At 39.0% G+C, this 57,671-nt stretch carries 48 protein-coding genes (2 of these 48 cut by a window edge); 18 read left to right on the top strand and 30 right to left on the bottom strand.

Annotated features, from left to right (window positions below):
• Together cueO and hpt are read left to right on the top strand one after the other, a co-directional pair.
• Positions 1-1,541: the 3' portion of a multicopper oxidase CueO gene (gene cueO, locus DK861_RS03515; protein WP_109399264.1), read on the top strand. It extends 40 nt beyond the left edge of the window; only the last 1,541 of its 1,581 coding nucleotides appear in the window; the start codon falls outside the window, past its left edge; it ends in the stop codon at positions 1,539-1,541.
• A 159-nt stretch (positions 1,542-1,700) separates the two neighbouring features.
• Entirely contained in the window at positions 1,701-2,243 is a 543-nt protein-coding gene (hpt, locus tag DK861_RS03510; protein WP_036932823.1) for a hypoxanthine phosphoribosyltransferase, read from the top strand.
• Between the two features lie 73 nt (positions 2,244-2,316).
• Here the strand turns inward: hpt and can are convergent, their stop codons facing one another.
• Positions 2,317-2,970: a carbonate dehydratase gene (gene can, locus DK861_RS03505; protein ID WP_006534997.1), complete on the bottom strand. Its 654-nt coding sequence runs from the start codon at positions 2,968-2,970 to the stop codon at positions 2,317-2,319.
• Between the two features lie 786 nt (positions 2,971-3,756).
• Here can and DK861_RS03500 point away from each other — a divergent pair.
• The 4 genes from DK861_RS03500 (at position 3,757) to DK861_RS03485 (ending at position 7,147) form a co-directional block, all read left to right on the top strand.
• Positions 3,757-4,692: an ABC transporter ATP-binding protein gene (locus tag DK861_RS03500; RefSeq protein ID WP_109399263.1), complete on the top strand. Its 936-nt coding sequence runs from the start codon at positions 3,757-3,759 to the stop codon at positions 4,690-4,692.
• Positions 4,689-5,459: an ABC transporter permease gene (locus DK861_RS03495; protein WP_006534994.1), complete on the top strand. Its 771-nt coding sequence runs from the start codon at positions 4,689-4,691 to the stop codon at positions 5,457-5,459. Before DK861_RS03500 ends, DK861_RS03495 begins: the two co-directional genes overlap by 4 nt.
• 185 nt (positions 5,460-5,644) lie before the next feature.
• Positions 5,645-6,877 (top strand): MFS transporter, encoded by a 1,233-nt coding sequence (locus DK861_RS03490; protein ID WP_072063625.1) that lies wholly within the window; start codon positions 5,645-5,647, stop codon positions 6,875-6,877.
• Between the two features lie 87 nt (positions 6,878-6,964).
• Positions 6,965-7,147 carry a DUF2526 family protein gene (locus DK861_RS03485; protein WP_006534992.1) on the top strand — a complete coding sequence of 61 codons (183 nt, stop codon included), beginning with the start codon at positions 6,965-6,967 and terminating at the stop codon, positions 7,145-7,147.
• A 100-nt stretch (positions 7,148-7,247) separates the two neighbouring features.
• On the opposite strand, the gene htpX is transcribed toward DK861_RS03485, so the two are convergent.
• The 5 genes from htpX to DK861_RS03460 all read right to left on the bottom strand — a co-directional run bounded on the left by htpX (position 7,248) and on the right by DK861_RS03460 (position 12,871).
• Positions 7,248-8,213, bottom strand: a complete 966-nt coding sequence (htpX, locus tag DK861_RS03480; protein ID WP_109399262.1) for a zinc metalloprotease HtpX — start codon at positions 8,211-8,213, stop codon at positions 7,248-7,250.
• A gap of 76 nt (positions 8,214-8,289) precedes the next feature.
• Positions 8,290-8,850: a LemA family protein gene (locus DK861_RS03475; RefSeq protein WP_109399261.1), complete on the bottom strand. Its 561-nt coding sequence runs from the start codon at positions 8,848-8,850 to the stop codon at positions 8,290-8,292.
• A 288-nt stretch (positions 8,851-9,138) separates the two neighbouring features.
• Complete coding sequence (locus tag DK861_RS03470) at positions 9,139-9,957, bottom strand: DmsC/YnfH family molybdoenzyme membrane anchor subunit (protein WP_109399260.1); 819 nt, start codon at positions 9,955-9,957, stop codon at positions 9,139-9,141.
• Positions 9,958-9,959: 2 nt separating this feature from the next.
• Positions 9,960-10,511, bottom strand: coding sequence for a 4Fe-4S dicluster domain-containing protein (locus DK861_RS03465; RefSeq protein WP_109399259.1), 552 nt, complete (start codon positions 10,509-10,511; stop codon positions 9,960-9,962).
• Positions 10,512-10,513: 2 nt separating this feature from the next.
• Positions 10,514-12,871, bottom strand: coding sequence for a molybdopterin-dependent oxidoreductase (locus DK861_RS03460; RefSeq protein ID WP_109399258.1), 2,358 nt, complete (start codon positions 12,869-12,871; stop codon positions 10,514-10,516).
• Positions 12,872-13,102: 231 nt separating this feature from the next.
• Here DK861_RS03460 and DK861_RS03455 point away from each other — a divergent pair, with 231 nt between their 5' ends.
• Complete coding sequence (locus DK861_RS03455; protein ID WP_109399257.1) at positions 13,103-13,792, top strand: helix-turn-helix domain-containing protein; 690 nt, start codon at positions 13,103-13,105, stop codon at positions 13,790-13,792.
• Positions 13,793-13,856: 64 nt separating this feature from the next.
• Here DK861_RS03455 and efeB read toward each other — a convergent pair whose 3' ends face one another.
• From efeB to DK861_RS03425, 6 genes are all read right to left on the bottom strand, one after another.
• Positions 13,857-15,122, bottom strand: coding sequence for an iron uptake transporter deferrochelatase/peroxidase subunit (gene efeB, locus DK861_RS03450; RefSeq protein WP_204101242.1), 1,266 nt, complete (start codon positions 15,120-15,122; stop codon positions 13,857-13,859).
• Positions 15,112-16,035, bottom strand: a complete 924-nt coding sequence (locus tag DK861_RS03445; protein ID WP_109399255.1) for an EfeM/EfeO family lipoprotein — start codon at positions 16,033-16,035, stop codon at positions 15,112-15,114. Before DK861_RS03445 ends, efeB begins: the two co-directional genes overlap by 11 nt.
• Positions 16,025-16,861: an FTR1 family protein gene (locus DK861_RS03440; protein ID WP_109399254.1), complete on the bottom strand. Its 837-nt coding sequence runs from the start codon at positions 16,859-16,861 to the stop codon at positions 16,025-16,027. The genes DK861_RS03445 and DK861_RS03440 overlap by 11 nt, the downstream gene beginning before the upstream one ends.
• A 2-nt stretch (positions 16,862-16,863) precedes the next feature.
• Positions 16,864-17,211 carry a cupredoxin domain-containing protein gene (locus tag DK861_RS03435; protein ID WP_072063614.1) on the bottom strand — a complete coding sequence of 116 codons (348 nt, stop codon included), beginning with the start codon at positions 17,209-17,211 and terminating at the stop codon, positions 16,864-16,866.
• A gap of 69 nt (positions 17,212-17,280) precedes the next feature.
• The gene (locus tag DK861_RS03430) at positions 17,281-17,838 is read right to left on the bottom strand and encodes an iron transporter (protein ID WP_006534977.1); all 558 of its coding nucleotides are present in this window, start codon (positions 17,836-17,838) and stop codon (positions 17,281-17,283) included.
• A gap of 303 nt (positions 17,839-18,141) precedes the next feature.
• Positions 18,142-18,429 carry a helix-turn-helix transcriptional regulator gene (locus DK861_RS03425; RefSeq protein ID WP_072063612.1) on the bottom strand — a complete coding sequence of 96 codons (288 nt, stop codon included), beginning with the start codon at positions 18,427-18,429 and terminating at the stop codon, positions 18,142-18,144.
• A 602-nt stretch (positions 18,430-19,031) separates the two neighbouring features.
• Between DK861_RS03425 and gss the strand changes: the two genes are divergently transcribed.
• Positions 19,032-20,909, top strand: a complete 1,878-nt coding sequence (gene gss, locus DK861_RS03420; RefSeq protein ID WP_109399253.1) for a bifunctional glutathionylspermidine amidase/synthase — start codon at positions 19,032-19,034, stop codon at positions 20,907-20,909.
• Between the two features lie 230 nt (positions 20,910-21,139).
• Here gss and dsdC read toward each other — a convergent pair whose 3' ends face one another.
• On the bottom strand, positions 21,140-22,084 hold the full coding sequence (dsdC, locus tag DK861_RS03415) for a DNA-binding transcriptional regulator DsdC (RefSeq protein ID WP_109399252.1): 945 nt from the start codon (positions 22,082-22,084) through the stop codon (positions 21,140-21,142).
• A 223-nt stretch (positions 22,085-22,307) separates the two neighbouring features.
• Here dsdC and dsdX point away from each other — a divergent pair, with 223 nt between their 5' ends.
• Together dsdX and DK861_RS03405 are read left to right on the top strand one after the other, a co-directional pair.
• Entirely contained in the window at positions 22,308-23,645 is a 1,338-nt protein-coding gene (dsdX, locus tag DK861_RS03410) for a D-serine transporter DsdX (RefSeq protein ID WP_072063609.1), read from the top strand.
• A 12-nt stretch (positions 23,646-23,657) separates the two neighbouring features.
• Complete coding sequence (locus DK861_RS03405) at positions 23,658-24,986, top strand: D-serine ammonia-lyase (RefSeq protein ID WP_109399251.1); 1,329 nt, start codon at positions 23,658-23,660, stop codon at positions 24,984-24,986.
• Between the two features lie 248 nt (positions 24,987-25,234).
• Here the strand turns inward: DK861_RS03405 and fbpC are convergent, their stop codons facing one another.
• The 14 genes from fbpC to sfsA form a co-directional block, all read right to left on the bottom strand.
• Positions 25,235-26,275 (bottom strand): ferric ABC transporter ATP-binding protein, encoded by a 1,041-nt coding sequence (fbpC, locus tag DK861_RS03400; RefSeq protein WP_109399250.1) that lies wholly within the window; start codon positions 26,273-26,275, stop codon positions 25,235-25,237.
• Positions 26,276-26,290: 15 nt separating this feature from the next.
• Positions 26,291-28,369: an iron ABC transporter permease gene (locus DK861_RS03395; protein WP_109399249.1), complete on the bottom strand. Its 2,079-nt coding sequence runs from the start codon at positions 28,367-28,369 to the stop codon at positions 26,291-26,293.
• A 73-nt stretch (positions 28,370-28,442) separates the two neighbouring features.
• Entirely contained in the window at positions 28,443-29,474 is a 1,032-nt protein-coding gene (locus DK861_RS03390; RefSeq protein WP_006534965.1) for an ABC transporter substrate-binding protein, read from the bottom strand.
• Between the two features lie 2 nt (positions 29,475-29,476).
• A complete protein-coding gene (gene uhpC, locus DK861_RS03385) occupies positions 29,477-30,829 on the bottom strand; it encodes an MFS transporter family glucose-6-phosphate receptor UhpC (protein WP_275425642.1) in 1,353 nt (450 codons plus the stop codon).
• Positions 30,830-30,896: 67 nt separating this feature from the next.
• Positions 30,897-32,453 (bottom strand): MASE1 domain-containing protein, encoded by a 1,557-nt coding sequence (locus tag DK861_RS03380; RefSeq protein ID WP_109399247.1) that lies wholly within the window; start codon positions 32,451-32,453, stop codon positions 30,897-30,899.
• 1 nt (position 32,454) lies between these two features.
• Positions 32,455-33,087: a response regulator transcription factor gene (locus DK861_RS03375; RefSeq protein ID WP_072063602.1), complete on the bottom strand. Its 633-nt coding sequence runs from the start codon at positions 33,085-33,087 to the stop codon at positions 32,455-32,457.
• A 225-nt stretch (positions 33,088-33,312) separates the two neighbouring features.
• Positions 33,313-33,693 carry an aspartate 1-decarboxylase gene (gene panD / locus DK861_RS03370; RefSeq protein WP_036932765.1) on the bottom strand — a complete coding sequence of 127 codons (381 nt, stop codon included), beginning with the start codon at positions 33,691-33,693 and terminating at the stop codon, positions 33,313-33,315.
• A gap of 32 nt (positions 33,694-33,725) precedes the next feature.
• Entirely contained in the window at positions 33,726-34,577 is an 852-nt protein-coding gene (gene panC, locus DK861_RS03365; RefSeq protein ID WP_072063601.1) for a pantoate--beta-alanine ligase, read from the bottom strand.
• 43 nt (positions 34,578-34,620) lie between these two features.
• The gene (gene panB, locus DK861_RS03360) at positions 34,621-35,412 is read right to left on the bottom strand and encodes a 3-methyl-2-oxobutanoate hydroxymethyltransferase (RefSeq protein WP_109399246.1); all 792 of its coding nucleotides are present in this window, start codon (positions 35,410-35,412) and stop codon (positions 34,621-34,623) included.
• 357 nt (positions 35,413-35,769) lie between these two features.
• Entirely contained in the window at positions 35,770-36,264 is a 495-nt protein-coding gene (gene folK, locus DK861_RS03355; protein ID WP_006534956.1) for a 2-amino-4-hydroxy-6-hydroxymethyldihydropteridine diphosphokinase, read from the bottom strand.
• Complete coding sequence (pcnB, locus tag DK861_RS03350; protein WP_109399245.1) at positions 36,257-37,864, bottom strand: polynucleotide adenylyltransferase PcnB; 1,608 nt, start codon at positions 37,862-37,864, stop codon at positions 36,257-36,259. Before pcnB ends, folK begins: the two co-directional genes overlap by 8 nt.
• Before the next feature lie 37 nt (positions 37,865-37,901).
• Positions 37,902-38,813, bottom strand: a complete 912-nt coding sequence (gene gluQRS / locus DK861_RS03345; RefSeq protein WP_109399244.1) for a tRNA glutamyl-Q(34) synthetase GluQRS — start codon at positions 38,811-38,813, stop codon at positions 37,902-37,904.
• Positions 38,814-38,866: 53 nt separating this feature from the next.
• Positions 38,867-39,322, bottom strand: coding sequence for an RNA polymerase-binding protein DksA (gene dksA, locus DK861_RS03340; RefSeq protein WP_023580786.1), 456 nt, complete (start codon positions 39,320-39,322; stop codon positions 38,867-38,869).
• Between the two features lie 196 nt (positions 39,323-39,518).
• Positions 39,519-40,229, bottom strand: a complete 711-nt coding sequence (gene sfsA / locus DK861_RS03335; RefSeq protein ID WP_109399243.1) for a DNA/RNA nuclease SfsA — start codon at positions 40,227-40,229, stop codon at positions 39,519-39,521.
• A gap of 85 nt (positions 40,230-40,314) precedes the next feature.
• Between sfsA and hrpB the strand changes: the two genes are divergently transcribed.
• Both hrpB and mrcB read left to right on the top strand, forming a co-directional pair.
• Positions 40,315-42,747 (top strand): ATP-dependent helicase HrpB, encoded by a 2,433-nt coding sequence (gene hrpB, locus DK861_RS03330; protein WP_109399242.1) that lies wholly within the window; start codon positions 40,315-40,317, stop codon positions 42,745-42,747.
• 128 nt (positions 42,748-42,875) lie between these two features.
• Positions 42,876-45,182 carry a bifunctional glycosyl transferase/transpeptidase gene (mrcB, locus tag DK861_RS03325; RefSeq protein ID WP_109399241.1) on the top strand — a complete coding sequence of 769 codons (2,307 nt, stop codon included), beginning with the start codon at positions 42,876-42,878 and terminating at the stop codon, positions 45,180-45,182.
• 72 nt (positions 45,183-45,254) lie between these two features.
• Here mrcB and hemL read toward each other — a convergent pair whose 3' ends face one another.
• A complete protein-coding gene (hemL, locus tag DK861_RS03320) occupies positions 45,255-46,541 on the bottom strand; it encodes a glutamate-1-semialdehyde 2,1-aminomutase (protein WP_109399240.1) in 1,287 nt (428 codons plus the stop codon).
• Positions 46,542-46,815: 274 nt separating this feature from the next.
• Between hemL and erpA the strand changes: the two genes are divergently transcribed.
• A complete protein-coding gene (gene erpA, locus DK861_RS03315) occupies positions 46,816-47,160 on the top strand; it encodes an iron-sulfur cluster insertion protein ErpA (protein ID WP_006534944.1) in 345 nt (114 codons plus the stop codon).
• A gap of 221 nt (positions 47,161-47,381) precedes the next feature.
• On the opposite strand, the gene btuF is transcribed toward erpA, so the two are convergent.
• The gene (gene btuF / locus DK861_RS03310; RefSeq protein WP_109399239.1) at positions 47,382-48,206 is read right to left on the bottom strand and encodes a vitamin B12 ABC transporter substrate-binding protein BtuF; all 825 of its coding nucleotides are present in this window, start codon (positions 48,204-48,206) and stop codon (positions 47,382-47,384) included.
• Positions 48,207-48,311: 105 nt separating this feature from the next.
• Positions 48,312-49,007, bottom strand: coding sequence for a 5'-methylthioadenosine/S-adenosylhomocysteine nucleosidase (mtnN, locus tag DK861_RS03305; protein WP_109399238.1), 696 nt, complete (start codon positions 49,005-49,007; stop codon positions 48,312-48,314).
• A gap of 126 nt (positions 49,008-49,133) precedes the next feature.
• Between mtnN and dgt the strand changes: the two genes are divergently transcribed.
• The 5 genes from dgt to pyrG form a co-directional block, all read left to right on the top strand.
• Positions 49,134-50,642, top strand: coding sequence for a dGTPase (dgt, locus tag DK861_RS03300; RefSeq protein ID WP_109399237.1), 1,509 nt, complete (start codon positions 49,134-49,136; stop codon positions 50,640-50,642).
• 389 nt (positions 50,643-51,031) lie between these two features.
• Entirely contained in the window at positions 51,032-52,357 is a 1,326-nt protein-coding gene (rlmD, locus tag DK861_RS03295) for a 23S rRNA (uracil(1939)-C(5))-methyltransferase RlmD (RefSeq protein WP_109399236.1), read from the top strand.
• A 72-nt stretch (positions 52,358-52,429) separates the two neighbouring features.
• Positions 52,430-54,667 (top strand): GTP diphosphokinase, encoded by a 2,238-nt coding sequence (gene relA / locus DK861_RS03290; RefSeq protein WP_072063590.1) that lies wholly within the window; start codon positions 52,430-52,432, stop codon positions 54,665-54,667.
• 102 nt (positions 54,668-54,769) lie between these two features.
• Positions 54,770-55,567, top strand: a complete 798-nt coding sequence (mazG, locus tag DK861_RS03285) for a nucleoside triphosphate pyrophosphohydrolase (RefSeq protein WP_109399235.1) — start codon at positions 54,770-54,772, stop codon at positions 55,565-55,567.
• A 510-nt stretch (positions 55,568-56,077) separates the two neighbouring features.
• Positions 56,078-57,671, top strand: partial view of a CTP synthase (glutamine hydrolyzing) gene (pyrG, locus tag DK861_RS03280; protein WP_072063587.1) — the 5' portion only. 44 nt of this gene lie beyond the right edge of the window; only the first 1,594 of its 1,638 coding nucleotides appear in the window; its start codon is at positions 56,078-56,080; the stop codon falls past the right edge of the window.

Genomic DNA, 57,671 nt, shown 5'->3' with positions numbered 1-57,671 from the left:
GTGCTGTCACACTATTACCGAGCTGGAGTCGTTTTGCGTTTGCCCAAAGTAACACGCCCTCATTGGCGATTCCACCTCAAATTATCCCAGACGCTCAACAAAAGATTGTTCTTAATATTCAACAAGGTGTTTCTCAATTTATTCCTACGGCAAGCACAACCACATGGGGTTATAACGGCAGTTTATTAGGCCCTGCACTAAAGCTGAAACGGGGCCAACCCGTCACCATTAATATCAATAACCAATTACCAGAAACAACAACTGTTCACTGGCATGGACTTGAAATTAGTGGTGAAGAAGACGGCGGCCCACAAGCCATGATTGAACCAGGAAAATCGCGTACTGTTACTTTTACACCAAATCAAGCTGAATCAACGTGCTGGTTCCATCCTCATACCCATGGTGTTACTGGTCAACAAGTCGCAATGGGATTAGGCGGACTAGTGATTATTGAAGATGATGAAACAGCAAACCGTAAATTGCCTAATCGCTGGGGCGTTGATGACTTACCCGTTATTTTGCAAGATAAACGTTTAGACAGTGAAGGACAAATTGATTATCAACTTGATGTAATGAGTGCCGCGATTGGTTGGTTTGGTGACATGATGTTAACCAACGGTGCTATTCAACCACAACATATTGTGCCAAAAGGCTGGATCAGATTACGCTTCTTAAATGGTTGTAATGCGCGAAGTTTAAACCTTGCCACAAGTGATGGCAGACCCATGTATGTGATTGCCAGTGATGGTGGATTATTAGCAGAACCCGTAAAAGTAACAGAACTCCCTATTTTAATGGGGGAGCGCTTTGAAGTTTTAGTCGATACGTCTGATGGGCGTGATTTTGATATTGTCACTTTGCCTGTACGTCAAATGGGTATGGTGTTAGCACCATTTGATAATGTACTCCCTGTGTTGCGTTTATTACCGTCAGCAGAAAAAGCACAAGGTACTTTACCTGATCAATTAGCATTAATTCCGGCATTACCAACACTCAGTAATATTTCAACGCGGACATTACATTTACGTATGGATATGCGTTTAGATATGCAAGGTATGATGCTATTAACAGAACGTTATGGTGATAAAGCATTAGCGGGTATTCATCATGGGATGAGTCATATGCGCCAAGGTAACGGTAATGGCATGATGGGCGGTGGGATGAATTGCGGTCATGGAAATGGTGATTTAGATATCTATAATGCTAATAGTATCAATGGTATTCCATTCTCAATGACAGAACCTGCATTTGATGTGAAGCAAGGTGTTTATGAAAAATGGGTTGTATCCGGTCGTGGCGATATGATGCTACATCCATTCCATGTACATGGTACACAGTTCCGTATTCTATCTGAAAACGGTCGAACACCAGAGAAACATCGCCAAGGTTGGAAGGATATCGTGAAAGTTGAAGGACAATTTAGCGAAATTCTTGTGAAATTTGACCATTTAGCGACAAAAGCGCACCCATTTATGGCACACTGTCATTTATTAGAACATGAAGATACTGGAATGATGGCGGGTTTTACCGTTAGTAAATAATCAATCACTATAAAAACCATCAATATCAGTAAGATAAATTGATAAAGGGCACAGGATTAATATTTTGTGCCTTTATTTTCATTAAATCAGATCATCGCATGATGAGGGAAGTTCTGGTACAATCGTTTGCTTTCCCCGTTAACCCAATCGAAATTAATCATGAAACATATTGTTGATGTCATGATCTCTGAAGAAGAGATCAAACAGCGTATTGCTGAGCTAGGTCGTGAAATCACAGAACATTACCGCCCACGCCAAGGTCAACATGATCTTGTCTTAATCGGCTTGTTAAAAGGTTCTTTTATTTTTATGGCAGATTTATGCCGTGAAATTGACGTGAACCATGAAGTCGATTTTATGACTGTATCAAGTTACGGTAATGGTATGACGTCAACACGTGACGTTAAAATCATTAAAGATCTCGATGAAGATATCCGTGGTAAAGATGTTCTGATTGTTGAAGATATCATTGACTCAGGTAATACCTTAAATCGTGTTAAAGAGATTTTAAGCTTACGTGAGCCAGCTTCTATTTCTATCTGTACTTTATTGGATAAACCCTCTCGCCGTGAAGTTGATGTTCCTGTTGAGTGGATTGGTTATTCCATCGAAGATAAATTTGTTATTGGTTACGGCATCGATTACGCACAGCGTTATCGTCACCTGCCTTATATTGGGCATGTAACGTTATTAGATGAGTAATATATCTAGTTATCATAGAAGCCAAAAACCCGCTATTTAAGCGGGTTTTTGTTCTTTAACAGCAGGTGTGTTATTAACGTGGATGACTCAATTTAGCCATCGCTTGACGATAAGAAAGTTCAAGTTTTTCACGACTATCTGAAGTAACATCAAGAACGTGTAGCTCACCATTATTTAAACCGTAAACCCAACCGTGGATCATCACTTTTTGCCCACGTTTCCATGCTGCTTGCATAATCGTTGAGTGGCCGAGATTGTACACTTGCTCGATAACGTTTAGTTCACAAAGTCGGTTTAATCTATCTTGTGGTGCAAGTTCACCTAACATTGAACTGTGTTTGTACCAGATATCGCGGATATGCAGTAACCAGTTATTGATAAGTCCTAATTCGGTGCCTTCAATAGCTGCTTCAATACCACCACAACCATAGTGACCACAGACAATAATGTGTTCAACTTGTAATACATCAACAGCATACTGGATCACAGAAAGACAATTTAAGTCAGTGTGGATAACTAAGTTCGCCACATTACGGTGAACAAATAAGTCCCCCGGTGCCGCGTTGATTAATTTTTCTGCTGGAACGCGGCTGTCGGAGCAACCAATCCATAAAAAGTGAGGTTTTTGGCCTTTGCAGAGATCTTTAAAAAACTGAGGATTTTCTTCAGTAACAGATTCTGACCATTGCTTGTTATTGGCTAACAGCTCTTCAATCTTTCTCATCATGATGTGACTGCCTGTAAATTCGGTTTCCCACCATTTGCGCTGACAGTACGCCAACACGAAATAGCTCTTGTGTTAATGTTGGATGCGAGAGATCCATTAAGAAAGGGTATTTTTATACCATTACTTTTGAATTTATCAGAAGGCTTTTTAAAGCCAAGTGACAGATAATTGCTTGTAATTTTTCGCTTTCAAATAAGATAGAACTTTTTATAGCATTTGTTTAATGAATTTATCAATACATTCTTTGATGTAAATCAAATATGTAAAAAGATAACTATTTGTTAAATCTAATATTGTATTATTCAAAAATAGACGCTGATAAATGTTATATAAATAAAATTAATGATTATGATTGTTGGTTTTATTTTTACACTGAAAGCGAGAATGATAAAAAATAAAAGACATTATTGATTGAAGGTGATAAATGGTTAGATGATATTCATCAGTAAACTTGAGAAATAAAGGCAATAATTTTATTGGTATCAATTAGGCTAAATGATTGCACTAAGGGATAAAATGATTAAGGCATCAGAATATTGGTAAGAAATAAAAGAATCTTACAGCTTGATGGCTAATTTACTTTCTCTTTATCTTTTATTTTTTATTCCTGTAATAGTTAAAAAATATTTATTTATTCGTTTGTGTCATAAGTCCTAAAACGGTTTATTTGCCACGGAATATTCTCTAGAATACCTTATTCCATTCTGTTCTTTGAACTAAGCTTATTTTCTGATTTCAGCTCAGTCAATGCTGAATAATGCAGTTGATAAAAGGTAATTCCCACTTATGACGTATGCATTGGAGTTAACGGAGTTAACGAAAACTTATCACAATGGCGTAAAAGCGCTAAAAGGAATTAATCTCACCGTTGAGGCTGGCGATTTTTATGCTTTATTAGGTCCTAATGGCGCTGGTAAATCGACCACGATTGGTATTATCAGCTCTTTAGTTAATAAGAGTAGCGGTAAAGTCAAAGTATTTGGTTATGACACCGATACCGATATGGTTAATGCAAAACGTCAATTAGGATTAGTGCCACAAGAATTTAATTTCAACCCTTTTGAAACCGTATTGCAAATTGTACTCAATCAAGCTGGTTATTATGGTGTTCCTCGTAAGTTAGCATTAGAACGTGCCGAAATTTATTTAACCCAATTAGATTTATGGGAAAAACGTGACGATAGAGCGCGCTTTTTATCTGGGGGAATGAAACGCCGTTTAATGATTGCTCGTGCATTAATGCATCAGCCGAAATTACTTATTCTTGATGAACCAACAGCAGGTGTTGATATTGAATTACGTCGCTCAATGTGGACGTTTTTAAAACAATTAAATGCTGAAGGTACAACCATTATTCTAACCACACACTATTTGGAAGAAGCCGAAATGTTGTGTCGGAATATTGGTATTATTCAACGTGGTGAACTGGTTGAAAATACCAGTATGAAAGGGCTATTAAGTAAATTGGAGTCTGAAACCTTTATTTTAGATTTAGCACCCAAAAGCCCTCTACCTGAATTACAAAATTATCAATATCGCTTGGTTGATACATCAACATTAGAAGTTGATGTTAAAAGAGAGCAAGGACTAAATAGTGTGTTTGCTCAACTTAATGCACAAGGCATTCAGGTGTTAAGTATGAGAAATAAAGCCAACCGACTTGAAGAATTATTTGTTCACTTAGTTAATGAAGAACATACAGTAGAAGGAGAGGGGGAATGATTCAGCTGTATTGGGTAGCCCTCAAAACAATTTGGATTAAAGAAGTTACCCGATTTGGTCGTATTTGGGTACAAACATTAATTCCACCAGTGATAACTATGTCTCTCTATTTCGTTATTTTCGGTAACCTGATTGGTAAACGAATTGGCGATATGGGCGGTGTCGATTATATGCAGTTTATTGTTCCTGGCCTGATTATGATGGCAGTAATAACAAACTCTTATGCTAATGTTTCCTCTTCTTTTTTTGGTGCTAAATTTCAACGTAGTATAGAAGAATTATTAGTCTCACCTGTTCCAACACATGTTGTTATTGCAGGGTTTGTTGGCGGTGGTATCGCTCGTGGTATTTGCGTTGGTATTTTAGTGACTTTAGTTTCACTATTTTTTGTGCCTCTGGAAATACATTCTTGGACAATGGTCGTGGTGACATTACTGATGACCTCAATTGTGTTTTCTCTCGCCGGATTATTAAATGCGATTTTTGCGAAAACCTTTGATGATATCAGTATTATCCCAACCTTTGTTTTAACGCCATTAACCTATTTAGGTGGCGTGTTTTATTCACTGTCACTCTTACCTGAATTTTGGCAAGGTGTGTCTAAATTAAACCCTATTGTGTACATGATCAGCGGCTTCCGTTACGGTTTTCTGGGGATTACGGATGTCTCTTTAACGGTAACTATTAGTGTTCTGTGCCTTTTCATTGCTGTGTTTTACGTTATTGCATGGTATTTAATTGAAAAAGGTCGCGGTTTAAGAAGCTAATCAAAAAACTAAAGAGAAAGTGATAAAAGTTTAAATCGGTATCTTAATTAGAGATACCGGTTTTTTTTAACTGTTTTTTTAGCGTAAATGTTAATTTTTCTTTAAATTTTCGCCAAGGTATTAACAAAATGATTTTTCTTGTTTAGTATACTAAACACTTTGATAGGGGATAAAAAGGATATGTAATGACAACGGCAAGCCAAATAAGTAAAAAACCTGAGGCAATCTCTCGTAATAAGCTTTTATGTATTGCAGGCATGGGATGGACTTTTGATGCAATGGATGTGGGATTACTCGCATTCTTACTCACGGCATTAAAAGAAGATTGGGGATTAACGGCATCACAATTGGGTTGGATTGGTAGTATAAATTCAATTGGAATGGCTGTTGGTGCATTTGTATTTGGCATTATGGCGGATAGAAAAGGGCGAAAACCTGTTTTTATCTTTACTTTGTTGCTGTTTAGCTTGGGATGTGGATTAACAGCATTAGCCAGCTCTTTGATGGTGGTGCTTGTTTTACGCTTTTTTATTGGCATGGGATTAGGTGGGGAATTACCTGTTGCTTCCACACTTGTTAGTGAAAGTGTAGAAACCCATGAACGAGGGCGCATTGTTGTTTTATTAGAGAGTTTTTGGGCTGTCGGTTGGCTAATCGCGGCTTTGATTGCTTATTTTATTATTCCCGATTATGGTTGGCGTATGGCTATGCTATTAAGCGCCTTACCTGCGGTATATGCTCTCTATTTACGTTCAAAATTACCTGAACCTACCTCATCGCATATTTTACAGAGAAAAACACGTTTATCGATTCGTCAATCAATGGCATTAATTTGGTCGCCGCAATATCGTCGCTCAACGTTAATGTTGTGGATCTTATGGTTCTGTGTGGTTTTCTCTTATTACGGCATTTTCTTGTGGTTACCAAGTGTTGCCATGTTAAAAGGCTTTAGTTTAATTAAGAGCTTTCAATATGTACTTATTATGACATTAGCGCAGTTGCCTGGTTATTTTACGGCAGCTTGGTTAATTGAGCGTTATGGGCGAAAATTTGTGTTAGTTACTTATTTAGCGGGAACTGCCATTAGCGCATATTATTTTAGTGTAGCGGATACCACAACAACGCTACTTATTTTTGGCATGTTGCTGTCATTCTTTAATTTGGGGGCTTGGGGGGCTTTATATGCTTATACGCCAGAACAATACCCAGATGGAATTCGAACAACTGGTGCCGGAACAGCAACCGCAATAGGACGTATTGGTGGAATATTAGGGCCTTTAATGGTCGGATACTTAGTCCAATATCAATTTGAAATAAGCTCTATATTCCTTATTTTCAGTTTTTCAATTGTTATTGGAATATTAGCGGTGATGTTATTGGGTAAAGAGACAAAGAATAAGCCGCTTAACTCAATTTAATCACACTTTATGTGACTAAAAATACAGAAATCCTCTTACTTGTAATATGATAGCGATTAAGAATTTTATGAAGAAAGGGGATAAAAGATGTCTCATTATGATGAAGTGGTTAAACAGGTGGATGATGCTATTGCGACAACCAGTATTGAAACCATGAATGAACTTTTAGTGGAATTAGGTAAAGATAAAACGATTGAATTTCCACTACGTTATGAGCAACAAGAGCGTTTACGCACAGCTATTTTCCATCACGGTGAAAAACATCATTAATCGGATTCTTGTTAAGAAATAAGAATTAAAAAAGCGTTTTTACCGGTTTATTAAAACGGTGTAAACGCTTTTTTCTTTTTACTGCATTGTATCATGCGGATCAAAAAGTCTTTTTACCTTCAAGTACCGCAATTCTATTTTCAATGGATGGATGTGTTGAGAAAAATGAGTCTCCTTTATTAAAAATAAAGGCCGCTTTACGATAAGCACGTCCCGTTGAACCATCTTCAAAATTTTCAGCATCATGCTGTGCTGAAATTTTTTTTAATGCGTTGATCATCGCTTGGTTATCTTGGGTTAAATCAACCGCGGTAGCATCTGCCATATATTCGCGAGTACGGGATAAATAGAAATAGAGCACCTGTGTAATGATTGGCAAAACCAAGTTTAATACAATTAAGATTAATCGCGCTTTGCTTGCAGCATCATTACTTTTACCACCACGGTTACCAGAGGCAATATATAAGCGACTACCAAAGATATTTGTTACCGTCAAAATAACGTTAGCTAATATGCCAACATATAACGTCAGTCGTGAATCACCATGAATAATATGCCCTGTTTCATGGGCTAATACAGCTTGTACTTCTTGGCGATTAAGACGATTTAATAAGCCTGTTGTTACACCAATAAAGGCATTTTTCTCAGACCAACCGGCGGCAAAGGCATTCGCTTCTGGTGTATCAAGAAGATAGAGTTTAGGAATGTAGCCAAGAGTTGCACTTAAGCTAAGCTCTTCAACAATATTAAGGAGTTGGCGTTCTTGTGCATTTAATGTTTCATCTGGGCTAATTAATCTTGCATTCATTCCTGTTAGCATAATTTTATGCCCCTTAAAATGAATAAAGATAAGCAATAAAACCGAGATAGCGAGAATAATTAATGTCGCAATGGGAAGAGATTGAAACGTCAGAAATGCCAACATATTATCAGTAATATCTAAATAAGGGTTGGCGCCAATAGCTGTATCCACCAGCAAACCAATCATCAGCATTAAGAGTAAATATGTTGCTATAACAAAACGAGTTCGAATAGCATTTTTTCGTAGAACATTTCTGAAATCCATTGGTGACTCCAAACAGCACGGTTAAGTGCTGTTCTTATCAAACTAGAAGTAATAAATACCTTTTATTACTATAAAATTAATCAAAATTAATGCGGCGCGCTTCTTCCGTTTTAATGGTTCCTTCATCAAGGCGCCAGTACTCTTTATCAATAACTAAGCTTGGGAAAATCTTGACAATAAACACCGCAGGAATAGAAGCAATAAAAGCGCGATATTGTTCTAAAGTACGGTTATAACCGCGTTTTGCAAAAGAGAGTTTATTTTCTGTTGAAACAATCTCTTCTTGTAAATTTGCCATAATAGTGTCGGATTTTAATTCAGGATAATTTTCAACTGCAACATTAATGGCGCCACTTGAGACAATTTTTGATAATTCATCTTCCGCCGCTTTGGCTTCTTTAGTATTTGCGCTCTGAACTTGTGTTCTTAATTCAGTGATTTTAGTAAATACTTCAGACTCATGGCTAAGGTATTTTTTAACGGTGGCTAATAAACTATCAAATACTTTGCCTCGACGATCTAATTGCACTGAAATTTCGGTTTCGCTTGAGATAACCGCTTCTCGCATAGAGATAATACGGTTGTAATAATAAAAAATAAGACCCAATAACGCGATGGTAATAATTAATCCAGTCATGCGAAGCGCTCTCTTATCTAGTCGTAAACAGGGAATTGTGCTCAATCATTAATGTTAATTTTGCCTATTATTGATAAAGATAGCTAGATGATTATTTCATCAAAAATAAAAAGAGTGCTGATAAAGTAAAATCAATAATATTGAGTGAGATAAAAAATACCCCGAATAAATTCGGGGCAAAATTAAAGGTAATGCTAGGGTAAATAAAAAATATCAAGTGAAACATAAGGGATGAATCTGAGTTAACTAATTGTGTTAACGAGACTATTTAACTCAGAGGTAAAATATTTAGAACCAAGGTGCTTGTGCCATTACATTGCCATAGAACAACATTCTTCCTGTGATCTCGCCACTAAAGAGGATCAAAATAGAGATGATAGAGAGCGAAGTTTTGGTAAATGACGTGCTGTGAGACAACGTAGCAATGCAGATACCAATAATCAGGCTCGCAATCACTTGCCACCATAATAATAGGCTTGCAACATCTGCACCGGGCACTTGTGTTCTCATAACCAAACCAACGAGAACTAAGAATGCACCAACTAAAGTTCCTACTTTTAATAAGTTACTAATGATTTTACCTTGTAAACGTAACCAAGGGATCATCGAGCCAAAACCAAGCAATAACGCTGTGCCAATAAAGCTAATTTGTGTTGCTGGTGTATGCCAAAGAGGATGAGCCTGCATTTGGTAATAGATTTGTGCTGTAATCAAAATAACAGGCAAACCAATAACGCCACAAAACAGCCCAAACAGACTATTACGGCGAATAGCATGAGGTTGTACCCAACTGGCAAGCGCCCATAATGAAATTAAACCATTTAGCATTACAAAGGCAATTGCTTCGCGACTTAACCAAGAATGCGCAATACCTAATACAGAACGATAAGCACCGAGCGGATCACCTAAGTGTCCCATCGACATTGATGAACCCACAACTTCGATAAGCCAAATTAGTGCAATGGTTGTTCGTAATGTTTTGGTACTTAACATTGCAGCGTTTTGAGTTTGGTTTTGCCATTGATACAGTGAAAGTGCTAATACCGCACCAATGCCCCATTGACTCATCACTGTAAACAGGACTAACGGCAGTTGATAATCATGCATGATTAATCCTCCATACCAATAATGACAATATTAGGATGACTGATGGTGTGATCAGGAACCCCATAGCGTTTTTCTAATAAAGCCCAATTTGTCGTGTGTTTTTTACGGAGATCTTCAATTTCACCAAACTCAATAGCGCCAGTAGGGCAAGATTCAACACAACGGGGTTTTAGGCCTTCATCAAGTCTATCCGCACACATATTGCATTTACTGGTTTTTCCTTCTACTGGATCGTAAACCGGAGCGTTATAAGGGCACGCCATGATGCACATTTGACAACCGATACATTTGTCATGATCTTGCACAACAATGCCGTCTTCACGTTTAGTATAAGTGTCAGCAGGGCAAACTTTTAGACACTGTGGATCGTCACAATGGTTACAAGACATGGTAATAAAAGCTTGTGCATTGGGTTGGTCTTCGTTGAATTCACGAACTCGACGCCACAATACACCTGAAGGCGTGGCGTTTTCGGATTTACAGGCCATCGAGCAGGTGCGGCAACCATAGCAATCTTTGGTATTTATTAAAAAACCATACTGTTTCTTCGCCATGATCATGCCTCCCGTCTTACGTTAACTAAGGTGCTATTACAGCAATGACCGTTACCTAAAGGTTCAACGTGATCATTGGTAACATGACTACTGCTTCCGCCTTGTTGTTCCCACCATCCATTATCTAATGAAACGACTCCTTGCTTAATATGCGTGGTCACAACGGCAATCGCACGGTGCTCTCCTCGATCATTAAATGCAATAGCCCATTCACCGTCTTTAATTCCTCTGGCTAAGGCATCATTAGGATGGATAAGGATATTAGGTTGATTACGCTGTACTTCTAAGATCCACTCATTCATACCATGGCTAGAGTGAACACTACGAGCGAGTTTGCGTTGCACTGCCATTAATGGGTATTTTTTAGCAAGTTCAGGTGAGCCTTTTGTCGATTCTTTTACGGGATAATAGGTGACAACAGGAGAGAAGTTTTTATTCTGCCACTCTTCAATAAAGAAGTGTGCTTTTTTTGTTGAAGTACGGAAAATGCCATCTTTAAAGGGGATCCAGTCGCCTTCAACTGGACGTACTGGGCCCTTTTCTAACATGTCACGCGTAATGCCGGAGCCTTTAAGACAAGCATCAATATAGTGTTCAATTGGTTGGTTAAACACGTCACCAAAACCAAAACGTTCAGCAAGACGAGCAAAGATCCAATAATCAGGTTTTGCTTCTCCTGGTGGTTCAACCGCTTTTTCCATTAATTGTACATATTGACTACGAACCCCTGCCATTAAACTGGTATCTTCAAAAATAGTGGTAACAGGGAGTACAAGATCGGCATAAAGTGCTGTGGATGACATCAAGTTATCAGCGACAACGACGAAAGGCACTTTTTTCAGTGCATTACGCACCATATTCGTATTAGGAAGTTGTGTCATCACGCCCATTGTCATGATCCACCAAAAGTTAATTGGGTGTGGTCTTTCATTGACAATCCAATCACCCACTTTTGCAACGGGGATAGGTTTGATGGGTTTTGCATTAGGTGCTGGTGGAATAATCGGGCTAAATTTTGCCATTTGACGAGCGCCACCCGCATCACAAATTCCAGCGCCTTTTTTACCGATATTGCCAGTTAATAATGCAAGATAAAATTGGCTAGCAGCAACATAAGCACCAAATTCAGTGCGTTGAGCGCCTGACATATTTTGTACAATCATCGCCGGTTTGGTGGTGGCATAATCACGCGCTAAACGGATAATAGTTTCTTTTGGGATATCCGTTTCTTGGCTGGTTTTTTCGACAGTCCAAGGTTGTGCTTGTTGGTAAATTTGCTCAAAGACAGTCACAATTTGCTCAAAGACAGTCACATAATCAGCATTAGCAGGTAGTTCATCATGAGTTAACGCAGGAACAATGTTGGGTGTCTCATGGTGAACAAGCTGCTGGCTTAACGTATCAAAAACGAGATAACTATCTTTATCATCATCAGATTGACGTAATAGTTTTTGTTGTGGGTTAACAAGGTAAACGGCACCAGTATGCGCACGCAAAAAAGGCTTATCAGTGAGATTTTCTTCAATGATAATTTTGATCATACCTAACGCAAGTGCCGTATCAGTTCCGGGAACGATAGGGATCCACTCATCGGCTTTAGCTGCAGTTTCATTAAAGCGAGGATCAATAACCACCATTCTGGCGCCATTTCTGCGAGCTTGGTTGTAGTTTTTAAAATACGCTTGCATAGTAACTGCGGGGTTATTTCCCCAGCAAAGAATATAGCGACTATCCTTTACTGTATCGCGAGTATCTGCATAACGTAGACCCACCATTGGGATCATTGCCGCGGTTACCGCAGAGCAACAAAGAGAGCCAGCTTGTTTTGTTGAACCGCCTAAGTAATCGAAAAAGGCTTTACCCATATCATTTTTAATTGAGTCCATATTGCCCGCATGAGTGGAAATAAATAATCCCTCATTACCAAACTTATCAATGGTTTCTCTAATATTCTTTTCAATGAGATCTAACGCTTCATCCCAACTAATAGGTTTGAACTCCGCTTTTCCTTTTTCACCCACACGCAATAAAGGTGTGGTTAAACGATCTTTATGGTATACCCACTTAGTTCGACTCATACCTCGTAAACAGCATTTCACATTAAAGCCTTCAGTGGCTTCAATTTTGATAAGTTGCCCCTTATGTGTAAAAGCTGTTAGGTTACAGTGCAAACATTCCATCGCACAGGTTGAACGAAAGGTTTTATATTCGGATAATTTTATCCGTGGTTTTTGGTTAAATATGGGTTTATTTTCATTAACTAGACTGAACGCGTTAGGAGAAAGGGCTGCTACGCCAATGGCACCCATTCCTTTTAACAACGTTCTTCTATTTAATTCCCACTTTTGATTTTTAGACATAGACATTCTCACGCACAAGAAAAGTTAACTATATATAAACTCAATTCATATATAGTTAACATTGAGGTAGATCATCTAAAAATAGACAAAGAAAATAATCGACAGAAAATGGCTAAAAAGTCATATTAAAAATGAGGTTTTAGTGAAATAAACTAGTAAAAATGACAAAAAAAGAATAATGGGATATCGTCATAAAATAAAGTAAATAACGGATAGGTGTGGGAAAAATAAATGCAGAATTCTCAAGGAGTTAACTCGGTTGATATCGCTATTACCATTCTTGAATTTATTGCTTCGAATGGAGGTATTGCCCGATCGTCAGATATTGCAAAAGCCTGTTCGCTTTCAAAAAGTCGCTTACATAAGTATTTAGTCTCACTTTGTCGCTCAGAAATGTTGTATCAAGAGAGTGGCGGAAGTCAGTATTGCTTGGGGAGTAAAATTCTTTTATTAGCTCAGGCGACACCAAAACCGCAATCCATTATAGATGAAATTAATCAATTATTATGTGAGTTTAGAGATGAACATAATATGTCCACAGGATTGGTGATTGCACAAGGTAACCAGCTTTTTTTAACACGATATAATCGTAGTTTTAAACATGTGGATATCGATTTTTTACCAGATACGCCGGTTCCTCATAAAGTCAGTGCCGCGGGGGCTGTTTTTGCCACCTTTAGTGATTTACTGATTGAAGCAGAGTTATCACAAAAGCAGCGAAATGCTATTCGCCAACAAGGTTTTGCTATTCGTCATGAGCCAGCAGAAGGCATTCCTGGCGCACAATCTATTTCATGCCCTGTACTGAATAAAAAAGGGGAAATGGTGGCGGCTGCATTGACGATGGGATTTATTGAACCTGAAAGGCAAATGGAGTTAGGTGATGCATTAAAAGCAAAAATGGCGCATTTCTGCCGTTAATTTGCTAAAAAACTTATTTAGGCACTTTGGCATTCAATGCCAAGTGCCTAAAATCGAGTGTTGATTAATCGAATAGTCCTTTTGCTAGAATGTCACCTTCTTGAGATATACCGGGTAACACGAAGTAATAACCACCACCGAAAGGTTTGATATAGCGCTCTAATGGTTCACCGTCTAAGCGTTTTTGGGTATCAATAAAGCCTTTTTTAAGGTTATTTTGAAATGAGATAAAAATAAGTCCCATATCTAGTTGGCCTGAAGGTGTTAAACCTAATGAATAGCTGTAACTGCGTCGGCGTAGTTTTGCACTGTAACGCTCTGGATTTCTTGGTTCGGCTCTTCGCATATGAGAATCAAACAGCACTCGGTCGCCATGGGGATCTTTTTCAAACTGTGGATCGTACATCTCTTGCTTCATACCTATTGGGGCACCCGTTGATCGATGACGACCAAAGTTATTCTCTTGATCTTCAAGCGGTGTTCTATCCCAAAATTCCAATGCAAACCGAATAAGACGCACTGCTTGATAGCTTCCGCCTAAACACCATTGGGGCTCTTTTTGTTCTTCCGTGATCCAGACTAGCGAGTCCATCAGGCTATTATCAGATGAAGGTGCGTTGCCTGAACCATCTTTAAAACCAAAAAGGTTAATCGGTGTTTGGTGATTATCAATATCGCGAGCAGGAAGAAAGCCATCAATTTTCCATACCGCATAAACTTGACCAGAAAGATATTTTAAAATATCTCTTAACGCATAAATGACGCTTTCTTGGCTATTAGCACAAAACTGGAGTAGAACATCGCCACCACACCATTTTGGATCTAATCGGTCATTAGGAAAGGGTTTCATAGGCTCTAAGCGTTTGGGTTTTTTAGGCTGGAAACCAAAACGATTATCAAAAAAGCTATCACCTAACGCGACAGTGACGGTTAATTCATCGGGGTATAATTGTGTTCCTAAAATACCTGATTCAGCAGGAGGAAGATGTGGGTTTGCTCTCTGCTCTAGTTCACGAGGTTGTGTTAAAAACGCAATTCGTTGTGTCAGAGTTGCGAATATTTTTTTCACTTCATCAACAGTAGTGACTGTTAGATTAAGAGCAATAAATGAGGCGTGTTTTTGTTCTTGAGTAATAACTCCTGCTTGGTGTTTACCTAAATAAGCAATCGCACGTTGATAACGGGGCACAGATGAAGCACATTGTTTTTGTTGTGCATTAACCCCTATACTGGCGAGTAATAAGCTCCCACCTAACCACTTTAACGTTGTACGTTTATCGAGGTTCACAGGACTTTTTAATAATGGTTTAAAGAGAGTTTTATTTTTCATCACTTGCTTCTTTATAGTGATAGTAAACATCAATATCGAGGGTGGCACGTAAGTTTGCCACTTGCTCTGCTAATTGTGTTACTTGAGAGAAAAGCCAGCTTTTTTCTGTTTCAGGAACGGCACTTAAAGGTTGGAATAAACCTTCATCACGCTGATATTTTAAAAGCAGAGCACCAATATCGTCATATTGTTTGATAAGCCGTTGATATTCAGTAGGGGGAATATGATTAGATAAGATCGCTACGATTAAGCGTGATCCAGATAAATTGGCATAAGCATCACCCAGATCGCTGTTTGAATATTGATTTTCAATACCCGCAAGTTTGTCAATTAAAATCAATTCTAAGCTATCACCCGCCGATTGGACTAATTTGGGAATGGGGATATCTTCAATAGCTAAACGTTTTTTTAGATCACTAATACCTCTTAATAGCACTTTTGCGGACTCTGTCGCTTTTTGCGTATCTTTTAATTTAAAGAGTTGATATTCAACTAAATGAAACCCTGAAAAACGAGGTGAGTTTTCTCTTTCAAGAAAGAAATCAGCTCGGTTATTTAATAAACGTTCGCTTGATCCAAAAAGCGCAATAATAGGGCGAATAACTTCATAGTGATAATGTGCTTGTTGATAAGCATTTTGAGCATTCATAAGCTGATTTTTTTCACTATATTCGATTAATTTATCGAGTGATTTTTCAACTAGCGTTAATTGCTCAACGGCCTTTTCTCGGTACTTTAAAATATCAGTTTTAAATTTTTCAGGGGTAGGAATATCCCCTTTGGCAATAACGATAGTCTCGCTATCTTGAATAATACCTTGAATAATTTTCTCGGCATAAACGGGAAAAGAAAATAACAAGATAAATAGAGAAGCTATGATATTTTTACTTTTCGATTTTGCATTATTTAGCATGGCGAGCACCTCGCTTAAATAACAGTGCAACAACCACCCAAAACACAATAAATGTCACCACGCTTAAACCTATGGGTTGAGAGCGATAAGCAAAAAACGAGACCAAAAAATTACCAAAGACACTGGAATCATCCAGAATATGGCTAATATCCCAAAGTGGGTAAATAAAGAAATCAGGTAATTCGAAATCTATTTCAATGAGTAAATTTACAATTTCTTCTACGGCTTTTAAGAGCAAAGAAACGGCAAGGAATAGCAGTAAAAATCCTGTTACGGTAAAGAAATAGCGCCATGAAATAACTTTTGATGTCAGTAAAAATAGCCATAGAGTGAATGCTGCGACAAGTAAACCAATAAAGACTTCGATAAAGAAAGGCAGTGCTGTTTGTGTATTGAGAGCCATAATATGGCTAGAGAGGAAGACAACAACTTCACTGCCTTCTCTGGCAATTGCAATAGCAATAATCAGTAAAATACCCCATGCACTTTGTTGCTGTGTTTTTTGGGTGAGTTCATTTTCTATATTTGCTTTTAATGATTTTCCTTGCCCATTCATCCAATAAACCATCTGTACAATAAGTACACAAGCGATGATCTCCATTGCGATCATAAATAGAGATTGCCATATATCTTCGAGTGAGCTAAATACGCCATATATACTTAGCGCTAGAATAATGGCAAGAAATAACCCAAATACCACGCCACCCCATAAATATTTCATACCTTGTTGTGGTGCAGGTGAACGTTTTATCCACGCATAAATAATGCCTACTACTAATAGCGCTTCAAAACTTTCTCGCCAAACAACAAACAGAACTTGTCCCATATTTACTCTGCCTTTTCAGTTGCAACAATTTCACCTTGAGGATGAGAAAGGTGAAAATCATCAAAGAAGGTGTAACGACCCGGTTTTAGCGGTGCGATGACAACGACAGAATTTGCGCCTGGTGCTAATACTTTTTCTTTACGCAACTGTGTACTTTCAAATTCAACAGGGCTGGTGCCTGTATTACGAATTTTTATTCTAATGGGGGTTTTAGCGGGTACTTCGAGCACTTGAGGAATAAGTTCACCATCTTTCATTTCTAATTCAACGGTGTATTTCTCTGCTGCCAAAACAGAGGATGTCACCATTAACAGTAGCAATAATGTGTATCTAGAGAGAATTTTGATCATCAGCGTTTCACTTAAAAAAAGAGAAAAAGGATAAATCCAAATGGTTGGATTTATCCGTTATCAAGCTAATTAGTAACTACCTTTACGGCCAGTACCGCTATAGGTGAAATCCCATGACACTTCAAAGGGTTCAAACCAAGGTGCAACACCCGTTTCTTTATCGATATGGCGACCAAAAACGATATCTTTGTTGTATGAAGGTGGGTAAATCTTATAGGTCACATTATATTGACCATTTCCATCCAGCTTCAGGTTTTCACCATAGTGAGGACCATCGTTGGCAACCATCGCCATAAATGTACCTTGCTGTTTTTTCGCAGGTGCATCGGATTTTGTTACGGTGTATTCAATGGTGAGGTACGGGATCCAATCGCCTTCAGCAAATCCATTCGGATTATCTTCTGTGGCATGAATATCGGCTTCTAAATGGATATCTGCCTTATCAGCAGCCAAGTGATTCATCGCATGATGGCCTTCTTCAACATCCATGGTGATAGGTTGGAGATAAACTCCTTGAATTTCCATACCATTTTTAATAATAGGATGACCAACTGGATATTCAACAGCTAAAGCGGACGCAGAAAGAAATGAGAAAGCAGTGAGAGAGAGTGCATAGCGATATTTCATGTTTAACCTCTATTATTGAATGATAATTGTTATTATTCTTGTTAAGGTTAGCATGATTTGTATTAGAAATAGGAGATAATTTATACGAAAAATATCGCTTAAGTTGGTCGGAAAGTGAGTAAAAATAGTGATAACATTTTCTTTTATAAAAGAAAAAAATTTGTTGTTTTGAAGGAAATATATAAATGGAATTAATCGCTTCAGATGATAATATCCCATAAAATCATTCAATTAAGAATGATATATGGAAATCCTATTTACCTTAATGAAATGATAAGACAGAAGATTTCCATACTAAGAATATTAAATTTGACTTTGAGCACTCCAAAACTGTTTGGACTGTGTCAGTGCCACAGCAGAAACTTGCTCTTCATTTGGCGGTAGGAAAAATGCAGGCGTGACTTTTAGCTCTTGTGCAATATGAAAGAGCATATCAACATCAATTTTACATAGCCCATTCTCATAACGTGAAAATTGTTGTTGGCTAATACCAACTCGTTCAGCGACAACCTTTGCTGATAAGCGAAGTTGCTGGCGTTGCTTACGAATTTTATGCCCAATAATTTGAGAAATGGGATAAATCTTTGACATTAGTGACCTCATTCTTCCTATCAACCACCAATAATATTCAATAATTCGAATATCAAGTTTCTGGGATGGATCTTCAAAGTAAACAAGCACTCCGGCTTGAATGAGTAAAATCCATTCTATAGTGTTATCGGTTAATGGGATGAATTATTTATACCCGTCAGGCTATAAGATGATATTAATTTTTATTAAACTATTTTGATATCCTTCCTTTTTCTAGCAGGATAATCGAGAAAATTTTGATAAACAGTGCTATATATTGCCTAAACGCCATTTTATTTATTATTTGTGCTCGCATTTATGATTAATAAAGAGTAAATAATGAGACTATAACAAAAAAGACAAAACCCTCTTTGACTGTGTTTATACTCGAAAATACCTTTTATGTATTTTTATAATGGGTTATTTTTGAGTTTTTTTTTATATCAGTAAGATTTCTTTTCTTAAACTCGTGTTAAATTTAAACGACTCTCTTCACTTTACTGACTTTTATAAAATTACATTCACATCTAATAGGCTACGGCGTTAAGATTGTTAACTATAATACTTAGGCAAGATTATAAGTGTTGCAGGGTAATTATTTATTTATCGTCAAGGTCGAGATTATGAATGTAAAAGATGTCATTCGTCATGAACCATTTGGAACATTACTAGGTTATGCGCCCGGTGGTGTCGCGATTTACTCTTCAGATTACAGCAGTATTGATAAAGAAGACTATGCTGCTAATGATTCATTCCGTAGTTATATTGGTAATGAATATATGGGGCACAAGTGGCAGTGTGTTGAGTTTGCTCGTCGTTTTCTTTATCTGCATTACGGTGCTGTATTTACTGATGTGGGAATGGCTTATGAGATCTTCTCATTGCGTTTTTTACGTAAAACCATAGACGATGATATATTACCATTACAAGCCTTTGAAAATGGTAGCAAACAACCTCCAGCTGTGGGCGCTTTGCTAATTTGGCACGAAGGTGGTGAGTTTAAAATAACAGGGCATGTTGCTGTTATTACTGAAGTGCTTGAAGATAAAGTTCGTATTGCGGAACAAAATGTTATCCACACTAAATTACCTATGGGGCAACAGTGGACTAGGGAATTACCGCTTAAAGTGACGGATAATGGCTACTTTATTCAAGATACCTTTGATAATACAACTCTATTAGGTTGGATGATCCAAACAGAGCCTAATGTTTATAGCCTTCCTCAACCTAAAATCATGCCTGAGCTGTTAAATATTCATGCTGCAAAGCTTGATAATAAAGGCCAATTCGATGGGAAGTGGCTAGATGAAAGCTCACCTCTGGAAAAAGCCTATGTTCTAGCTCAGCACGGTCATATTATCAATCAAGATAGCTATGAATATTTCACCATTTCAGAAAGTGCAGAGCAGGAGCTTATTCGCGCAAGTAATGAAATGCATTTGATGTATTTGCATGCAACTGAAAAAGTGTTGAAAGACGATAAGTTACTGCGTTTATTCGATATCCCTGAAGTGCTGTGGCCTCGTATTCGTTTGTCATGGCAAAACAGGCGCCATCAAATGATCACGGGACGATTAGATTTTTGTATGGATGAGCGAGGAGTCAAAGTTTATGAATATAATGCAGACTCAGCCTCTTGTCATACTGAAGCGGGCTTAATCATTGAGAAATGGGCGCAGAAAGGTGGAATTAAAGAGGGCTTTAACCCTGGAGAACGCTTACTTGATGCATTAGCGGATGCTTGGAAACACTGTGATGCAAAACCTTTTGTGCATATTCTTCAAGATGATGATAGTGAAGAAGATTATCACGCTCTCTTTATGCAACAATCACTGACTCAAGCGGGTTATCACAGTAAAATTCTACGTGGATTGGATGAGCTTCATTGGAATAGCCGTGGTCAATTGATTGATGCAGATAAGCGCATTGTTGAATGTGTATGGAAAACATGGGCTTGGGAAACGGCATTAGACCAACTAAGAGAAGAGAGTGAGCAACAAGCGCTGATCCCTATTCGTACAGGGCACCCTGAAGGTGAAGTTCGCTTGGTTGATGTACTTTTACGTCCTGAAATTACCGTTTTTGAGCCTCTTTGGACACTTATTCCAAGTAATAAAGCAATTTTACCTATCTTATGGCAATTGTTCCCTGATAACCGTTATTTATTAGATACTGATTTCACCGTAACACCTCGTCTTGCACAAAGTGGTTATGCAGTTAAACCGATAGCGGGTCGTTGTGGTAGTAACATTGGTTTAGTCGATCATAAAGAAAATGTGTTAGATGAAACTCATGGTCATTTTGATCACCAAGAAAATATTTACCAAGAATTATGGTGTTTACCAAAAGTAGCAAATCGTTATATCCAAGTTTGTACTTTCACCGTGGGTGGGCATTATGGCGGTTGTTGTTTACGTTCAGATCCAACGCTAGTGATTAAAAAAGAGAGTGATATTGAACCTTTAATTGTGATTGAAGATAAACACTTTTTAGCTAAATAAGATCATAGACGTTTAGAATTAAGAAATAATAAGCCCGCCTAATTGGCGGGTTTATTTTAAGAATAACTAGTACTCTTGGTGGGAAATAAAATGACACAAAAATTCAAACAGTTAGTGAGTTATTAGCATCGCTTTCAACGTTTGAATTTGATGAGTGGATTTATACGGAAATTGCAATAAGTTGTTGTGTTGTGAATATCATTTCTTTCATCGGATTTTCCTTGAAAAAATTACATATTTTCCTTGATTTGCTTTTTTAGCCACTGAATGAAAAGCTGTACTTTAGCATTATTCTTTTCATTTCGAGTGACAAGGTAATAACGCTGAGCACAAAAAAGCTCACTATTATCAAAAGGGATAATTAATTCTTTATTAGCCAGTTGTTTTTGCACTAAACGCTTTCTTCCCATTGCCACTCCTGAGTGGTTAACCGCAGCAATAACAGCAAGATCAGAGCGGTCAAAACAGATATTGCTACGATTAGGAAAAAGTGAAAGCCCCATATATTCACCCCAAGCTCGCCATTCATCGAAATCAGAATTATTGCTCCAAGCTTGCCTATCATGTAGCAAAGTACAATTAGAAAGATGATGAATATTGCCAATAAGCTCATGTTTTTTCGCATATTTAGGACTACATACAGGAATAATAGATTCTGAGATTAAATCTTCACAATAAAGGTTTTGCAGTTGCTTATCATCAAAATAGATTGCGAGATCAATACCATAACCTCGAAAGTTAATATCATCATTTCCTGTAAACAGGTTTAATTCAATAGATGGATAACGCTCAGTAAAATCTGAAATACGAGGAACTAGCCAACATTGGGCAATAGAAGGTCGAGAATAAACAGTGAGAACGCCTGAAACTTCTTGGTTATGAATATCTAAAATTTCTTGGTTAATATCTTCTAGCGTTTTTTTAAGTGCCCAATAAATTCGTTCACCTTCTTCTGTTAACTCTATTCGGCGATGAAAGCGGTTAAACAGCTTAATGCCCAGCTCTTCTTCTAATGTATTAATACGGTGGCTAATGGCGCTGGGAGTTAATGACAGTTCTTCTGCCGCTAAAGCGAATGAAAGGTGGCGACCTGTTGCTTCAAAAGTGTGAAGTCTTGCTAATTGATAACTGGATAATCGTTTATTTCTTAAAATCACGCTAGAAGATTCAAACATTCTTTTATTCTCGTTTTGTTATTAATAGTAACGCAAGTTAATAATCAAGCTAATGTTAAGATGAAAGGCCATGCTACTACTTATCAAAATGTAATTATTTGTGCTTTATATCACTTATTTGAATTAACTGAGTTCATCTTAGTGTGATTTTTCATCATTTGTAAGTGCTTAATGATTAATATTCAATATGAATAACAATAAATAAAATATTTGGGATGGATGTATGGACTCAACGTTATGGGTGCTGGGTACCCTTATAATTAGTATTTTGCTCATTGTTTTTACTATAATAAAATTTAAGTTTCATCCGTTTTTAGCCTTACTATTGGCAAGCTTCTTCGTGGGTACAGCAATGAAGATGAATCCTTTAGAAATGGTAAATGCGATTGAAAACGGCATTGGCGGTACGTTAGGATTTTTAGCAGCAATTATCGGTTTAGGAACCATTCTTGGTAAGATGATGGAAATATCAGGTGCCGCAGAACGCATCGGTATTACATTACAAAAATGTCGTTGGTTATCTCCAGACGTTATTATGGTATTAGTTGGTCTTATTTGTGGTATTACACTCTTTGTTGAAGTGGGTGTGGTATTACTTATTCCTCTTGCTTTCTCAATTGCGAAAAAAACAAATACTTCATTATTAAAATTAGCTATTCCATTATGTACAGCATTAATGGCTGTTCACTGTATTGTTCCTCCTCACCCTGCTGCACTATTCGTGACTAATGAATTAGGGGCAGATATGGGAACCGTTATTGTTGCGGGTCTTGCTGTTGGTTTAGTCGCATCTTTAGTGGGCGGGCCTTTATTCTTAAAAATGTTAGGCGAGCGCTTACCATTTAAAACTGTACCTGAAGAATTTTCTGACATGGAAATTCGTGAAGAAAAAGATTTACCTTCGCTCGGTGCCACTCTCTTTACCGTATTATTGCCAATTTTTCTGATGCTGATAAAAACAGCTGCAGAATTAAATATGACTAAAGGCACATCGGTTTATACCGCATTACAGTTTATTGGTAATCCAATTACTGCAATGTTTATTGCTGCCTTTGTTGCTTATTATGTATTAGGTATTCGCCGTAATATGGGCATGAATACTTTATTGAAGAAAACAGAAGATAGCTTTAGCTCTATTGCCAACATTTTATTAATTATTGGTGCGGGTGGCGCTTTTAATGGCATTTTAAAAGGCAGTGGTTTAAGTGAATCTTTAGCGTTAATTCTTTCTAATTTAGATATGCATCCTATTTTATTGGCTTGGTTAGTTGCCATTATCCTTCATGCTGCAGTAGGTTCTGCAACGGTTGCAATGATGGGGGCTACTGCAATTGTTGCGCCATTAATGCCTTTATACCCAGACATTAGCCCTGAAATTATTACATTAGCAATTGGTTCAGGTGCTATTGGTTGTACCATCGTCACAGACTCACTGTTTTGGTTAGTGAAACAGTATTGTAATGCAACTTTAAGTGAAACTTTTCGTTTTTACAGTGTCGCGACCTTTATTGCCTCCTTTGTCGCATTAGGCGGTACATTTATGCTTTCTTTTGTCATATAAAAGAGAACGACTATGAGCCATATAGATATAAATAAATTAATCAGTCATTTTCCACTAGTGCGTGACTTAGTGGACTTAAAAGAAGTGGTTTGGTTTAACCCAAACGTGACCACCACTGACCAGGGACTTCCATATGTTGGTTTAACGCAAGATGATGTAATTGATGCACAAGCACGGTTACAACGTTTTGCACCTTATTTAGCTAAAGCATTTCCAGAAACGGCTGTGACTCAAGGGATTATCGAATCTGAGGTGATTGATATTCCTAAGATGAAAGTTGCTCTTGAAAAGCGCTATAACACATCCATTAGCGGTCAATTGCGTTTGAAAAAGGATAGCCATCTCCCCATTTCAGGTTCAATTAAAGCGCGTGGTGGGATTTATGAAGTATTAACGCACGCTGAGAAATTGGCAATCAACGCGGGATTACTGAGTACAGATGATAATTATGAAAAATTATTCTCTGATAAATTCCGTGAATTCTTTAGCCAATATAGTATCGCGGTAGGCTCAACAGGCAACTTAGGTATGTCTATTGGGATCATGAGTGCGAAATTAGGCTTTAGTGTGAGTGTTCATATGTCTGCTGATGCACGTCAGTGGAAGAAAGATAAATTACGTTCTCATGGCGTTAATGTTGTTGAATATGAACAAGATTACAGCATTGCGGTAGAAGAAGGTCGTAAAGAAGCTGAGAAAGATCCTAACTGTTTCTTTATTGATGATGAAAACTCAAAAACATTGTTTTTGGGTTATGCGGTAGCGGGATTACGTTTAAAACGTCAATTTGAAGAACAAGGTGTTCGTGTTGATAGTGAACATCCTCTGTTTGTTTATTTACCTTGTGGTGTTGGTGGTGGCCCTGGTGGTGTTGCTTTCGGGCTAAAACTGGCATTTGGTGATGCAGTGCACTGTTTATTTGCTGAGCCAACACATTCACCTTGTATGTTATTGGGCGTTTATACCCAATTACATGAAGGGATCTCTGTACAAGAGATTGGTATCGATAACGTCACTGCCGCTGATGGTCTGGCTGTTGGCCGCGCATCAGGCTTTGTTGGTCGAGCAATGGAGCGCTTAATTGATGGTTATTACACTATTGATGATCAAGCGCTTTATGACTTACTTAGTTTATTAAATAAAGAAGAAGGAATTAAGTTAGAACCTTCGGCTTTAGCAGGAATGGTGGGAGCTGTACATGTCACTCAAGCTAAAGATTATCTGCAAGGTTTATCACTAGACAGCCAAAAAATGCAAAATGCCACGCATTTAGTATGGGCGACTGGTGGGGGTATGGTTCCTGAGGATGAAATGCAAAAATATCTCGCTCAAGGAAAATAGAGTGTAGAGCGGGGGGGTTAGTTTTTTTGATCGCTTATTAAATTAAAAAATAAAGGGAGTCGTGCCAGTATTTTGAATTGTTATCTAAAACAATAATAGCGTAGCAATGTGTTACACCAAGTGTTACATCAAACATTCACACCAGGATGTCACACCAGGGGAAAATGTCGTAGTATTATTATAAAAAAGAGGCACCCATTGGGTGCCTCGCTTACTATTCCTGTAAAATATCACTATCTGCAATAGCGTTATTCTAAAATAAACATGCCATAAGGATGAATTTGCAGATAATAGCTATCACCGACATTTGGTTGAAGCTGTGTGGCATTGACTTGTAATAGCAAAGTCTGATTTTGCCATTCCACGGTTACCTCATACTGAGGACCCATATAAGCGACATGGACGATTTTGCATTGCTGACAGGCATCGCCTTGTTGAGATAAGGTGATAGCTTCTGGTCTAACTCCAACTCTAACGTCTGTTTTAGTGGTGTTAAATGTATCTGGCTTTGGTAGACGATATTGGAAAATATCAACATAATCAGGGCCTAATGTAGCTGGGAATAAGTTTGCATCTCCCATAAAGCTGGCCATAAATTCAGAAGCTGGTTGGCGATAAAGCGTTTGCGGTGAACCTAATTGCATTATCTTGCCTTTATTCATCACCAATACCATATCAGAAACCGCAAATGCTTCACTTTGGTCATGGGTTACGTAAAGAGAAGTGATATTAAACTGTTGTTGTAATTCACGAATTTTTTCTCTCATGCTACGACGTAAGTTAGCATCAAGGTTACTGAGTGGCTCATCAAAAAGCAGTACTTTAGGTTTTAAAATTAAGGCGCGAGCTAAGGCAACCCGTTGCTGTTGTCCCCCTGATATTTGGTCAACAAAACGATCTTCAAAGCCCGCTAAGTCCACCAGCTCTAAAGCTTCAGAAACACGTTGTTTGATTTCTGCTTTAGGACGCCCAAGCATTTTTAAGCCATAGCCAATGTTTTCCCCTAATGACATATGAGGGAAAAGGGCATAAGACTGAAATACCATACAGATATCACGTTGTTGAATTGAGCGTTCAGTGACATCTTCACCATCAATAAAGATCTTACCTTCTGTTGGTTTTTCTAACCCAGCAACTAAACGTAAAACGGTTGTTTTACCGCAACCTGAAGGGCCTAATAATGAAACCATTTTGCCTTGTGGAATAGATAAACTGAGATCTTCAATAACCGTGTTAGTGCCAAAACGCTTAATGACATTTTTCAGTTCAACGAAATGTTGTTGTGTCATGATTTATACTCCGTATTACTGTGCATTTTTGGCTTTAGAGCGTGAAACACGGGCTTCGCCAATCAAATAGTCAAATAAGAAAATAATTGCCAACATGACGACGATTAAAATCGAGCCATAGGCAATTGCGACACCGTATTCACCATCTTCAACACGGTTTAAAATATAAGCAGTTGCAACACGTGTATCAGGTGTAACAAGAAAGACGATGGCGCTGACTGTGGTAATCGCACGCACAAAGCTATAAATCAGCGCAGATAAAATAGCAGGGCGTAATAACGGTAATAGCACATAGAAAATCGTTCTCATTGAATTTGCTCTTAAGCTTAGAGAAGCTTCATCAAGCGATTTATCAATTTGCCCTAATCCCGCAATACCCGCACGTATTCCCACAGGCACGTTACGCATAGTCATTGAGATAATGACAATTGCCGCCGTTCCCGTTAAATAGAAAGGTGAGTCGTTAAACGCAAGAATATAAGAGACACCGGCAACAGTTCCCGGGACAGCAAAACAGAGCATTGTTGTGAACTCAATACTTTTCTTACCTTTAAAGTCTTGGCGCACGACGATATAGGCGATTAATAATCCAAGAATGGCAGTAATCGGTGCTGCAATACCTGCATATAACAAGGTATCTAATAACGACGGCCATGCACCGTCACTCATTCCTTGACCAAATAACTTGATAAAGTTATCCAGTGTTAAGGTGTAATCCACTCCCCAGTTAACGGTGAAGCTACCGTAGAAAATACTGCCATATAACAAGATATTAAAGACAACCCAAATACCAAGAACAGTTGTTACAAATGCAATCAATGACGATGGCAAAGGTTGAACATCACCACGATAGGATTTCCCTGATACGGTGACGTAAGAGCGTTTACCAATCCACATATACTGCACACAGAACACTAATAGTGAGAAAACTAACAGTGATGCACCTAATGTACTGGCTGATTGATAATCCAATTGAGAGCCAGTGATATAGAAGTAAATTTGTGTGGCGATAACGTCAAAGTTACCCCCTAAAACCAATGGGTTACTAAAGTCAGCAAGAGATTGCACAATCACAATTAAAAATGCATTGGCTAATGCAGGCTTAAGTAATGGCATAAAGACGTTAAAGAAGGTTTGATAACGGTTAGCTCTTAAGGTGTAAGACGCTTCTTCTAATGAAGGGTGAATGGTTTTAATGGCACCGTCTAAAATCATAAATGACATAGGCGTAAAGGCGAGCACTTGCGCTAACCAAATTCCAGTAAAGCCATATAACCAGTTGGTATTTTCAAGCCCTGCATAAGTGGCAAGAAACTCTGTCACATAACCAGAGCGCCCCATCATAAGTGTGACGCCTAAACCAACAACAAAAGGAGGCGTTACAATAGGTAAGATAGAAAATACGCGACCAATAATGGCCGAGCGCACCGCAATACGAGAGGTATAAATTGCTAGAATTAAACCAAAGAAAGTACAACCTATTCCCACAGCAATAGAAAGCGCAATAGAGTTGAGCATCACTTGCACAATATGAGCTTGGCTTAAAATAGCGATAAACTCAAAAGGTGCAAAATTGCCTGCGCTATCTTTAAACATCGGAATAAAAATAGCGATACTAGGAAAGATAATAAATGCGCCAATCAGTGCAACAACGGCTATCAAAGAGCCAATAACAAAGCTATCACCACCAAGCCATTCCAAGCGTGTTAAGGCGGTTTTCATGATCATTCCCAGAGCAATAAAGAGGATGATCGCAGAGTAACCTAAACCTCGTCCTTCAAGCGTTGCACTAACTATCGTAATAACTGCACAAAGTAAGGCAAAACTTGCATCAAAATAGTGGCGAGAACGATTTGCACGCTTAGGTTCGTTGAATGAACGAAAGAGCAGTAAACTTGGTAATAAAAACCAGAGCCAACTGATATTGACGCTACTCCAACCGTAAGAAGTGAGTAATTCATCTGCTGTTGAATCTAAAAGACCGTAATCAAGGCTCCATGATGGCAATAAAGCAAATGCCATCCATGCAATTAGGATCCATAAAAATATGGGATCCCGCCTCTTTTTTTCAGGTAAAGCGAGTGTGTGAGACATAAATCCCCCGAAAATAAATGTATTTATTATTATGTGAAAAGAGAGCGAGAGATTATCTCGCTCTGTTAATGATCTATTTACCCATTTTTACTTCGGTTACCCACTTATTAATCAACTCTTTACGCACATCACTATCGCCATATTTATCCATGTCGTAGTTAATGAGTTTTAAGTCAGATAATTTCAGTGCCATTGGTGAAGACTCTGCTGAGGTATTTGTTAGGATTTGGTAAGATTTACCTTCTTTCCAGCTAATTTCTTGCGCTTCTTTTGAGAGTGTCCAATCTACGAATAATTTTGCGTTATCCATATTACGGGCATTTTTAATGATACTGACACCACCGATTTCATAGCCTGTACCTTCACAAGGTGAAATCAATTCAAGCGGTGCACCATTTTCAACTTCTAATGAGTAATCATGTAAGAAACCAATACCAATGGCTGCTTCACCACGAGCGGCGTTTCGCGCTGGGGCAATACCTGATTTGGTGTATTGAGAGATGTTAGTATTGATTTTCTTCAGATAATCAAAGGCTTGTTCAGTACCCCATAACTGGTCAAAGGTTGCCAGTGCGGTATAAGCAGTTCCTGAACTTTGTGGGTCGGCGATTTGAATTTCACCTTTATATTCAGGTTTGATTAAATCTTTCCAACAAGTTGGAATAGCAATCCCTTTTTCTTTTAAGCGATCTTTATTGACGCCAAAGCCTAAGATACCGACATAGACCGCAGAAGAGTAGTTACCTTTACGTTTAGCGGGATCACGGAATTGTGGCATGATTTGATCGAGATTAGGAGAAACATAAGGTTCTAGTAGATCCATTTCACCTGCTTGTGAGTGGGGATCCATTGTACCACCATACCAAACATCAGCTTGTGGATTGCGTTTTTCAGCTTCGATTTTGGCTAAAGTGCTTCCTGAACCATTACGAACGAAGGTGGTTTTAACATCATACTTTTCGGCAAAGGCTTTTGTTTCAGCTTCACACATTGCATTTGTCGCACTACAGTAAACCACTAAGCGACCAGCCGCATTTGTTGATAAGCTAACAGCAGACAGAGCTAGACCAGCAGCAACAAGTGTAGAGAGGGTTTTCAATTTCATGTTCAGAACCTTTTAAATGTGTCGTCATCGGAAAATGAAAGTGGGCCAACTAAATGCTCTTGTTTGCTAACATCAGCAATCAACAATGGCATTAGTAAGAGTCCCATTAAGGCCGCAGCACTGGTTAATAATGCAAACATCCCAGTCCAACCATAATGCGCCATGACCTGACTTAATGGCCAACCTGCCATTGCTGCCCCTAAGTAGGCATACAATCCCAAGTAGCCAGTTACCGTGCCTGCTGCGTTTTTATGACAATATTCTGTTGCAGCAAGCCCGATTAACATCTGTGGTCCGAACACGAAAAAACCGATACTAAAAAAACAGGCTGCGAGTAACGCATAATGATGAATTGGAATTAACCAAAGCGCTGCTACTGCGGTAAAAAGCCCGAGTGAAAACAGCAATATCATTGGTGCTCGCTGGCCACGGAATAATAAATCCGAGCCCCAGCCTGAACATAACGCCCCGAGTAAGCCACCCACTTCAAATAAAGAGAGAATGGCGTTAGCACTCAATAAGTTGGCGCCATGTGTTTCTGATAACCAGATATTTCCCCAATCGTTAATCGCCATACGTATGAGATAAACCAAAATATAGGAAAAACCTAGTAACCAAATCATTCGGTTAAATAAAATGCTCTCTTTCAAAATAGTTAGCATAGGTTTAGGGGGAGAGGCTTGCTCTTGACGTAATTCAAAAACATCTCGCCGCCACACACCCACAGTAGGAAGCCCTTCTTCTGCAGGAGTTCCTTTTAATCGTACACACAACCACAGCCCGATGATGATGCCGATAATACCGGGAATAAGCAGTGCAACTTGCCAACTATAATGCGTCGCTAGCCACGCAGTTAAAATGGGAAGACTCATCCCGCCAAGGTTGATTGAGATATTCCATAATCCCCACCAGAAACCGCGTTCATTGCGTGAATACCAGTGTGTTAACAACCTTGCACAAGGGGGCCAGCCAAAGCCTTGAAAGAAACCATTTAGTGCCCAGACCAAAAGCAGTGCTGGAAAAGAGAGACAATAGGCAAAAATAATATTCATAACGCCAGTCATCACTAATCCCACACCCATAAACCAGCGATATCCCCATTTATCATGGAAAATACCGGAAATAAATTTAGATAAACCGTAAGTGAGATAAAAAAGGCTGGCTATCCAACCGATATCTCCTTTATCTAAATTCAATTCAACTTGCATAACGGGCATCACAAAGTTGACGCTTTTACGTGTGAGATAGAAAGTGGCATAACCGATAATCATCGACAGCATTAAGTTTTTGCGCCAAAAGTTATAGGTCTTATTTATTGATGCCGAATTTTTACCTGACATAACATCCTCTTTGATGTTGCAAATGTAAAAAAAATGTCGAGAAAAAGAATGAGATAAGGTTGTAGATGACTAAGACTTATTCTTAGTTTTCACTGTTTTCTTTTGAATTTGTGGGTAAGTTAACAATTATTTTCGTGCCGTGATGATTTATCACTTCCCATTCTCCGCCTAAAGCGCGAATGCGTTCTTCAATGCCTCGTAATCCAAAACCGCCACTTTGTTGTGTTGATAATGATGTGGGGAGCATACCAATACCATTATCGCTAATGATCAGTCGTAGACGGTTTTTGTTTTGGGTTAACGAAACGTCAATATAGGTTGCGTTGGCATGTTTACTAATATTATTTAATAACTCTTGTACTAAACGATAGAGGGTAAAAATTATGGTTTCGTTTTCAGGCTCTTTATCTAATGAATAATTAAAATTACAGGTGATGCCATTGTCATTGAAGGCAAATTCATTGATTAAATGATGAAGGGCTTTTTCAAGCGACATTTCTTCTAAAACAGGTGGGCGCAATTGTCGTAGCAGTTGACGTGTAGATTGATGAATTTGTAGCGCGAGCCGTTCAATTTGCTCTCCGGTTTGGCGTGTTTTGTCGTTATCTGCGGTTTTTTTAATTAACATCGATTGAATTTGGATTGCGGTAATATTTTGTCCAATTTCATCATGTAATTCGCGAGCAATGGCTTTTTTCACATCTTCTTCGGTATGAACCAATTGCTCCATTAATTCACGTCTGGCTTGAAGTTCTTGCTCTAGGCGTAATCGATAATGACGTAAATTATGGGCTAATTGCTGTTGACGACTTATCGCTATCCCTAAACCAATACCAATAATAGCTTGTGTGGTTAAGAACATTTCTAATTCACGCAAGTCATTAAATGCGCCGTTTACTTGGCGGGCAAAGGTAATCATTAAGCTTCCGAGTAATGCCGATAATACGCCACCTTGCCAGCCATAACGATAGGCCATAAAGACGTTAGGAATAAAAACGAGAATAACTAATAAGCGCTCTATTTCGGGGGTTAAGAAAACCTGTGCGCTTAATCCGATAAGACAAAATAGAAATCCCCACATTAGCAAGGAAGTTCTTAATGGCGGATCAGGTGTTCCAACAGAGATCAACGCTCGACTTTGTAATTCACGAAGATATTCATAAAGTAAAAAAACAAAAGGCGCGAGTAATATGCCACCAGTGACTGAGGTCAGAAAAATTCCGCTGGTGGTATTAATAAAAAAGCCAAGAATAAAGGCTTGTAGCAGGCTATTAAAGCCAACAGCGCCAATTAATAGAGTTAAGCGTTGCCAGTAGAGAGGATACCGCCACCAAATACGTTGCACTTCTAAGGCGATAATTAGGCTTAATAATGGAGAAAGATAAATAATAGCATGGGTAATTAACTGCTCTTGCGTTAGCCAGTAATAAAGCCCCCATTCTGCAAATAACATCGGTAGCCAAAAGCGACGCCAAAGTAAAATGATTAGGGCTAATCGCAGACCTTGAGGTAAGAAAAGGGCGGCTTGTTGCCCATTTTTACTTAAATAGAAACCAATCACCCAAAGTGATAGCCAAAGTAAAGAATAGGTGAGTAATAAAAAGAGGGATTGAAGAAGAAAACGCAGTCCCCTTTTCATGTTACAACGATCCTGTGATCAACTGATTTTTTAAGGCGAAATGAACTAAATCGATGGTTGTTTCACAGCCTAATTTACCGAGTACATTGGCTCGATGAACGTGTACGGTTTTATGGCTAAGATTAAGTTGTACTGCAATTGTTTTGACATTAACACCTTGAATTAAAAGATTAAAAATTTCTCTTTCACGAGGAGTTAAAGAATGTAATGCATCTTCTTTTTCAGGGGTATGTCGCAATGCTTTCATCGCATCAGAACAAAGATAACAGCCACCTTGATGTACCGCGCGCACGGCTTGTACTAACTCTTCAGGGCCACAACGTTTGGTTAAATAACCTCGTGCGCCAGAGTCTAGTGCACTTTGAACAAAAGCAGGGGTGTCATAGATACTTAAAATAATAGTTCGAAAATCAGGGCGCTTTTGTTTTAAGCGGTTTTGGAGTTGTAGACCGCTTTCACCGGGCATAGAGAGATCCATAACGGCAACATCAATATCATCATGTGCTAAATAAGGCCATGCTTCTTGTCCATTAGAATACTCACCCACAATGTGAATATCGGGTTCTAGCATTAACAGTTGTGCAAAACCAGAACGCACAACAATGTGATCATCTACTAAAGCAACTTTTATCATAATTTTTTATTAGTCAGAGAGTAGTCAGATAATACTTATCTGATTTATAACAAGCTACAGGAAGATAAGCGAGGAAAAATGGAGAAGAAACTCGGTTTTGAATCTTATATCTCGTTTTATCAAGGTGGATCGTGACAAGCCAATAATACCAATAGGTTATTTATTGTTCTTATTTCCCATAAGCAGGGAACCTCTGCCTATGGGAAGTAGGTAATATTTTATTAATTAAGCAACTTGAACTGGCACGGCTTTGGCTATGCGCTTCATTTCATTGTTGTCTTCAAAATAGGCGATGTTGGGTTTATGGCTACGCGCATCACTATCAGGAATTTGCACATAAGAGCAAATAATTAAGCGATCGCCAACGGCGGCTTTACGCGCAGCTGCGCCATTGACTGAAATAATTCGTGAGCCTCTTTCCGCACAAATGGCGTAAGTTGAAAAGCGTTCACCATTATCTACGTTATAAATATCAATCGCTTCATTTTCAAGAATACCAGCGGCATCCATAAAATCCTGATCAATCGCGCAAGAGCCTTCATAATGAAGATCGGCTTGTGTGACTTTTACGCGATGAAGTTTGCCTTGTAACATAGTGCGTAGCATTGTTGTGTTTCCTATTTTTCGAATAATGAATATTAAACAAGGTTAACTTGTTGGTTATCAATAAGACGAGTATTACCTAGCCATGCTGCCATTAAAATCACTGCTCGACGACTCTCTTCATTTAATGGTGTGAGTGTATCAGCATCACAAATAAAGCATTCATCTGCACGAAAACCTTTTTGTTCTAAAGTGTTTTTTGCATTTTGCAGTAGGTGATTAACATCATGATCCCCCAACTTTAATTGTTCTGCGATTTCTTGCATTGCTTGGTAAAGTGCAGGGGCTTGCTGTTTTTCATTATCAGATAATAGACGATTGCGCGAACTGAGTGCTAAACCATTTTTGTCACGTACGATAGCAACAGGAACGATGCTGATATCCATACATAAATCGTTTACCATTTTTTGGATAATTTGCAGTTGCTGGAAGTCTTTTTCACCAAACATCGCGACATCAGGTTGTACAAGATTAAAAAGTTTACTGACAACTGTTGTAACACCACGGAAATGACCAGGACGGCTTGCACCCTCCAATACAGTAGAAAGTACAGGTACATCAACCGTTGTTTGGTTTTCCATGCCATGTGGATACATCTCTTTCGCAGAAGGCGCGAAAATGATATCGACATGTTTATCACGCAGTAACTCGCAATCTTCTTGTAAAGTACGAGGGTAGTTTGCTAAATCTGCTTCTCTATCAAACTGAAGTGGATTAACAAAAATAGATGTGATAACCACATCTGCATGAAGACGGGCTTCTTCAATTAATTTTAGGTGGCCTTCATGAAGGTTACCCATAGTTGGAACCAATGCAATGCGTTTACCTTCTTGCTTTAATCGCTTGATTTCTCTGCGTAAGATAAGCGTAGTTTCAATAATTAGCATGGCGTGACTCCTTTAAACGATGTTTATAAATTAAGATAATAAATCAGTTAAATGTATGTTGTTCTTGTGGAAATAGGCCTTGCTCTACTTGCTGAACATACAGGCTAACGGCGCCTTGCAAAGAGCCTGCTTCTTGCAAGAAGTCTTTAGAGAATTTTGGAGGCTGTGGTGTTAATCCTAATAAATCATGCATAACGAGAATTTGGCCATCAGTAACATTTCCAGCACCAATACCAATAACAGGCATCGTTAGCGCGTCTGTAATCGCTTGTGCAAGAGCCACGGGAACACATTCTAAAACAGCCAGTTGCGCACCAGCCTTTTCAAGTGACATGGCATCTTGTTTTAATTGTTCTGCGGCTGCTAGTTCTCTGCCTTGAACTTTATAACCACCAAAAACATTAACGGATTGTGGTGTTAATCCTAAATGAATACAGACTGGAACAGCACGTTCGGTCAGCATTTTTACTGTCGGTATTAACCAGCTACCCCCTTCAATCTTTATCATATTCGCCCCTGCTTGCATCAAAATACCGGCATTAAGGCAAGCTTGCTCAGGTGTTGAATAAGACATAAAGGGCATATCTGCAATTAAAAAGGCATTAGGCGCACCAGCTCTTACGCAACGAGTGTGATAGGCAATTTGCTCAACAGTAACGGGTAAGGTGCTGTTATGACCTTGTAGTGTCATTCCTAAGGAATCACCAATCAACATGGCTTGAATACCTTCTTGTGCAAAAAGGTGAGCAAAACTTGCATCATAAGCAGTGAGTGTGGCGAATTTTTTCTTTTCTTGCTTATAGCGGTTTAGCGTTGAAAGCGTAGTGGGTTTCATTGTAAAAAACTCCATCAGTGTCGTTTTTGGTGTGTAGATAAAATTAATTACTTCACATAATCATTTGTTTATTAAAGAAAATATTAGATTATCAAAATAAAGCCGCTTTCGATTGTAGCATTTAAGGACTAAAAACGAAGAAAAAGTAATTAAATGAGTAATAAAAAATAATAAATGATGATTTTTATTTATATTTATCAGTTTGTTATATGTAAAAATAAATATAAAAGAATTCAAAAATAGAGAGGAAGAGCTGAATTTGAAAAATTGAGGGAAAGCAAAAGAGAAGAGATAGGCTGATACTGTGTCTATTTTTACGGTATCAACCTTTAGCATTAAGGGCGTATTAGCGTGAAATTACCACTTTTCCATGCCATTTTCAGGCACTAACGCCAATCTATCTGCTAATAACTCACCATCAGGAAAACGAAGTTCGGGGGCTAATTCCGCTAATGGATAAAGCATAAATTCGCGGACTTTAAGCCCGTAATGGGGTACCGTCAATCGCTCGGTTTGGATCACATCATCACCAAATAGCATAATATCAATATCAAGCGTTCTTGGCCCCCAACGATTGCCTTCTTTTCTGACGCGACCTTGTGCTAATTCAATTGCTTGAGTGTTATTAAGTAACTCTTCGGGTGCTAATGTTGTATCAACTACAACAGCGACATTAAGGTAATCAGGTTGATCTTGTGGTCCCATAGGGCGAGTACGATACCAAGATGATTGTGCAATTAATGTTGTTTGTGGGATCTCACTAATTGCCTTAATCGCTGAATTCACCTGATTTTCAGGTGAATCCAAATTACTTCCCAAGATGATATAAACACGTTTTTTCTGCTTATTCATGGGTGTTCTCTTGTCTGGATGCAGGTTTTGCACTTGGATGGCGAGGGCGTTTACGTGGACGTGGACGTCTACGAACCGGCGCTTGACCTAATTCAGAGACCATTGAGCGTTGTTGTGTATTGTTAGATGCTTGGAAATCAGCCCACCAACTTGCTAACGCTTCAAGATCTGGATTGCGTTGTACATTGGCACGTAATTCCAGTAAATCGAATGCGGCACGGAATTTAGGGTGCTCAAGTAATTTATTCGCTCGACGACCTTGGCGTTTCGGTAAACGTTGTTGCAATAGCCAGATATCACGCATGGTTGTGGTAATGCGTTTGGGTATCGCAATAGTACGACATTGCTCATCTAAAATATCGTTCATCGCCATAGAGAAAGAGTCATAGTAAGAAAGACCACTTTCTTGGACTAATTTTTCGGCATGTTCAATTAATGGATACCACAACATCGCCGCAAATAAGAACGCCGGATTGACTCGCATCTCTTTATTGATGCGGTAGTCCGTATTTTTGAGAATTTGATCTATCATTCTCTCCATCGGCGTATCATGTTGCTCTGTCATTTTAGAAGCAATTAGCGGAAACAGTGGTTCAAGTAATTGATGACGGCACATTAGCTTGTAAGTTTTGTAGCCTTGCCCTGTTTGTAATAATTTTAGCGACTCTTCAAAAAGACGAGCCGATGGAATATTACGTAATAAAGGGGCTAATCGGCTAATAGGCTCTGCCGTTTCTGGTGCAATTTGCATATCCAATTTGCTGGCAAAGCGAATTGCTCTAAGCATTCTGACAGGATCTTCGCGATAGCGTGTTTCAGGATCGCCTATTAAACGAATAATACCAGCTTTCAGATCCGCTAAACCGCCAACGTAATCACGTACAGCAAAATCATCAACGCCGTAATAGAGACTGTTTAATGTAAAGTCACGACGAATGGCATCTTCTTCAATTGAACCAAAAATATTGTCGCGCAGTAACATGCCACTTTGTGCTTGCTGGGATTGGTTGTTGTCTGAAACTTCATGATCTTCATGAGAACCACGGAAAGTCGCAACTTCAATCACTTCAGGGCCAAACATAATATGAGCAAGACGGAAACGACGACCGACTAAACGACTGTTGCGGAATAATCGACGTACATCTTCAGGCGTTGCATTTGTGGCAATATCAAAATCTTTTGGTTTTTTTCCCAGTAATAAGTCACGGACACCACCTCCCACTAAATAAGCCTGAAAGCCAGAGTTATTTAGTCGATAAAGTACTTTTAAGGCATTATCACTGATGTCTTTACGTGAAATTGGGTGTTGATCTCTTGGGATCACAGTCATTGGCAAATCACTCCCGTTCGCCTTTTCTTTGTTACTCTTTTTCTTACGGGGACGGTCTGCGGATATAGCAGGACGCCGACGCACAGGTTTCTGTGTTTCTTGTTTTGGTCGGTCAGATGCAGTGACTGGCCTTTCACTTGCTACCGGTTGTGTGTCTGATGACGGTGTTTGTCGCCCTAGCAGATTACGGCAGAAATGTGCTACTCGATTAAAAATATGACACCTCGAATAATAAATTCTAATAATTAAAAAAATTAAGCGGCTAATCATAGCCTACTGAACATTTTTTGAGAATGCTTTGTGTGGTTTATTCATACCTTTGTTGCTGATGATTTTGTTTTAAAATCTCAGAAGGTGACCACTGTGCTATCGCAATCTCTAGCAATGATGTTAACGAATAATCTTGCCAACCTGCAATAATGGGCTGATTAAGAAACCGTAAAGCATCGATAATGACAGGTCTTGGATCAGTATCTGGTAACGCATTCGCGTGATTTTGTTTTGATAATTTATTACCGTCATGATTTATTACTAAAGGTAAATGAGCATAACGCGGAATAGGTAAATTCAGTTGTTTATGTAAACTGATTTGTCGCAATGTGGGATCAAGTAGATCGGCTCCTCTAACAACTTCGGTTACACCCTGATAATTATCATCAATCACTGTTACTAGATTATACGCAAATAAGTTACCTTTTCTGTGAATAATCATATCTTCTAATACGATAGACGTACTCTTTGAATAATATGTACCTTGAATGGTATCTTCAAAATGATAGACGGGATGCTGTTGGATTAATCTCCATGCACTCTCTTTATCGAAAGGTGTAATATTATTCGTTAGCGGTTCGCGATGACGGCAGTGGTTATCATACACGCCCCCTAAGTCATGTAAACGATGACGGCTACAATGACAGTGGTAGCAAACACCTTCTTTCCAAAGGGTGTGTAAAATTTCACGGTAAGCATCATGGCGTTGCGATTGATAGAGGATCTCTTCATCCCAGAACAAACCATAATGTTCTAATGTGCGAATAATTTGGAGTGCAGTACCAGGAGGTTCTCTAAGAGGGTCGATATCATCAATGCGTAGAAGCCAACGCCCATGGTGCGCACGAGCTTGAAGATAACTGCCAAGTGCAGTAACCAATGAGCCAAAATGAAGTTGACCCGTTGGCGATGGCGCAAAGCGCCCAATATAGTCTGTAATCTCGTGCATCGAAAGATTCAGATTAACGCCTCAACGTATTAGGTTGAGGCGTTTGCTCATTATTAGCCAGCCATCTGTTTTTCACGGATTTCAGCTAAGGTTTTACAGTCGATACATAAATCGGCTGTAGGGCGAGCTTCTAAACGGCGAATGCCGATTTCTACTCCACAAGATTCACAGAAACCAAAGTCATCATCTTCGACTTTTTTCAGTGTTTTCTCGATTTTCTTAATGAGTTTACGTTCACGATCACGGTTACGCAGCTCAAGACTGAATTCTTCTTCTTGTGCAGCTCGGTCAACGGGATCAGGGAAGTTTGCCGCCTCATCTTGCATATGAGTAACGGTGCGGTTGACTTCATCCCTGAGCTGATTGCGCCAAGATTCAAGTATTAGCTTAAAATGCGCTAATTGGGCTTCGTTCATGTACTCTTCGCCCGCTTTTTCCTGATATGGCTCAACGCCAGCAATAGCGAGAATGCTCATGGACGATGTTTTACGCTTTTGCCCTTCTTGCATAATGCTTCTCCTACATACGCATTTCTGAATAATCCCCACCTTAAAAACAGGAAGGGGAAAAAATAGGGCGCTATAAATAGCAGATGCCCGCGAGGATAGCAATTATTCCTTTAATAAGTTTTCTCATGGTGTGAAGGTACGCAAGTAAATATCCCTTTTTAGTTAAAAAATGATTAACTAACACCATGGATTTCAATTAACCATTTGAAATAAAAGGTAATTGCTGTCCAATTGTTAATTTGTATTCACTAATATTGATGCGATAACACAAGATTTCAACCCCTGCATCACATGCTTCTTTTAGTAGTGAAGCATAGTTAGGATCAATCTCTTTAGCAACAGTCACTTCCGTAATGCCAGTATGGGGAACTGCGTAGAATAAGACAGCCCTTAAACCCAATTTTGCGATAGCGGTCAACTCTCGAAGATGTTTCTGACCACGTTCTGTTTTTGCATCAGGGAAATAACCCATACCGTTGTCGAGCAAAGTGACTGACTTCACTTCAATATAACAGTCAACTTTATGATTTGATTTAAGTAAAATATCAATACGGCTATTCTCACTACCGTATTTCACTTCTCGTTTTATCTCGTCATATTCAGATAATTCTGGAATGTCACCCGCCTCAATCGCATCAGCAATAATCCCATTCGCTCTTAAGGTATTTACACAAATCCAATCATCGGTTTGAGTTTGAGTCAGTTCCCAGCTGTGCGGATATTTTCTTTTTGCATTCAAAGAGGTGGAGTACCAAACAGTATCACCAGGTGTCGCACATCCCGTCATTGCACCTGTGTTGGCACAATGGAGCGTGAATTCTTCCCCATTAGGGGTAACAACGTCTGCTAAAAAACGCTTATATCGTTTTAGTAAAGTGGCAGATTGTAGCGGTTGCTCAAATTTCATGATCACTCCGATGAAAATATGACCTTTAATAAAGCGCTAATGCTACAATGCCAAGCCGAGAAAGTTAATGAGTCATGGAGCCTGTGTGCATTTATTGCCAATCTTTGATGTAACAGAAAAAATCGTTACTGCGTTAAAACAATCCCCACAAGTTTTGCTTCATGCACCTACAGGTGCCGGTAAATCCACGGCGCTTCCTCTCTATTTACTGGAGCAAAATTGCTTTGATGGCAAAATAATTTTATTAGAGCCAAGAAGAATAGCGGCTAAAAGTATTGCTTATCGTTTAGCAAATCAACTCAATGAGGAAGTTGGAAATACGGTAGGTTATCGTATGAAAGCGGAAAGCAAAGTCAGCTCAAAAACTCGACTTGAAGTGGTAACAGAAGGTGTATTAAACCGCATGTTACAGCAAGATCCAGAGTTGACTGGCGTAAGCCTTGTAATGTTAGATGAATTTCATGAACGCAGCTTACAAGCGGATTTAGCTCTAGCGCTATTGCTTGATGTACAGATGGGATTACGCGATGATTTGCGTGTTTTGATTATGTCCGCGACCTTAGATAATCAAAAAATTACCTCACTACTACCTGATGCCCCTATGATCAGTGCGCAAGGGCGCAGTTATCCCGTCGAAAGAGTGTATTTTCCTATCAATACGCATCAACCCTTTGAACAAGAAATTGCCACAATGGCGTTGCGATTATTGGCGCAAGAAACCGGCTCTATGCTGATATTCTTGCCGGGAAGTGCAGAAATAGTACGCGTTGCAGATATTCTAAAAGATAAAGTGGATGACAATATTTTACTATTTCCACTTTATGGCGCCCTTTCATTAGCAGAACAACAAAAAGCGATTGAACCGACTGAAAAAGGTTATCGAAAAATCGTACTTGCTACCAATATTGCAGAAACCAGTCTGACTATTGAAGGTATTCGCTTAGTCCTTGATAGTGCTATTGAGAAACGCGCTCAGTTTGATTTAAAAAGCGGTGTCACTAGCTTAGTGCGTCAAAGGATTAGCCAATCGTCACAAACACAACGAGCTGGGCGAGCTGGGCGTCTTGAGGCAGGTATTTGCTGGCATTTAATCAGCCAAGAGCAGGCAGAGCGTGTTGCTTCTCACCAAATACCTGAAATTTTAACTAGTGACTTATCGTCGTTATGGCTTTCCGTCTTGCAGTGGGGATGTCGTGACATTAATCAATTGAGTTGGTTGGATACACCAACCCCACAAGCATTGAATGCAGCTAAAGATTTATTGTATCGTTTAGGCGCTATTGATAAGCAAGATGGATTAACACCACGTGGTTTGCGTATGGCGCAATGGGGAATAGAACCTCGATTAGCCGCGATTTTAGATTATGCGAGTGAGCAAAGTGACAATCATCTTGCGACGGCAGCACGCTTATGTGCAATCTTAGAAGAGCCTCCACGAGGGCAGGAAATTAATCTAGAATGGGTTTCTCAACAGAAAAACATGTTCTGGACACGACGTGAAAAACAGCTTTCTCAACATCGGAAAGGGATTTTTTGTCCTGAATTATTAGGTTCATTATTAGCTGTCGGGTTTCCTGATAGAATTGCTAAAAATCGTGATAATCAAGGTCGTTTTCGTTTAGCCAATGGGCAAGGTGCCATGATGGATGATGCGCATTCTATGAGTAATGCACAGTGGATCTTAGCGCCGTTATTACTACAAAATGTACATTATGCCGATGTGCGCATTTTATTAGCACTACCCATTGATATCGATGAAATATCAGCTATCTTTCCTGATCTTATTGAAAATAATACCACGGTTGAATGGGATGAAAAACGAGGTACATTAGTTGCATGGCAACAGCGTCAATTAGGGCGATTAACTTTAAGCCAGCGACAATTAGACAAACCCAATAAGCAACAAATGCAACAAGCATTATTGAATTGGTTGAGAGATAACGGTTTAAAGGCTTTAGCGCTGAATGAAGAGACTCAACAGCTTTTTATTCGCCTTTCTTTAGCGAAAAAATGGTGTCCAGAAGCCTTATTACCTGATTTAGCAGAAACGGTGTTACTTGAAACTTTAGAAACATGGCTTTTGCCTGAATTGGGGGAAGTTCAGACATTAAAAGCATTACAACAAATTGATATTAATACAATTATTAAAAACCAATTAACGTGGCATGAAAATCAGTTACTACAAAGTTTATTTCCAACGCATTATTTAGCACCAACAGGGACAAAAGTGGCGATCCAATATGATTTAGAGTTACCGCCAGTCATTGCGATCCGCATTCAAGAAGTTTATGGCGAACAACAAAGCCTTATTATTGCGAATGGTCAATTGCCTGTAGTCATGGAATTATTATCACCAGCCCATCGTCCCATCCAAAAAACACAAGATCTGGCGACATTTTGGGCTGGAAGTTATAAAGAGGTGCAAAAAGAGATGAAAGGACGTTACCCCAAGCATTTATGGCCTGATGATCCGGCGAATACGGCACCGACTCGACGAGTAAAAAAATATAGCCAATAAGTTAATTTAAGTTTTTATCGTAGATTATCCCTATTTGAGAGCTTTCTTGTGGGATCACACGGAAAAATAGCGACAATGTTAGGCTTCTTTATCCCGTGATAAAGGGGTTTTTATGAGAGATAGCGTTCATGAGTAGAAAGAAAAGACCAGTGAAACAAACCAAAAGAGGGCGTTCTTGGTTTTGGTTATTTGTCAAAATCGCCATTGTGGTTGCGGTTTTAATGGGGATTTATGGGGTTTATTTACATTCTCAAATCAAAGAGCGCCTTGATGGTAATGTTTGGGAATTACCCGCTGCGGTTTACGGACGTACCGTCAACTTAGAGCCGGGCATGAATTATAGCCAAAAAGAGATGGTGAGCTTACTCGAAGGTATGCAATACCGCAATGTTAACAAAATCACTCGTCCTGGCGAATTTGTGGTAAGAGGCAACACGATTGAAATGTTGCGCCGACCTTTCGATTTTCCTGATGGCCGTGAAGAGCAAATTTTAGCTAAATTAACCTTTGAGCAGAATTCATTGGTTAGTATTACTAACATGGATAATCAACGGCAGTTTGGTTTTTTCCGTCTTGATCCTAAATTAATTACCATGATGCAATCTGCAAATGGTGAACAACGCTTATTCTTAGCAAGAGATAAATTTCCACAATTATTAGTGGATACATTAATTGCAACAGAAGATCGCCGTTTCTATGAGCATGATGGAATTAGCCTTTATTCGATTGGGCGCGCAGTATTAGCAAACTTTACTGCCGGTAAAGCGGTTCAAGGTGGGAGTACCTTAACGCAACAGTTAGTGAAGAACCTATTTTTGACTAACGAAAGAACGTTAAAAAGAAAGCTTAATGAAGCCTATATGGCGATCATTATGGATGCGAGTTATAGCAAAGATCGTATTTTAGAGCTGTATCTTAATGAGGTTTTTTTAGGGCAAAGTGGTGATGAACAAATTCGAGGTTTCCCTTTAGCGAGCCTTTACTATTTTGGTCGTCCTGTTGATGAATTAAGCCTTGATCAGCAAGCTCTTTTAGTGGGGATGGTTAAAGGCGCGTCTGCTTATAACCCATGGCGTAACCCCAAATCTGCGTTAGAGCGTCGTAATGTGGTATTAAAATTGCTGCAAACCCAAGAGATAATCGACCAAGAGCTTTACAATGTGCTGAGTGCGCGCCCTTTAGGTGTGAAACCACGTAGTGAAGCGTTAACGCCTCAACCTGCATTTATGCAATTGGTTCGCCAAGAGTTACAAACAACCCTGGGCGATAAAGTAAAAGATTTATCGGGTACAAAAATTTTCACTACATTAGATCCTGTCTCGCAAGATGCAGCTGAAAAAGCAGTTGAAGTGGGCGTTGCCGATATACGTAAAGTGCGTAAAATTGACGATCTTGAAGGGGCGATGGTTGTTGTGGATCGCTTAAGTGGAGAGGTGAGAGCATTAGTGGGAGGCTCTCAACCACAATATGCAGGCTTTAATCGTGCATTATCAGCCCGTCGCTCAATCGGTTCTTTAGCAAAACCGGCTACCTACTTAACGGCATTAAGTGAACCTGAGCGTTTTCGTTTAAATACCTGGCTTGCAGATGAACCTATTTCTGTGCCTATTCCAGGGGGCAAACCTTGGCAACCTCGTAACTACGATCGCGGTTATAAAGGTAAATTAATGTTGGTGGATGCATTAGCAACCTCACGTAATGTTCCTACCGTTAATCTGGGTTTAGAAGTCGGGTTAGATCGAGTGATCCAAACTTGGATTAACTTAGGTGCCCCCGCAGAAAATCTGGAAAAAGTGCCTGCGATGCTATTAGGCGCATTAAACTTAACACCAATGGAAGTCGCTCAAACTTTCCAAACAATTGGTAGTTTAGGTAATCGTGCAAAATTATCATCATTGCGTTCTGTTATTGCCCAAGATGGTACTGTGCTTTACCAAAGTTACCCTCAAGCAGAAACGACGGTTTCGCCACAAGCGGCTTATATGACGCTATTTGGTATGCAACAAGTGGTGAATTCGGGTACAGCATGGCGTGTATTAAAACCAAAATTTGGTAATTACAATCTTGCAGGTAAAACGGGTACGACAAACGATCTCCGTGATAGTTGGTTTGCGGGGATTGATGGCAAAGAAGTGACGATTTCATGGATGGGGCGCGATAATAATGGCCCAACGAACTTAACGGGTTCAACAGGGGCATTGTTGCTTTATCGTAATTATCTACAGAATCAGGCACCGCTGAAATTAAACCCACCAGCACCAGAAGATATTGCAGAGATGTCTGTTGATGCTCAAGGTAACTTTGCTTGTTATGGTGGTGGTGTTCGTACCTTACCTGTATGGACAGCAAATCCAGATGGATTGTGCACACCTGTTCAGCAAGATACTGATGAAAGTGGCGCACCAAAGTGGTTACAAGATCTGTTTTCTGAGTAAGTGATCACGTAGATTAGCTAAAATAAAAACGGCACGTGAGTGCCGTTTTTATTGATCTCTGAACAGCGCTAACTAGCCTTTCATTTTTCCAAATGCATATTCCGCTGCATCAATAGTGCGTTGAATATCTTCTTTGGTATGAGCAATAGACATAAAGCCAGCTTCAAATGCTGAAGGTGCAAGGTAGATGCGCTTTTCTAACATTAAATGGAAGAATTGTTTAAAGCGTTCAACATCGCAGTTCATCACATCTTGATAGCAAGTCACTTCTTTTGCATCTGTAAAGAACAGACCAAACATCCCGCCAACATGGTTGATAACCATTGGAATGCCCGCTTGTTGTGCTTTTTCAAGTAAACCATCCGCTAGCATTGTTGTGAGTTCATCTAATGTTTGATGAACCCCCGGTTGTGAGACTTCGTGTAAACAGGCTAAACCTGCTGCCATTGCAATTGGGTTGCCTGATAAGGTTCCCGCTTGATAAACAGGGCCAATTGGCGCGAGTTTAGACATCACTTCCATATGTCCACCAAATGCACCTACAGGCATACCGCCACCGATAATTTTACCTAAACATGTTAAGTCAGGATCAACATCGTAATAAGCTTGTGCGCCACCTAATGCCACGCGAAAGCCTGTCATCACTTCATCAATAATCAGTAATGCACCAAACTCATCACATAACGCACGTAAACCCGGTAAGAAGTCTGCTTTTGGTGGTACGCAGTTCATATTGCCTGCAACTGGTTCAACAATGATACAAGCTATTTCTTCTGGATAGTTTTCAAAGGCTTGGCGTACAGAGTTTAAATCGTTATAAGTGCAAGTTAAGGTGTGTTTGACAAAATCAGCGGGTACGCCCGGTGAATTAGGTTGGCCCATGGTTAATGCACCAGACCCCGCTTTTACTAATAGGCAATCTGCATGACCGTGGTAGCAACCTTCAAATTTAATGATTTTGTCACGACCCGTGTAACCACGAGCAAGGCGGATCGCGCTCATTGTCGCTTCTGTACCTGAGTTCACCATGCGAACCATATCCATTGAAGGTACCAGTTCAGTGACTAGGTTTGCCATTTCAACTTCAGCCGCTGTTGGCGCGCCAAAACTTAATCCTTTTTGTACCGCATCAGTAACAGCATCACGAATAGCAGGGTGATTATGACCTAAAACCATTGGTCCCCATGAGCCAACATAGTCAAGGTAAGCACGTCCATCGGCATCATAAATATACGCACCATTAGCACGTTCAATAAAAAGAGGGTTTCCGCCTACACCGTTAAATGCTCTAACAGGTGAGTTGACACCGCCGGGGATCACTTGTTGTGCGAGATTATAAAGCGTTTCAGACTTGCTCATGTCAGACTCCTAATGATGGGTGAGCGTAAGATTAAGGCGTATTCTAAAGCACCACGCTGATGAAGCCAAATTACGGCAACAAGATTTTGATTTCTCACTATTATTGTGGGTACGTGGTTTATCGTAAAAAGTGATAGGTAGCAAAAAGTGTATTTTGTCCACAACAAACTTGAAGGTTATGAGCAGGTATTAGATAATCATCACATTATATCAGCAAGAAAGATAAATTTTTGCTGGCTGTTTTTTTGCTGGAATACCCAGTCTGGAGTGAACAATGAGTGATGATATGGCTCTGCCGTTACAATTTACTGACGCGGCTGCAAATAAAGTAAAAGATCTGATTGCAGATGAAGAAAATCCAAATCTGCGTTTACGTGTTTATATCACGGGTGGCGGTTGTAGCGGATTCCAGTATGGTTTTACCTTTGATGATGCAATGAATGAAGGTGATATGACCATAGAAAAACAAGGCGTTGCTTTAGTGGTTGATCCAATGAGCTTGCAGTATTTAGTAGGCGGTTGTGTGGATTATACCGAAGGATTGGAGGGGTCGCGTTTTATTGTGACGAATCCTAATGCTAAGAGTACGTGTGGTTGCGGCTCTTCTTTTAGTATCTGATCCTTCTTTGGCGTCGTGGCTGTGCAGTAGTGCCACGACGTTAAATGCTCACATACTAATGTATGCTCCGCTTACTGTGCGCTGTCTGCCTTGTTGCACTGCTTGCTCGCTCACGACTTTTGTTTGTGAAAGTTAAAGACAAAATCTGTCAAAATTCAAAATTCAAAATTCAAAATTCAAAATTCAAAATTCAAAATTCAAAATCCCTTCTATGTTTCTAATCAATGGCTCGCAATAGCCTCACAAATTTGTTTTGCCGCATTAATAACACGTGGAGCTGGTCGACTAAAACTGTCTTCATCAATAGCAATAACAGGTACAGAGAGTTGAGGTTGCCAAAATGCTTTTATTGTAGGTATTTGAGCTGCCTTACCACTGAATATAATCAAATCAGGGTGTTTTGTAAGTACTTGCTCACGGCTTACTTGAGGCCATGCCACAGGGCTGTTAGCAAAGATATTCTCTCCACCGCAAAGTTCCGTAATATGGCTCTGTAATGTGCTATTTGATGTAGTAAATAATGGTTGCATTCCAAATTGAATGAATACTTTTTTCTTGGCGTGATCCGATATATTTGATGCGTATTGTTGCTGTAATATCTGATATTGCTGGCGTAATTGTTGGGCATTGTTTAAAGCAATATCAGGATGATGGCTATAACTGGAAAGAGTAACGAGATCGTCTGCAATTTCTTCAATACTTTGTGGATCAGAATAAATAATAGGAATACCCAAAGCTTTTAACTGATCTAATGGACGTTGTGGATTACCGCCTTGCCATGCAATCACTAAATCGGGTTGTAATAATAGAATGCGTTCAATATTAATCCCCTGCCAATTAGCTACTTGTTCAATATTTTTAGCCTCCTCCGGATAATCAGAGTAAGCACTAACTCCGACAATATTATCTCCCATGCCCGCGGCATAAGCCATTTCAGTGGCTGATGGCGATAGCGTAATAACACGATCAGCAGGCGTGATAGCAATAGCAACATTAAGCCAAAATAATGGGCAGAGTAATAATCCAAGATTGATAAATAAACGCATTACTTTTCCAATAATAAAAAAATACCCACCTATTTTTTATCTTAGAATAAGTAAAAAATAAAGGTGAGGTATTGATAAAGCAGTTTTAAGATTATCTCGACTTAATTAGTCTTTTAATTTATCCAATATCGCTGTCACCATTAAGCTTGATTGTTCTGCGGCGACAGATAAAAATTCATCAAAACTTAAGTGTGACTCTTTATCAGCCACATCAGAAATAGCTCGAACTACAACAAATGGTGTATCGAACTGATGGCAAACATGACCAATTGCGGTTGATTCCATTTCTACGGCAACAACATCTGGGAATGTGCGACGGATACGAGCTAAAGGTTCTGCACCATTAATAAAAGCATCACCACTACAAATTAAACCACGAACTGCATTTAATTTTAGTGATTCAATACACGCTTCTGCGACGCTAATAAGTTTAGGATCTGCAATAAAAGCGGGGGGACATTGTGCCATTTGACCTGGTTCATAACCAAACGCAGTCACATCTGCATCGTGATAGCGGACTTCAGTTGAAATAACGATATCACCAACATTTAATCTTGAGTCTAAGCCACCCGCAGAGCCAGTATTGATAACGACATCAGGACGAAAATGCTCAAGTAATAATGTTGTACCGATCGCGGCGGCAACTTTACCAATACCTGATTTTAGTAATGCAACATCAACACCATTAATTTTGCCTGTATAGATTTCACAACCGCCACGGGATAAGATTTGGCAATCTTCAATTTTATCACGCAGAAGTGTGACTTCTTGCTCCATTGCACCTATTACGCCAACTCTCATTGTGTCATACTCACTTGTAGGTTAAGAATAAATAAAATTTAAATAGAGTTTAACATCTATCGGAAAAACACGATATAACACAAAGGATAGAGAATTCGTTTCATTTAAGCCAGAAAGAGGATAGGAATGATCGATTTTAAGCTGAAGTTAAATTATCAACGCAAATATAACAGCAGTGACATCGATATTAATGATGAAACACAGGTTTCTCGACAATTTGAAAGTGATCGAGGACGTATTATTAACTCAGCTGCTATTCGTCGTTTACAACAAAAAACACAAGTCTTTCCTTTAGAGACAAATTCCGCGGTACGCAGTCGCCTTACTCATTCTCTAGAAGTTCAACAAATAGGGCGTTATATCGCTAAGCAAATTATTGGTGAGTTAAAAAAACAAAATAAGCTTGAAGCGTATGGCTTAAATGAGCGTATTGATAGCCTCGAGAGTTTAATTGAGATGGCGTGTTTAATGCATGACATTGGTAATCCACCTTTTGGTCATTTTGGTGAAGCAGCGATTAAGCATTGGTTTCAAAAAGTATTATCACCAGAGGCGACGGCTGAATTCGACTGTTGCCCATTTATCCCTATGCAGTATTCAGCTAAAGTGCAATTAAATGAATTGCGACAAACTTTACGCCAAGATTTATGCCAATTTGAAGGCAATGCTCAAGCTATTCGAATGGCGCATCATCTGCTTAAATTGAATTTAACCTATGCGCAAATTGGATGTGTATTAAAATATACTCGTCCTGCTTATTGGCAAGGAGAAATCCCCAAAGAATATAGCTATTTAATGAAAAAACCAGGGTATTACTGGTCTGAATTAGCTTTCGTAAAAGAAGTACAACAAAAATTAGATATGGGTGAATTTTGTCGCTTTCCTCTCACATATATTATGGAAGCTGCTGACGACATCTCTTATTGTATTGCGGATTTAGATGATGCAGTAGAAAAGGGGATTTTTGATATCAACCGTCTTGTTCAGCTTTTACGAGATGCTTGGCGTGAAAATGGTGATGTAACTGAAGGTGATTTATTTGATATTACAGTTAATCGGGCTTATAAAAAAGTTGATCAAAACGAAGCCAAACGCAGTATGCAAGATCAGTTTTTTATGTATTTACGGGTTTATATTACTGGAAAATTAGTCCCTTATACTGCGTACCGTTTTATAAAAAATCTTCCTCAAGTTTATGAAGGGAGTTTTAACCACGCTTTATTGGAAGGGGATAGTGCTGAGCACCGTTTATTAACAACATTAAAAAGTGTCGCTAAAAAATGGGTGTTTAGCCACCCTGAAGTTGAACAACTTGAAATGAAAGGATATCGCGTGATTAGTGGATTACTTGATATCTATAAACCTTTGCTTTTATTATCAACAGAAGATTTTTTAAGATTGCATAAATATAACGAACATCCTAAATATGTTATTGAGACGCGTTTATATCATAAGCTTTCTGTGAAACATAAACTGGCTTATAACGAAATGTTAGAAAAGCTAAATGATATAAATACTGAAAAAGGAAAAGTTTTAGAGTTTTATTATCGCACAAGATTAATTCAAGATTATATCAGTGGAATGACGGATCATTATGCTTATGAAGAATATAGAAAATTAATGGTTTGTGATTGATTTGTAATCATTAAGAAAAACGCTATCTAATTGATTGATTATAAATTTTAGACTTTTCTTAGTGATAATAAAAATTTATTAAAATAACAGAAAATAGATGTTATTAATTGTAAGTATATTCAATATAAGAGTTATATATAATATTTGTTAGTTATATAACAATATAAAATTCATAAATCGAGGGCCTTAGGTTGTTATCATTAAAATATTTATCAAATTAACAAAAATATTGCTTATATCAGTTAAGTAAATAACTTGTTCGATGTTATACTCTCTTTATGTTTTCTTCTGAAATGCATAGTCATTCATGTCACGCTGAAAAGCATACAGCGTATTCTAAAACGATGTCATTTCACTGTTAATCCATCATTGATACTTAATTTAATACTATGGTGCAGTTTTATTCCCCTAAAAAACGTCCTGCGAAAAAACAGGCGATGATTCTGGAAGTGACCGCCAGTGCATTGGATGCAAATGGTCAAGGTATTGCTCATGCTGAGGGCAAAACAATTTTTGTAAAAGGACTACTCCCACAAGAAACTGCTCGTATTCGTTTAACAGAAGAAAAGCGCCAGTTTGCTAAAGGCGAAGTTATTAAGCGTTTAACGACCAGTGAACAGCGCATAAAACCGCATTGTGAATATTATGAGCGTTGTGGTGGCTGTCAGCAGCAACATGTCCCTATTGCGCTGCAACGTACAACAAAAGCCAGTGTGTTATCGCACCTTATTAAACGTGAAACCGGTGTGATTATTTCAGCTGAGCCTGTTATTGCAGGTGCCGAATATGGTTACCGCCGTAGAGCAAGATTAGGATTGCGCTATCAATCTGAAAAAGGGTTGGTGATGGGCTTTCGCCAAGAGCGTTCTAACGATTTGGTGATGATAAAAAAATGTCCAGTGTTAAAACCTCAATTAAATGATTTATTGTCTCCTCTTTGGACATGCCTTAACAAATTAATATCAGCGCGTGATTTAGGGCATGTTGAAATGGTGCTTGCTGATAATGGGCCATTAGTTATTTTACGTCATTTATCGCCATTGCCTGAGCATGATAAACAGAGTTTGCGTGATTTCTCTCAAACTTATCAAGTTACGATGTATCTTGCAGGTGGTAATAGCGAGATAGCACGATTAACTTCAATTGAGCAGGAACCCTTCTATCAAATAGAAGGTCTAAATTTACGTTTTGCACCCACTGATTTTATTCAAGTAAATGATGAAATAAATTCTCAGATGGTCGCTCAAGCTATTGAATGGCTTGATTTATCGCCAGAAGATCGCGTATTAGATCTGTTTTGTGGTATGGGTAACTTTACTTTACCTATTGCAAAACGCGTCAGTGAAGTTGTGGGTATAGAAGGTGTACCTGCACTGGTTGAAATGGCGAAAAAGAATGCAAAACTAAACCAACTAGGTAATGCGCATTTTTGGCATGCAGATTTATCGGCTGATTTTTCTGCGATGTCATGGTCGAAAGAAGGGTTTAACAAAGTGTTGTTAGATCCAGCAAGAGCAGGGGCGTTGGAGGTAATGTCACACATAGTGAAGTTATCTGCAGAAAAAATCGTGTATGTCTCCTGTAATCCGACCACGTTAGCCAGAGATAGTAAGATATTATTAGATTCTGGATATCAGCTAACCGGTTTAAAAATGTTAGATATGTTTCCACAAACGGGTCATCTGGAATCAATGGCACAGTTTAGTCGAAAATAAATTTGAGTCGATAATAAACAGTTAGCCAGTAAATAAGTCGCAAATAAGATTTATACCGTGTAGGGAGAGAATATGGTTGCAGTAAGAAGTGCTCACTTAACACCTGCGGGAGAGTTTGCTGTTGATAAATGGGTTAACAGCTTGAACTTAACTCATGCCAATGCGGGTAGTGAAATCATGCAAACCTGGGAATACTGCCATCGTACTGTTCAAGGGCGTGAAGATGCTGAACGGCTATTGTGGCGTGGTGTTGAAATGGTTGAGCTTCTTTCGACACTCAGCATGGATAAAGACAGCATGAGGGCAGCGCTTCTTTTCCCTCTTGCTGAAGAAAATCTTATTGATCAGGAAATTGTCACTGAACACTTTGGTGATGCTATTTGGAGTTTAGTGCGTGGTGTTATGGAGATGGACGCCATACGCCAATTAAAAGCGACACATACCAATGAAACAAGCTCCGTTCAGGTAGATAACGTACGTCGTATGTTGTTATCTATGGTAGAAGATTTCCGTTGTGTAGTCATTAAACTATCAGAGCGTATAGCCCATTTACGCGAAGTAAAAGATGCCACAGAAGATGAGCGCGTACTGGCCGCTAAAGAGTGTTTTAATATTTATGCACCGTTAGCCAACCGATTGGGTATTGGTCAATTAAAATGGGAATTAGAAGATTTTTGTTTCCGCTATCTTCATCCTGATGAATACAAAAAAATAGCAAGCTTGCTTCATGAGCGCCGTATTGATCGCGAACAGTATATTGATAATTTTGTCAGTACAGTACGTGGTTATATGAAAGAAGAGAATGTTGATGTAGATATCTATGGGCGTCCCAAACATATCTACAGTATTTGGCGTAAAATGAAGAAAAAGAACCTCGCATTTGATGAATTATTCGATGTGAGGGCTGTTCGTATAGTCGTTGAACGTCTTCAAGACTGTTATGCCGCATTGGGAATTGTGCATACGCATTTCCGCCATTTACCTGATGAATTTGATGATTATGTGGCAAATCCAAAGCCTAATGGTTATCAATCTATTCATACTGTTGTATTAGGGCCTGAAGGTAAAACAGTTGAAATCCAAATTCGTACTCGCCAAATGCATGAAGATGCAGAGTTGGGTGTGGCTGCGCACTGGAAATATAAAGAAGGTGCTACAGGTGCTGCGACGAAAGGCGGTACAGGAAGTTATGAAAACCGTATTGCATGGCTACGTAAACTGATTGCGTGGCAAGAAGAGATGGCGGATTCTGGCGAAATGTTGGATGAAGTCCGTAGTCAGGTTTTTGATGATCGAGTGTATGTCTTTACACCAAAAGGTGATGTGGTTGATTTACCTGCTGGCTCAACACCGCTTGATTTTGCGTATCATATTCATAGTGATGTGGGGCACCGCTGCATTGGAGCGAAAATTGGCGGGCGCATTGTGCCCTTTAGCTATCAGTTACAGATGGGCGATCAAATTGAAATCATCACGCAAAAACATCCTAATCCGAGTCGTGATTGGTTAAATCCTAATTTAGGTTATGTCACGACAAGTCGTGGACGTGCGAAAATTCACAATTGGTTCCGTAAGCAAGATCGCGATAAAAATATTCTTGCAGGGCGTCAGATTTTAGATAACGAATTAGCACATATGGATATCAACATGAAAGAAGCAGAAAAACTGCTGATTGCACGTTATAACGTGCATAGTGTTGATGAAGTATTAGCGGGTATTGGTGTCGGTGATATCCGAATTAACCAGTTAGTGAACTTTATTCAAAGTAAATTAAATAAAGCCACTGCAGAAGATGAAGATAAAGAGGCACTGCGGACACTCGAGAGCAAAACGCCAGCACCAAGAACCACTGGTTCAGGGAGTAGTATTGTCGTTGAGGGTGTTGGTAATTTAATGCATCATATTGCACGCTGTTGCCAGCCTATTCCGGGTGACAATATTGTTGGTTTTATTACTAAAGGCCGAGGTATTTCGATTCACCGAGCAGATTGTGAACAACTTGCTGAATTACTTTCTCATGCGCCAGAGCGTATTGTTGATGCAGTATGGGGAGAGAATTATTCCAGCGGTTATTCATTGGTAGTACGTGTTGTCGCGAATGATCGTAGTGGGTTATTACGCGATATCACCACTATTCTAGCCAATGAGAAAGTGAATGTACTTGGTGTGAGTAGCCGCAGTGATGTGAAGCAACAAATTGCGACAATCGATATGAATATTGAGATTTATAATCTCCAAGTATTAAGTCGTATTTTGGCAAAACTGAATCAACTGCCTGATGTGATAGAGGCGAAACGCTTTTCTCACTAAAACATTAAAATGATAAGATGCCGAGATAACTGTTCTCGGCATTTTTTTATCTAAAAATGTATTAAACAGGATAAAGCTCACTCTTATTTAAAAGGCAATATGATGTCAGAAAATCGTGAAATCTTTCGTTTATTAGAAATTATGGCACAGCTACGTGATCCTGAAACAGGGTGCGAATGGGATAAAGTGCAGACTTTTGACACTATCGCACCTTATACATTAGAAGAAACCTATGAAGTATTAGATGCCATTACACGCAAAGATTTTGCTGATTTAAAAGAAGAGCTGGGCGATTTGCTTTATCAAGTTGTGTTTTATTCACGCATGGCGCAAGAGCAAAAGTTATTTGATTTTAATGATGTTTGTGAAGCTATTAGTAATAAGCTAGAACGCCGTCACCCTCATATTTTTGCTTCTGAAAGCGAAAACAATTTATCAACAGAAAAATATCGTTGGGAAAAACTTAAAGCTCAAGAACGTGAGGCAAAAGCACAATTTTCATTATTAGATGATATTCCCGCTACTTTACCAGCCTTAATGAAAGCAGAAAAAATTCAAAAGCGTTGTGCTTCAGTGGGTTTCGATTGGAATGAACTAGAACCTGTCTTGGGTAAAGTTTATGAAGAAATTAATGAAGTGATAGCAGAGGTGAAAAAAGAGCCTCAAGATGCCTCTCGAATTGAAGATGAGTTAGGTGATTTATTGTTTTCTGTGGTGAATTTATCACGTCATTTAAAACAAAAACCCGAGCAAGCATTAAATCGAGCATGCCGAAAATTTGAACAACGCTTTCGTTTTGTTGAAAAAATGCTCTCAGAAAAAGGCACTGGCATAGAAAATGCCTCATTGGAAGAGATGGAGATCTGTTGGCAGAAAGCAAAAAAACAACTAGTTGAGTGAATTGTGACACGCAAATTAACGTCAACGTGACATAAAGTGCGATAAAAATAGTCTGTAACATCTCGTTTTTTCAGCTTTTTTTATAAAAAATTTTTAAAGGCGAAATTATAAAATGTAATTTCGTTTTTTTGTTTTTGGGTGATTTAAAGTTTTGCATTTGCATTCCATTACATTAAAAGTGTGATTAATCTCAAAAAAATTAAACGTATGATCATAAGCAAAAGATCTCGCTATAAACCTGCTACACTTAATATTGTGAAAAAATAAAGCATCTCTTCTCTAAAAGTGATAGCTTAGCTGAAAGGATTAAGCTAAAATGTTTGTGAAATATTTTCACGGGTTTAGTTAATTGAATTTTTACTGTTTTTTCGTGTTTAAACGGATAAGTGGCGTGATGAAAAAGAACTTTATACTACTAAGAATGTTTGTAGCGAAAATAAGGTTCGGGTATACTGTGTTCCCGTCCAGTTATATCCATCATCCTAATACACCTAAACTTTCAGGTTCAGCATGAAAACGAATTATATTTTTGTGACCGGCGGGGTCGTATCCTCTCTGGGTAAAGGCATTGCCGCAGCCTCTCTGGCGGCTATACTCGAAGCCCGTGGACTCAATGTCACCATGATGAAGTTGGATCCGTATATCAACGTCGATCCAGGTACTATGAGCCCAATTCAGCACGGGGAAGTCTTCGTTACTGACGATGGTGCTGAAACTGATCTCGACTTAGGACACTATGAGCGCTTTATTCGCACGAAAATGACTCGTCGTAATAACTTCACGACAGGTCGCGTATACTCGGAAGTACTACGCAAAGAGCGTCGTGGTGACTATCTTGGGGCTACAATTCAAGTTATTCCTCATATCACTAATGAAATCAAAGAACGCATCATCCGTGGCGGTGAAGGTCATGATGTCGTTTTAGTTGAAGTTGGCGGGACAGTTGGTGATATCGAATCCTTACCATTCTTAGAAGCGATTCGCCAAATGGCAGCAGAAGTGGGCCGCGAGCACACATTCTATCTACATTTAACATTGGTGCCTTATTTAGCCGCTTCTGGTGAAGTGAAAACTAAACCAACTCAGCATTCTGTAAAAGAATTACTGTCGATCGGTATCCAGCCTGATGCGTTGATTTGCCGTTCAGACCGCGTTATCCCTGCTAATGAACGTGCGAAGATTGCGCTGTTCTGTAATGTACCAGAGAAAGCGGTTATTTCATTAAAAGACGTCGATTCCATTTATAAAATCCCTGCACTATTGAAATCTCAGGGATTAGATGATTATATCTGTAAACGATTCAGCTTAGATTGCCCAGTCGCAAACCTTGCAGAGTGGGAACAAGTTATTTACGAAGAAGCTAATCCTGAAGGCGAAGTGACCATTGGTATGGTTGGTAAATATGTTGAATTACCAGATGCCTATAAATCAGTGATTGAAGCATTAAAACATGGTGGTTTCAAAAGCCGTGTTGCTGTAAATATCAAACTAATTGATTCACAAGACGTTGAAACTCGTGGCGTAGAAATGCTTAAAGGGTTAGACGCAATCTTAGTACCAGGTGGTTTTGGTGAACGTGGTGTCGAGGGCAAAATTATGGCTGCTCAATATGCACGTGAAAATAAAATCCCTTACTTAGGCATTTGCTTAGGTATGCAGGTTGCTATGATTGAGTTTGCACGTAATGTTGCTGGAATGGAAGGCGCAAACTCCACTGAATTTGCACCAGATTGCAAATATCCAGTTATTGCGTTAATTACTGAATGGCGCGATGAAGACGGTAATGTTGAAGTGCGTTCAGAAGAGAGTGATTTAGGTGGTACGATGCGACTTGGTGCTCAGCCTTGCCATTTAAGTGGAGATAGCTTAGTTCGTACACTGTATGGCAAAAACACCATTACAGAACGCCATCGTCATCGTTATGAAGTAAATAATCTACTATTAAAACGTATCGAAGATGCGGGTTTACGTATTGCAGGTCGTTCAGTAGATAACAAACTGGTGGAAATTATTGAAAATCCAAACCATCCTTGGTTTGTTGCTTGTCAGTTCCACCCAGAGTTTACCTCAACGCCGCGTGACGGCCATCCGTTATTTGCAGGCT

The sequence above is a fragment of the Proteus sp. TJ1640 genome (assembly GCF_003144445.1).
Lineage (GTDB): Bacteria > Pseudomonadota > Gammaproteobacteria > Enterobacterales > Enterobacteriaceae > Proteus > Proteus penneri.
The sequence above is the reverse complement of the archived record's forward strand: the minus strand, read 5'-3'. Positions and strand labels throughout refer to the sequence as shown.

What these genes read in the sequence shown, in the direction of transcription:
- dgt (WP_109399237.1), top strand. Translation starts at nt 49,134, where the DNA reads ATGATCGATTTTAAGCTGAAGTTAAATTATCAACGCAAATATAACAGC.
- rlmD (WP_109399236.1), top strand. Translation starts at nt 51,032, where the DNA reads ATGGTGCAGTTTTATTCCCCTAAAAAACGTCCTGCGAAAAAACAGGCG.
- fbpC (WP_109399250.1), bottom strand. Translation starts at nt 26,275, where the DNA reads ATGACACAACAACATTTCGTTGAACTGAAAAATGTCATTAAGCGTTTT.
- DK861_RS03460 (WP_109399258.1), bottom strand. Translation starts at nt 12,871, where the DNA reads ATGTCTAAAAATCAAAAGTGGGAATTAAATAGAAGAACGTTGTTAAAA.
- gluQRS (WP_109399244.1), bottom strand. Translation starts at nt 38,813, where the DNA reads ATGCACGAGATTACAGACTATATTGGGCGCTTTGCGCCATCGCCAACG.
- panD (WP_036932765.1), bottom strand. Translation starts at nt 33,693, where the DNA reads ATGCTACGCACTATGTTACAAGGCAAACTTCATCGCGTAAAAGTCACA.
- gss (WP_109399253.1), top strand. Translation starts at nt 19,032, where the DNA reads ATGAATGTAAAAGATGTCATTCGTCATGAACCATTTGGAACATTACTA.
- dsdC (WP_109399252.1), bottom strand. Translation starts at nt 22,084, where the DNA reads ATGTTTGAATCTTCTAGCGTGATTTTAAGAAATAAACGATTATCCAGT.
- DK861_RS03475 (WP_109399261.1), bottom strand. Translation starts at nt 8,850, where the DNA reads ATGACTGGATTAATTATTACCATCGCGTTATTGGGTCTTATTTTTTAT.
- DK861_RS03375 (WP_072063602.1), bottom strand. Translation starts at nt 33,087, where the DNA reads ATGATAAAAGTTGCTTTAGTAGATGATCACATTGTTGTGCGTTCTGGT.
- DK861_RS03445 (WP_109399255.1), bottom strand. Translation starts at nt 16,035, where the DNA reads ATGCTAAATAATGCAAAATCGAAAAGTAAAAATATCATAGCTTCTCTA.
- folK (WP_006534956.1), bottom strand. Translation starts at nt 36,264, where the DNA reads ATGAATAAGCAGAAAAAACGTGTTTATATCATCTTGGGAAGTAATTTG.
- mazG (WP_109399235.1), top strand. Translation starts at nt 54,770, where the DNA reads ATGTCAGAAAATCGTGAAATCTTTCGTTTATTAGAAATTATGGCACAG.
- btuF (WP_109399239.1), bottom strand. Translation starts at nt 48,206, where the DNA reads ATGCGTTTATTTATCAATCTTGGATTATTACTCTGCCCATTATTTTGG.
- hpt (WP_036932823.1), top strand. Translation starts at nt 1,701, where the DNA reads ATGAAACATATTGTTGATGTCATGATCTCTGAAGAAGAGATCAAACAG.
- DK861_RS03425 (WP_072063612.1), bottom strand. Translation starts at nt 18,429, where the DNA reads ATGTCAAAGATTTATCCCATTTCTCAAATTATTGGGCATAAAATTCGT.
- dsdX (WP_072063609.1), top strand. Translation starts at nt 22,308, where the DNA reads ATGGACTCAACGTTATGGGTGCTGGGTACCCTTATAATTAGTATTTTG.
- hemL (WP_109399240.1), bottom strand. Translation starts at nt 46,541, where the DNA reads ATGAGCAAGTCTGAAACGCTTTATAATCTCGCACAACAAGTGATCCCC.
- sfsA (WP_109399243.1), bottom strand. Translation starts at nt 40,229, where the DNA reads ATGAAATTTGAGCAACCGCTACAATCTGCCACTTTACTAAAACGATAT.
- erpA (WP_006534944.1), top strand. Translation starts at nt 46,816, where the DNA reads ATGAGTGATGATATGGCTCTGCCGTTACAATTTACTGACGCGGCTGCA.
- panC (WP_072063601.1), bottom strand. Translation starts at nt 34,577, where the DNA reads ATGCTAATTATTGAAACTACGCTTATCTTACGCAGAGAAATCAAGCGA.
- DK861_RS03435 (WP_072063614.1), bottom strand. Translation starts at nt 17,211, where the DNA reads ATGATCAAAATTCTCTCTAGATACACATTATTGCTACTGTTAATGGTG.
- DK861_RS03500 (WP_109399263.1), top strand. Translation starts at nt 3,757, where the DNA reads ATGACGTATGCATTGGAGTTAACGGAGTTAACGAAAACTTATCACAAT.
- DK861_RS03380 (WP_109399247.1), bottom strand. Translation starts at nt 32,453, where the DNA reads ATGAAAAGGGGACTGCGTTTTCTTCTTCAATCCCTCTTTTTATTACTC.
- DK861_RS03430 (WP_006534977.1), bottom strand. Translation starts at nt 17,838, where the DNA reads ATGAAATATCGCTATGCACTCTCTCTCACTGCTTTCTCATTTCTTTCT.
- dksA (WP_023580786.1), bottom strand. Translation starts at nt 39,322, where the DNA reads ATGCAAGAAGGGCAAAAGCGTAAAACATCGTCCATGAGCATTCTCGCT.
- DK861_RS03495 (WP_006534994.1), top strand. Translation starts at nt 4,689, where the DNA reads ATGATTCAGCTGTATTGGGTAGCCCTCAAAACAATTTGGATTAAAGAA.
- efeB (WP_204101242.1), bottom strand. Translation starts at nt 15,122, where the DNA reads ATGAAAAATAAAACTCTCTTTAAACCATTATTAAAAAGTCCTGTGAAC.
- DK861_RS03395 (WP_109399249.1), bottom strand. Translation starts at nt 28,369, where the DNA reads ATGTCTCACACACTCGCTTTACCTGAAAAAAAGAGGCGGGATCCCATA.
- DK861_RS03490 (WP_072063625.1), top strand. Translation starts at nt 5,645, where the DNA reads ATGACAACGGCAAGCCAAATAAGTAAAAAACCTGAGGCAATCTCTCGT.
- can (WP_006534997.1), bottom strand. Translation starts at nt 2,970, where the DNA reads ATGATGAGAAAGATTGAAGAGCTGTTAGCCAATAACAAGCAATGGTCA.
- pcnB (WP_109399245.1), bottom strand. Translation starts at nt 37,864, where the DNA reads ATGATTAGCCGCTTAATTTTTTTAATTATTAGAATTTATTATTCGAGG.
- panB (WP_109399246.1), bottom strand. Translation starts at nt 35,412, where the DNA reads ATGAAACCCACTACGCTTTCAACGCTAAACCGCTATAAGCAAGAAAAG.
- DK861_RS03455 (WP_109399257.1), top strand. Translation starts at nt 13,103, where the DNA reads ATGCAGAATTCTCAAGGAGTTAACTCGGTTGATATCGCTATTACCATT.
- DK861_RS03405 (WP_109399251.1), top strand. Translation starts at nt 23,658, where the DNA reads ATGAGCCATATAGATATAAATAAATTAATCAGTCATTTTCCACTAGTG.
- DK861_RS03485 (WP_006534992.1), top strand. Translation starts at nt 6,965, where the DNA reads ATGTCTCATTATGATGAAGTGGTTAAACAGGTGGATGATGCTATTGCG.
- DK861_RS03465 (WP_109399259.1), bottom strand. Translation starts at nt 10,511, where the DNA reads ATGGCGAAGAAACAGTATGGTTTTTTAATAAATACCAAAGATTGCTAT.
- relA (WP_072063590.1), top strand. Translation starts at nt 52,430, where the DNA reads ATGGTTGCAGTAAGAAGTGCTCACTTAACACCTGCGGGAGAGTTTGCT.
- htpX (WP_109399262.1), bottom strand. Translation starts at nt 8,213, where the DNA reads ATGGATTTCAGAAATGTTCTACGAAAAAATGCTATTCGAACTCGTTTT.
- mrcB (WP_109399241.1), top strand. Translation starts at nt 42,876, where the DNA reads ATGAGTAGAAAGAAAAGACCAGTGAAACAAACCAAAAGAGGGCGTTCT.
- mtnN (WP_109399238.1), bottom strand. Translation starts at nt 49,007, where the DNA reads ATGAGAGTTGGCGTAATAGGTGCAATGGAGCAAGAAGTCACACTTCTG.
- DK861_RS03470 (WP_109399260.1), bottom strand. Translation starts at nt 9,957, where the DNA reads ATGCATGATTATCAACTGCCGTTAGTCCTGTTTACAGTGATGAGTCAA.
- DK861_RS03440 (WP_109399254.1), bottom strand. Translation starts at nt 16,861, where the DNA reads ATGGGACAAGTTCTGTTTGTTGTTTGGCGAGAAAGTTTTGAAGCGCTA.
- DK861_RS03390 (WP_006534965.1), bottom strand. Translation starts at nt 29,474, where the DNA reads ATGAAATTGAAAACCCTCTCTACACTTGTTGCTGCTGGTCTAGCTCTG.